Source organism: Streptomyces sp. NPDC039480, from assembly GCF_055597165.1.
The window spans coordinates 173,015-229,411 of record NZ_JBVITX010000004.1 but is presented as its reverse complement, the minus strand read 5'-3'; the positions used below and the strand labels follow the sequence as shown (position 1 = coordinate 229,411).

General features: G+C 72.5%; 52 protein-coding genes and 1 riboswitch (1 of these 53 running past the window's edge). Of the genes, 18 read left to right on the top strand and 34 right to left on the bottom strand.

Features of this window, described 5'->3' with window-relative positions; genetic code table 11:
- The 4 genes from ACZ56E_RS14985 to tsaD all read right to left on the bottom strand — a co-directional run.
- Positions 1–354: the 5' end (the start) of an AAA family ATPase gene (locus tag ACZ56E_RS14985; protein WP_471214315.1), read on the bottom strand. The gene continues 813 nt to the left of window position 1, outside the view; only the first 354 of its 1,167 coding nucleotides appear in the window; its start codon is at positions 352–354; its stop codon lies off the left edge, out of view.
- Positions 355–518: 164 nt separating this feature from the next.
- Positions 519–911, bottom strand: a complete 393-nt coding sequence (locus ACZ56E_RS14980) for a cell division protein SepF (RefSeq protein WP_468602685.1) — start codon at positions 909–911, stop codon at positions 519–521.
- 150 nt (positions 912–1,061) lie between these two features.
- Positions 1,062–1,691, bottom strand: a complete 630-nt coding sequence (locus ACZ56E_RS14975; protein ID WP_471214313.1) for a GNAT family N-acetyltransferase — start codon at positions 1,689–1,691, stop codon at positions 1,062–1,064.
- A complete protein-coding gene (tsaD, locus tag ACZ56E_RS14970; protein ID WP_471214312.1) occupies positions 1,691–2,761 on the bottom strand; it encodes a tRNA (adenosine(37)-N6)-threonylcarbamoyltransferase complex transferase subunit TsaD in 1,071 nt (356 codons plus the stop codon). The genes ACZ56E_RS14975 and tsaD overlap by 1 nt, the downstream gene beginning before the upstream one ends.
- 155 nt (positions 2,762–2,916) lie before the next feature.
- Between tsaD and cbiE the strand changes: the two genes are divergently transcribed.
- Together cbiE and cobM are read left to right on the top strand one after the other, a co-directional pair.
- Positions 2,917–4,185, top strand: coding sequence for a precorrin-6y C5,15-methyltransferase (decarboxylating) subunit CbiE (gene cbiE / locus ACZ56E_RS14965; protein ID WP_471214311.1), 1,269 nt, complete (start codon positions 2,917–2,919; stop codon positions 4,183–4,185).
- Positions 4,182–4,931: a precorrin-4 C(11)-methyltransferase gene (gene cobM / locus ACZ56E_RS14960; RefSeq protein WP_468085199.1), complete on the top strand. Its 750-nt coding sequence runs from the start codon at positions 4,182–4,184 to the stop codon at positions 4,929–4,931. Before cbiE ends, cobM begins: the two co-directional genes overlap by 4 nt.
- Before the next feature lie 39 nt (positions 4,932–4,970).
- Here the strand turns inward: cobM and ACZ56E_RS14955 are convergent, their stop codons facing one another.
- A complete protein-coding gene (locus tag ACZ56E_RS14955; RefSeq protein WP_471214310.1) occupies positions 4,971–6,104 on the bottom strand; it encodes a cobalt-precorrin-5B (C(1))-methyltransferase in 1,134 nt (377 codons plus the stop codon).
- A 17-nt stretch (positions 6,105–6,121) separates the two neighbouring features.
- On the opposite strand from ACZ56E_RS14955, the gene ACZ56E_RS14950 reads away from it, so the two are divergent.
- A complete protein-coding gene (locus tag ACZ56E_RS14950; protein WP_471214309.1) occupies positions 6,122–6,868 on the top strand; it encodes a cobalt-precorrin-6A reductase in 747 nt (248 codons plus the stop codon).
- A gap of 115 nt (positions 6,869–6,983) precedes the next feature.
- Here ACZ56E_RS14950 and ACZ56E_RS14945 read toward each other — a convergent pair whose 3' ends face one another.
- The 3 genes from ACZ56E_RS14945 to ACZ56E_RS14935 are packed head-to-tail and all read right to left on the bottom strand — an operon-like array spanning position 6,984 to position 10,974.
- The gene (locus tag ACZ56E_RS14945) at positions 6,984–8,513 is read right to left on the bottom strand and encodes a precorrin-2 C(20)-methyltransferase (RefSeq protein ID WP_471214307.1); all 1,530 of its coding nucleotides are present in this window, start codon (positions 8,511–8,513) and stop codon (positions 6,984–6,986) included.
- Positions 8,510–9,136, bottom strand: a complete 627-nt coding sequence (locus ACZ56E_RS14940) for a precorrin-8X methylmutase (protein ID WP_362992512.1) — start codon at positions 9,134–9,136, stop codon at positions 8,510–8,512. Before ACZ56E_RS14940 ends, ACZ56E_RS14945 begins: the two co-directional genes overlap by 4 nt.
- Before the next feature lie 11 nt (positions 9,137–9,147).
- Positions 9,148–10,974 (bottom strand): cobalamin biosynthesis protein CobG, encoded by a 1,827-nt coding sequence (locus tag ACZ56E_RS14935; RefSeq protein WP_471214303.1) that lies wholly within the window; start codon positions 10,972–10,974, stop codon positions 9,148–9,150.
- A 124-nt stretch (positions 10,975–11,098) separates the two neighbouring features.
- A riboswitch (cobalamin riboswitch) is annotated at positions 11,099–11,222 on the top strand.
- 41 nt (positions 11,223–11,263) lie between these two features.
- Between ACZ56E_RS14935 and cobN the strand changes: the two genes are divergently transcribed.
- A complete protein-coding gene (gene cobN, locus ACZ56E_RS14930) occupies positions 11,264–14,884 on the top strand; it encodes a cobaltochelatase subunit CobN (protein WP_471214301.1) in 3,621 nt (1,206 codons plus the stop codon).
- On the opposite strand, the gene ACZ56E_RS14925 is transcribed toward cobN, so the two are convergent.
- Entirely contained in the window at positions 14,836–16,140 is a 1,305-nt protein-coding gene (locus ACZ56E_RS14925) for an amidohydrolase (protein ID WP_471214300.1), read from the bottom strand. The genes cobN and ACZ56E_RS14925 overlap by 49 nt on opposite strands.
- A 125-nt stretch (positions 16,141–16,265) precedes the next feature.
- Here ACZ56E_RS14925 and ACZ56E_RS14920 point away from each other — a divergent pair, with 125 nt between their 5' ends.
- The gene (locus tag ACZ56E_RS14920; RefSeq protein ID WP_471214299.1) at positions 16,266–16,919 is read left to right on the top strand and encodes a histidine phosphatase family protein; all 654 of its coding nucleotides are present in this window, start codon (positions 16,266–16,268) and stop codon (positions 16,917–16,919) included.
- Between the two features lie 7 nt (positions 16,920–16,926).
- Here ACZ56E_RS14920 and ACZ56E_RS14915 read toward each other — a convergent pair whose 3' ends face one another.
- Entirely contained in the window at positions 16,927–17,112 is a 186-nt protein-coding gene (locus tag ACZ56E_RS14915; RefSeq protein WP_471214298.1) for a hypothetical protein, read from the bottom strand.
- A gap of 179 nt (positions 17,113–17,291) precedes the next feature.
- Here ACZ56E_RS14915 and ACZ56E_RS14910 point away from each other — a divergent pair, with 179 nt between their 5' ends.
- The gene (locus ACZ56E_RS14910) at positions 17,292–17,492 is read left to right on the top strand and encodes a hypothetical protein (protein ID WP_471214813.1); all 201 of its coding nucleotides are present in this window, start codon (positions 17,292–17,294) and stop codon (positions 17,490–17,492) included.
- A gap of 96 nt (positions 17,493–17,588) precedes the next feature.
- Here ACZ56E_RS14910 and ACZ56E_RS14905 read toward each other — a convergent pair whose 3' ends face one another.
- The 3 genes from ACZ56E_RS14905 to ACZ56E_RS14895 all read right to left on the bottom strand — a co-directional run bounded on the left by ACZ56E_RS14905 (position 17,589) and on the right by ACZ56E_RS14895 (position 19,415).
- Positions 17,589–17,786 (bottom strand): hypothetical protein, encoded by a 198-nt coding sequence (locus ACZ56E_RS14905; RefSeq protein WP_468602709.1) that lies wholly within the window; start codon positions 17,784–17,786, stop codon positions 17,589–17,591.
- A 132-nt stretch (positions 17,787–17,918) separates the two neighbouring features.
- Entirely contained in the window at positions 17,919–18,290 is a 372-nt protein-coding gene (locus tag ACZ56E_RS14900) for a DUF5994 family protein (protein ID WP_471214295.1), read from the bottom strand.
- 117 nt (positions 18,291–18,407) lie between these two features.
- Positions 18,408–19,415, bottom strand: a complete 1,008-nt coding sequence (locus tag ACZ56E_RS14895; protein ID WP_471214294.1) for an acyl-CoA desaturase — start codon at positions 19,413–19,415, stop codon at positions 18,408–18,410.
- A gap of 321 nt (positions 19,416–19,736) precedes the next feature.
- On the opposite strand from ACZ56E_RS14895, the gene ACZ56E_RS14890 reads away from it, so the two are divergent.
- Positions 19,737–20,084, top strand: a complete 348-nt coding sequence (locus ACZ56E_RS14890; protein WP_471214292.1) for a hypothetical protein — start codon at positions 19,737–19,739, stop codon at positions 20,082–20,084.
- On the opposite strand, the gene ACZ56E_RS14885 is transcribed toward ACZ56E_RS14890, so the two are convergent.
- Positions 20,081–20,437 (bottom strand): STAS domain-containing protein, encoded by a 357-nt coding sequence (locus tag ACZ56E_RS14885; protein ID WP_471214290.1) that lies wholly within the window; start codon positions 20,435–20,437, stop codon positions 20,081–20,083. The two genes, ACZ56E_RS14890 and ACZ56E_RS14885, sit on opposite strands and share 4 nt — an antisense overlap.
- A 138-nt stretch (positions 20,438–20,575) precedes the next feature.
- Positions 20,576–21,325 (bottom strand): GAF and ANTAR domain-containing protein, encoded by a 750-nt coding sequence (locus tag ACZ56E_RS14880; RefSeq protein WP_471214289.1) that lies wholly within the window; start codon positions 21,323–21,325, stop codon positions 20,576–20,578.
- Between the two features lie 291 nt (positions 21,326–21,616).
- Between ACZ56E_RS14880 and ACZ56E_RS14875 the strand changes: the two genes are divergently transcribed.
- From ACZ56E_RS14875 to ACZ56E_RS14850, 6 genes are all read left to right on the top strand, one after another.
- On the top strand, positions 21,617–22,357 hold the full coding sequence (locus ACZ56E_RS14875) for an ANTAR domain-containing protein (protein ID WP_471214287.1): 741 nt from the start codon (positions 21,617–21,619) through the stop codon (positions 22,355–22,357).
- On the top strand, positions 22,354–23,082 hold the full coding sequence (locus tag ACZ56E_RS14870) for an ANTAR domain-containing protein (protein WP_471214286.1): 729 nt from the start codon (positions 22,354–22,356) through the stop codon (positions 23,080–23,082). Before ACZ56E_RS14875 ends, ACZ56E_RS14870 begins: the two co-directional genes overlap by 4 nt.
- A gap of 126 nt (positions 23,083–23,208) precedes the next feature.
- Positions 23,209–23,895: a GAF and ANTAR domain-containing protein gene (locus ACZ56E_RS14865; protein ID WP_471214285.1), complete on the top strand. Its 687-nt coding sequence runs from the start codon at positions 23,209–23,211 to the stop codon at positions 23,893–23,895.
- Between the two features lie 165 nt (positions 23,896–24,060).
- Positions 24,061–25,905, top strand: coding sequence for a thiamine pyrophosphate-requiring protein (locus ACZ56E_RS14860; RefSeq protein WP_471214284.1), 1,845 nt, complete (start codon positions 24,061–24,063; stop codon positions 25,903–25,905).
- 172 nt (positions 25,906–26,077) lie between these two features.
- A complete protein-coding gene (locus ACZ56E_RS14855; protein WP_362992253.1) occupies positions 26,078–26,404 on the top strand; it encodes a plasmid stabilization protein in 327 nt (108 codons plus the stop codon).
- 14 nt (positions 26,405–26,418) lie between these two features.
- Complete coding sequence (locus ACZ56E_RS14850) at positions 26,419–26,835, top strand: SRPBCC family protein (protein ID WP_471214283.1); 417 nt, start codon at positions 26,419–26,421, stop codon at positions 26,833–26,835.
- Positions 26,836–26,864: 29 nt separating this feature from the next.
- Here the strand turns inward: ACZ56E_RS14850 and ACZ56E_RS14845 are convergent, their stop codons facing one another.
- The 5 genes from ACZ56E_RS14845 to ACZ56E_RS14825 form a co-directional block, all read right to left on the bottom strand.
- Positions 26,865–27,845 (bottom strand): TIGR03557 family F420-dependent LLM class oxidoreductase, encoded by a 981-nt coding sequence (locus ACZ56E_RS14845; RefSeq protein ID WP_468602733.1) that lies wholly within the window; start codon positions 27,843–27,845, stop codon positions 26,865–26,867.
- A 167-nt stretch (positions 27,846–28,012) separates the two neighbouring features.
- The gene (locus ACZ56E_RS14840; protein WP_471214282.1) at positions 28,013–29,674 is read right to left on the bottom strand and encodes a class I adenylate-forming enzyme family protein; all 1,662 of its coding nucleotides are present in this window, start codon (positions 29,672–29,674) and stop codon (positions 28,013–28,015) included.
- 259 nt (positions 29,675–29,933) lie between these two features.
- On the bottom strand, positions 29,934–31,298 hold the full coding sequence (locus ACZ56E_RS14835; RefSeq protein WP_471214281.1) for a class I SAM-dependent RNA methyltransferase: 1,365 nt from the start codon (positions 31,296–31,298) through the stop codon (positions 29,934–29,936).
- A gap of 176 nt (positions 31,299–31,474) precedes the next feature.
- Entirely contained in the window at positions 31,475–33,529 is a 2,055-nt protein-coding gene (locus tag ACZ56E_RS14830) for an APC family permease (protein ID WP_471214279.1), read from the bottom strand.
- 60 nt (positions 33,530–33,589) lie between these two features.
- Positions 33,590–35,932 (bottom strand): MMPL family transporter, encoded by a 2,343-nt coding sequence (locus ACZ56E_RS14825; RefSeq protein WP_471214277.1) that lies wholly within the window; start codon positions 35,930–35,932, stop codon positions 33,590–33,592.
- Between the two features lie 202 nt (positions 35,933–36,134).
- Here ACZ56E_RS14825 and ACZ56E_RS14820 point away from each other — a divergent pair, with 202 nt between their 5' ends.
- From ACZ56E_RS14820 to ACZ56E_RS14805, 4 genes are all read left to right on the top strand, one after another.
- Positions 36,135–36,485, top strand: a complete 351-nt coding sequence (locus ACZ56E_RS14820; RefSeq protein WP_471214276.1) for an ArsR/SmtB family transcription factor — start codon at positions 36,135–36,137, stop codon at positions 36,483–36,485.
- Positions 36,485–36,724 carry a hypothetical protein gene (locus ACZ56E_RS14815; RefSeq protein WP_468602747.1) on the top strand — a complete coding sequence of 80 codons (240 nt, stop codon included), beginning with the start codon at positions 36,485–36,487 and terminating at the stop codon, positions 36,722–36,724. Before ACZ56E_RS14820 ends, ACZ56E_RS14815 begins: the two co-directional genes overlap by 1 nt.
- 128 nt (positions 36,725–36,852) lie before the next feature.
- Complete coding sequence (locus ACZ56E_RS14810) at positions 36,853–37,521, top strand: potassium channel family protein (RefSeq protein WP_356249822.1); 669 nt, start codon at positions 36,853–36,855, stop codon at positions 37,519–37,521.
- The gene (locus tag ACZ56E_RS14805; protein ID WP_362992296.1) at positions 37,521–38,189 is read left to right on the top strand and encodes a potassium channel family protein; all 669 of its coding nucleotides are present in this window, start codon (positions 37,521–37,523) and stop codon (positions 38,187–38,189) included. The genes ACZ56E_RS14810 and ACZ56E_RS14805 overlap by 1 nt, the downstream gene beginning before the upstream one ends.
- 134 nt (positions 38,190–38,323) lie before the next feature.
- Here ACZ56E_RS14805 and ACZ56E_RS14800 read toward each other — a convergent pair whose 3' ends face one another.
- The 11 genes from ACZ56E_RS14800 to ACZ56E_RS14750 form a co-directional block, all read right to left on the bottom strand.
- Positions 38,324–39,052, bottom strand: coding sequence for a DUF3159 domain-containing protein (locus ACZ56E_RS14800; protein ID WP_398305242.1), 729 nt, complete (start codon positions 39,050–39,052; stop codon positions 38,324–38,326).
- Between the two features lie 3 nt (positions 39,053–39,055).
- A complete protein-coding gene (locus ACZ56E_RS14795; protein ID WP_362992781.1) occupies positions 39,056–39,454 on the bottom strand; it encodes an OB-fold nucleic acid binding domain-containing protein in 399 nt (132 codons plus the stop codon).
- 133 nt (positions 39,455–39,587) lie between these two features.
- Positions 39,588–40,271 carry a response regulator gene (locus ACZ56E_RS14790; RefSeq protein WP_362992807.1) on the bottom strand — a complete coding sequence of 228 codons (684 nt, stop codon included), beginning with the start codon at positions 40,269–40,271 and terminating at the stop codon, positions 39,588–39,590.
- Between the two features lie 70 nt (positions 40,272–40,341).
- A complete protein-coding gene (locus ACZ56E_RS14785; protein WP_471214274.1) occupies positions 40,342–42,888 on the bottom strand; it encodes an ATP-binding protein in 2,547 nt (848 codons plus the stop codon).
- Between the two features lie 170 nt (positions 42,889–43,058).
- The gene (locus tag ACZ56E_RS14780; protein ID WP_471214810.1) at positions 43,059–43,727 is read right to left on the bottom strand and encodes an ABC transporter ATP-binding protein; all 669 of its coding nucleotides are present in this window, start codon (positions 43,725–43,727) and stop codon (positions 43,059–43,061) included.
- Positions 43,728–43,741: 14 nt separating this feature from the next.
- Positions 43,742–44,665, bottom strand: a complete 924-nt coding sequence (locus ACZ56E_RS14775) for an ABC transporter ATP-binding protein (RefSeq protein ID WP_471214273.1) — start codon at positions 44,663–44,665, stop codon at positions 43,742–43,744.
- Positions 44,658–47,453 (bottom strand): hypothetical protein, encoded by a 2,796-nt coding sequence (locus tag ACZ56E_RS14770; protein ID WP_471214272.1) that lies wholly within the window; start codon positions 47,451–47,453, stop codon positions 44,658–44,660. The genes ACZ56E_RS14775 and ACZ56E_RS14770 overlap by 8 nt, the downstream gene beginning before the upstream one ends.
- 73 nt (positions 47,454–47,526) lie before the next feature.
- Entirely contained in the window at positions 47,527–50,811 is a 3,285-nt protein-coding gene (locus ACZ56E_RS14765) for an FtsX-like permease family protein (protein ID WP_471214270.1), read from the bottom strand.
- Positions 50,812–50,986: 175 nt separating this feature from the next.
- Complete coding sequence (locus tag ACZ56E_RS14760; protein ID WP_471214269.1) at positions 50,987–51,760, bottom strand: DUF3710 domain-containing protein; 774 nt, start codon at positions 51,758–51,760, stop codon at positions 50,987–50,989.
- A 1-nt stretch (position 51,761) separates the two neighbouring features.
- On the bottom strand, positions 51,762–52,316 hold the full coding sequence (gene dut, locus ACZ56E_RS14755; RefSeq protein WP_471214268.1) for a dUTP diphosphatase: 555 nt from the start codon (positions 52,314–52,316) through the stop codon (positions 51,762–51,764).
- A complete protein-coding gene (locus ACZ56E_RS14750) occupies positions 52,316–52,900 on the bottom strand; it encodes a PaaI family thioesterase (protein WP_471214267.1) in 585 nt (194 codons plus the stop codon). Before ACZ56E_RS14750 ends, dut begins: the two co-directional genes overlap by 1 nt.
- Positions 52,901–52,958: 58 nt before the next feature.
- Between ACZ56E_RS14750 and ACZ56E_RS14745 the strand changes: the two genes are divergently transcribed.
- Positions 52,959–53,411: a DUF3093 domain-containing protein gene (locus ACZ56E_RS14745; protein WP_468713449.1), complete on the top strand. Its 453-nt coding sequence runs from the start codon at positions 52,959–52,961 to the stop codon at positions 53,409–53,411.
- 91 nt (positions 53,412–53,502) lie between these two features.
- On the opposite strand, the gene ACZ56E_RS14740 is transcribed toward ACZ56E_RS14745, so the two are convergent.
- The 3 genes from ACZ56E_RS14740 to ACZ56E_RS14730 form a co-directional block, all read right to left on the bottom strand.
- Complete coding sequence (locus ACZ56E_RS14740) at positions 53,503–54,441, bottom strand: hypothetical protein (RefSeq protein ID WP_471214266.1); 939 nt, start codon at positions 54,439–54,441, stop codon at positions 53,503–53,505.
- A 13-nt stretch (positions 54,442–54,454) separates the two neighbouring features.
- Positions 54,455–54,751, bottom strand: coding sequence for a DUF4193 domain-containing protein (locus tag ACZ56E_RS14735; RefSeq protein ID WP_055544889.1), 297 nt, complete (start codon positions 54,749–54,751; stop codon positions 54,455–54,457).
- Positions 54,752–55,145: 394 nt separating this feature from the next.
- Complete coding sequence (locus ACZ56E_RS14730; RefSeq protein WP_468602768.1) at positions 55,146–56,393, bottom strand: sensor histidine kinase; 1,248 nt, start codon at positions 56,391–56,393, stop codon at positions 55,146–55,148.
- Positions 56,394–56,397 lie beyond the last annotated feature (4 nt).

Here is a 56,397-nt window from a genome sequence, read left to right as displayed (position 1 = left end):
GGCCTGCACGGCGAGGTCGAGCCGGACGGTCCCGACGGGTCCCTCGACCGTGCAGCCGATGCGGAAGCCGCGCCGCCGCTGGCCGTCGGCGCGGGCGCGTTCGGGTACGCACGCCACGGGGTCAGCGAAGACGTCGGGGAGTTCCGCGCCGGCGCTGAGCCGCGCCAGTGCCTCGTACGCGCTGAGCGCGCTGGACTTGCCGCTGCCGCTCGGCCCCGTGAGCAGGGTCATCGGGCCGAACGGGAGCACCGCGGCGCGGTGTCCGGCGAAGGCGGACAGCCGCAGTTCGGTGACCTGCGGCCGATTCCGGCCCGCCGGCGAGTCCGTGACCGCGATCCGGGAATGCACCGTCATGTCCGGAAGGTAGGCGGCGGCCGTGCCGGTGAACCGTTACGCCCAACCGACCTTCCTACGATCGGGGGATTCCCCCTGAAGAAGGCCCGCACCGGCCGTCGAGGGACTAAGACCGGTGCGGGGCCCAGGCGTTACGGTGCCGGGGCTTTAACGGCGCCCAGGCATCACGGCTGCGCGACCGCCTCCACCAGACCCTGGACCTCCGTGCCGGGCGGCGCGAGGAGGAAGACGTTCTTGTCGACCCGGTGCATGCCGCAGCCGAGGCCGAGGACCACGCCGCTGCTGAAGTCCAGGACGCGCTTGGCGACTTCGGTCTCCGCGCCCGTCAGGTCCAGCAGGACCGGGATCTGCGCCATCACGGTCTCGGCGACCTCGCGGGCGTCCGAGAAGACGTTGACCCGCATCACCACGAAACGGCGGCGCGTCTCGGTCTCCGCGTCGGGCATCGCACGGTGCCCCGGCCACGAAGGCCACTCGTTGCGGCTGCGCAGCGGTACGACCTGGGCGAGCCCTTCCCACTGTTCATCGGTGACGTCGTGGCGCTGACTGCTGCTCACTTGCCCACCCCGTCCTGGCTCGCACTTGTTCTCTGCACCGGCCAATTCTTACGCCAAGTCACCCGTTCAGCCCAACAGCGACACGGTCGCGGGCCGTCGGCGCGGGCCGTCAGGGGGCGGGTGCCCCTTCTCTCCGGGGTTCAACGACGTTCAACGACGCTCGACGCCGTGAGCTTCGCCACCTTCCGGCGTCGGCGCGGCCGGGTGTTCCGGGCCGAGGAAGACCGCCACGTCGCGGCTGTCCGGGGCGGGGTGGGCGATCTGGTGCCAGCCGACGCGGCGGTAGAACCGGACCGTGTCGGCGGCGCGGGCCGCGGTCAGGAGCCAGCAGCGGCCGTCGGGTGCGTCCCGCGTCACCTCCGCGAGCAGGGCACGCCCGGCGCCGAGACCCTGGGCGCCGGGCCGGACGGCGAGTTCGTCGACTTGGCGCGAGCCGCCGAGCCACTCGCGGGCGCGGGCCCCGAGGGCGGCGGTAACCAGGGGGTATGCGCGAGTGTCGGGCAGCGGGGTGGGGGTCGCCCAGGCGGCCGTGAAGCCGATGAGCCGCGGCGGCCGGACCGCGCCGGGCCCCTGCACACCACCGTCGAGGGCGACCGCCGCGGTGAATCCGGGCTGCGCGGTGTCATCCGCAAGGCGCTCCAGGTACTGATCCGCCGCAGCCGGACCCTCGTTCCAAGGCGGCTCCGCGAAGGCCTCCGCGTAGACGGAACGTATGCCTTCGCCATACCGCGCAAGCAGCTCGGCACCAGCCACCCGCCGCACGACCAGCCGCCGCCCCATCACGCCACCCGCCCGAAGACCGCACCCACGGGGTTGAGCGAGGCGAACTCCAGGGGAGCCGACGGGTCGATCGAGACGTTCAGGGGTGCGGGCTCCGCGCCCGCGCGCACCAGCAGGTCGCCGACCGCCGCGATCATCGCGCCGTTGTCGGTGCAGAGCCTCAGCGGCGGGACGCGCAGCGCGATGCCCGCCGCCGTGCAGCGCTCCTCGGCGAGCGCGCGCACGCGGGAGTTGGCCGCGACGCCGCCGACCACGACGAGCGTGCCGACGCCGTACTCGCGGCAGGCCGCGACCGCCTTGCGGGTGAGCACGTCGGCGACGGCCTCCTGGAGCGACGCCGCCCCGTCGGCCACCGGGAGCGGCCGGCCCGCGTGCGCCTCCGCCCAGCGTGCGGCGGCCGTCTTCAGCCCGGAGAAGGAGAAGGCGTGGGCGTGCGCCGTGTCGCGCGGGCCGGTCAGCGGGCGCGGGAACGGTACGGCGGCCGGGTCTCCGTCGCGGGCCGCCCGGTCGATGGCGGGACCGCCCGGATAGGGCAGACCGAAGACCCGCGCGACCTTGTCGAAGCACTCGCCCGCCGCGTCGTCGAGGGTGTCGCCGAGGTGGACGATCGGGTCGCGCGCGAGGTCGCGTACCAGAAGGAGCGAGGTGTGGCCGCCGGAGACGATCAGGACCATGCAGGGGTCAGGGAGCGGGCCGTGCTCCAGGGTGTCGGCGGCGACGTGCCCGGCCAGGTGGTGCACGCCGTACAGCGGTACGTCCAGGGCGTACGCGAGGCTCTTCGCGCCGGCGAGGCCGACCTGGAGGGCGCCGGAGAGGCCGGGCCCGGTCGTGACGGCCACCGCGCCGATGTCGGACATGCGCAGCCCGGCCTCGTCCAGGGCGCGGCGGACCACGGGGGTGAGCGCGTGGACGTGGGCGCGGGCGGCGATCTCCGGGACGACGCCGCCGTAGCGGGCGTGTTCGTCCATGCTCGACGCCACCGCGTGGCCGAGCAGCCGTCCCGCGCGGACGAGGCCCGCGCCCGTCTCGTCGCAGGACGACTCAATGCCGAGCACCACCGGTGAGTCCATCGCGGGTTGGCCTTTCTGTCCGTTCGGCTCTTGGCCGGGCACCTATAGCACTTGGTAAGTACCTGCAAGTTATGTGCAATAAGGGTACGCCGTCAGGTCCCCAGTAGAGTGCGGCTGCGCAGTCTCCCCCCGAACCCCGAGGTCAGGTACCAGCAGTGACCCCCGCACCCCCCGCAGGAACACCGGCCGTCGCCGTCGTCGGGATCGGGGCCGACGGCTGGGACGGGCTCCCCGCCGCGTCACGGGCCGCGCTCGCGGAGGCCGACGTACTCATCGGCGGTCCCCGCCAGCTGGAGCTGCTGCCCACTGACCGGTGCCCCGGCGAGCGCGTCCGCTGGCCCTCACCGCTGCGGCCCGCCGTGCCCGGCCTGCTCGCCGCCCACGCGGGGCGCCGCGTCGCCGTGCTCGCCAGCGGCGACCCCATGTTCTACGGCATCGGACGCGCCCTCACCGAGGAGCTCGGCGCCGCCGCGCTGCGCGTGTACCCGCACCCGTCCGCCGTCTCCCTCGCCTGCGCGCGCCTCGGCTGGCCCGTCGAGGACACGGAGGTCGTCACGCTCGTCGGCCGCCCGGCCGCCCGGATCGCCGCCGCGCTGCACGACGGGCGCCGCCTCCTCGTGCTCAGCGCGAACGCGGCCACGCCCGCCGAGGTCGCCGCCCTGCTGCGCGAGCACGGCTTCGGCCCGAGCCGGCTGCGCGTCCTCGAACAGCTCGGCGGCGAGCGCGAGTCGGCGTACGAAGGCGTCGCCGACACCTGGTCGCACGAGCCCGGCGACGCCCTGAACGTCGTCGCGCTCGAGTGCCGCCGCTCCCCCGACGCGTTGCGGCTCGGCGTCGTGCCGGGGCTGCCCGACGCCGCGTACGAGAGCGACGGGCAGCTCACCAAGCGGTACGTCCGCGCCGCCACGCTCGCCGCGCTCGCGCCCGCACCCGGCGAACTGCTCTGGGACGTGGGCGGCGGCTCGGGTTCGATCGCCGTGGAGTGGCTGCGGGCGCACCCGTCGTGCCGTGCCGTCACCATCGAGAAGAACCCCGTGCGCGCCGAGCGGATCACCCGGAACGCCGATCGGCTCGGCGTGCCGGGGCTGCGCGTCGTCACCGGCGCCGCGCCCGCCGCGCTCGCCGGACTGCCCACGCCCGACGCCGTGTTCATCGGCGGCGGCCTTACCGCGCCCGGACTCCTCGACGCCGGATGGGAGGCGCTGCCGCCCGGCGGACGCCTCGTCGCCAACACCGTCACGCTGGAGTCCGAGGCGCTGCTCACCGAGTGGTACCGGCGCCACGGCGGCGAGTTGGTGCGGCTCGCGGTCGCGCAGGCCGTCCCCGTGGGCGGCTTCACCGGCTGGCGGCAGGCCATGCCGGTCACCCAATGGTCCGTCACCAAGCCCGTCCGGGCCCAGCAAGCAGGAGTTGACCAGACATGACCGTGTACTTCATCGGCGCGGGACCCGGCGCCGCCGACCTGATCACGGTCCGCGGCGCGCGCCGGATCGCGAGCTGCCAGGTCTGCCTGTACGCGGGCAGCCTGGTGCCGCGCGAACTCCTCGCCGAATGCCCGGACGGCGCGCAGCTCGTCGACACCGCGCAGCTCAACCTGGACCAGATCACCGAGAAGCTGGTGCACGCGCACGAGCAGGGCCTCGACGTGGCGCGGCTGCACTCCGGCGACCCGTCCGTGTTCAGCGCGGTGGCCGAGCAGATGCGGCGGCTCGACGCGGCCGGGGTGCCCTATGAAGTGGTGCCGGGCGTCCCGGCGTTCGCCGCCGCCGCGGCCGCGCTGAAGCGGGAGCTGACCGTGCCGACCGTCGGCCAGACCGTCATCCTCACCCGCATCGCCCAGCGCGCGACGGCCATGCCCGAGGGCGAGGACCTGGCCACGCTCGGCCGCAGCGGCGCCCTGCTCGTCCTGCACCTGGCCACGGGGTACGTCGACCGCGTGGTCGAGGAGCTCCTGCCGCACTACGGCGCCGACTGCCCCGCAGCGGTGGTCGCCCTCGCCAGCCGGCCCGACGAGGTGATCCTGCGGGGCACGCTGGAGACCATCGCGGGCCAGGTGAAGGAGGCGGGCATCGTGCGGACCGCCGTCATCATGGTGGGGCGGACGCTGGGCGCCTCGCAGTTCCGCGACAGCCACCTGTACTCGGCGGAGCGGGACCGGCACGTCTGCTGACCGTGTCCCGGGGCGCCGGCCGGGCACACTCCCGCGGTGCTACTTGAGGGCGCTGCGGCCCACGACCGTGCCGGCCCGGTCGATGCAGATGACGTCGACCATGACCGGCGCGCCCCGCAGCACGGCGAGCGCCTCGTCGCGGGCCGTCGCGGCGACCAGGTCGCCGAGCGGCACGCCCGCCGCCGCGCACAACTGGAGTGCCGCGAGGCCCGTGTTGGCGGCGGCGACCTGCTCCGCGAGGCCGGTGGAGGCGCCGCCCCTGCGGGCCAGCTCCGCGAGGAAGCCCTTGTCGACCTGGGAGCGGGCCGAGTGCAGGTCGAGGTGGCCCGCCGCGAGCTTCGACAGCTTGGCGAAGCCGCCGCAGATGGTGAGCCGGTCGACGGGATGGCGGCGCACGTACTTCAGGACCGCGCCCGCGAAGTCCCCCATGTCGAGGAGCGCGTCCTCCGGCAGCCCGTACTCGGCGACGACCGTCTTCTCCGACGTCGATCCCGTGCACCCGGCGACGTGCGTGCGCCCGGCCGCCCGCGCCACGTCGACGCCCCGCCGGATCGAGTCGATCCACGCCGAGCAGGAGTACGGCACGACGATCCCGGTCGTCCCGAGGATGGACAGGCCGCCGAGGATGCCGAGCCGCGGGTTCCAGGTGGAGCGGGCGATCTCCTCGCCGTGGTCCACGGAGACGGTGATCTCGACGTCCGGCGCGGCCCCGGCCCGCTCCGCCACCAGCGCCACGTGCTCGCGCATCAGCTGCCGCGGCACGGGGTTGATCGCGGGCTCGCCGACGTCCAGCGGCAGCCCGGGACGGGTGACGGTGCCCACGCCCCGGCCCGCCTTGAAGACGACGCCGGAGCCGGGCGGCAGCCGCCGCACCGTGGACCGCACGAGCGCGCCGTGCGTGACGTCCGGGTCGTCGCCCGCGTCCTTGACGATGCCCGCCATGGCGTACGCGTCCGTCAGCTCCTCGGCGGCGAGCGCGAAGGCCGGCGTCTGGCCCTTGGGCAGCGTGATGGTCACCGGGTCGGGAAAGTCGCCGGTCAGCAGCGCCGTGTACGCGGCCGTCGTGGCGGCGGTCGCACAGGCACCAGTCGTCCAGCCGGGGCGCAGGCCGGTGTGCTTGAGTTGGGCGCTGCGCCCGCCCTTGGCCTGGCCCGCCCCGCTTGCCTCACTCATGAATGGAACCGAACTCCGTGCACGTACTGATTCTGGGGGGAACGACCGAAGCCCGCCGTCTGGCGGAGCTCCTCACGGCCGATGCGGGGCTGCGGGTGACCAGTTCCCTTGCGGGACGGGTCGCGGCGCCGCGCCTGCCGCCCGGCGAGGTCCGCGTGGGCGGCTTCGGCGGGGCCGAGGGGCTGGCGGCGTGGCTGACCGCACACCACGTGGACGCGCTCATCGACGCCACCCATCCTTTCGCCGGGACGATCTCGTTCAACGCGGCGCGGGCCGCCGCCACGGCCCATGTTCCCCTGCTCGCCCTGCGCCGCCCCGGCTGGGTCGCGTCGGACGGCGACGACTGGCATCCGGTCGACTCCCTGGAGCAGGCGGCACGGGTGCTGCCCGCCCTGGGAGAGCGGGTGTTCCTCACTACCGGGCGGATGGGCCTCGCGGCGTTCGCGGGCCCCGGGACGGCGGCCCTGTGGTTCCTCGTACGCTCCGTCGACGCGCCCGAGCCGCCGTACCCCGCCCGGATGGAGGTGCTCCTCGACCGGGGTCCGTTCACGCTCGACGGGGAGCGGGAGCTGTTGCGCCGCCACCGGGTCGACGTCGTGGTGACGAAGGACAGTGGGGGCGCGGCGACGGCACCCAAGCTTGTCGCCGCGCGCGAGGCGGGGGTTCCGGTCGTGGTGGTCCGGCGCCCTGCCCTGCCGGCGGCCGTGCCCGGGGTCGCCACCCCGGAGGAGGCCGTCGACTGGGTGCGTTCCGCTGTGCGGTGAGGTGCGGGTGCGTGGTGGCTGGTCGCGCAGTTCCCCGCGCCCCTGAAAGCGGGGCTGTGCGCCCCGGTAAGGGGCGCGGGGAACTTGCGCGCTCAGCCACAACGCACGCGCAGAATCACCCCTCGGGATACCTGCGGGGCGTCCAGACGATCTGCTCCCCACCCCCGCGCCGCCGCGACACCCGCGTCTGCGAAGAGCCGACGATCAGCAGCGTCCGCATGTCGACCTCCGCCGGGTCGAGGTCCGCGAGCCGCACCACACGTACGGACTCCTCGGGGCCGCCCACGTCTCGGCCGAGGACGACCGGTGTATCGGGCGCCCGGTGTTCGAGCAGCAGCTCGCGCGCCTTGCCGACCTGCCAGGTGCGGCTGCGCGAGCCCGGGTTGTAGAGCGCGAGGACGAGATCCGCGGCGGCCGCCGCGGCAAGCCGCTCCGCGATGACCTCCCACGGCTTGAGCCGGTCGGAGAGGGAGATCGTCGCGTAGTCGTGGCCGAGCGGGGCCCCCGCCCGGGCCGCCGCCGCGTTCGCTGCCGTCACCCCGGGCAGCACCCGTACCGGAACGTCCGCGTACGCGTCCTGCGAGGCCGCCTCCAGGACCGCCGTGGCCATCGCGAAGACGCCGGGGTCGCCGCCCGACACGACGGCCACGCGCCGCCCGCGCCGGGCCAGCTCCAGGGCGAACTCGGCGCGCTCCGACTCCACACGGTTGTCGGAGCCGTGCCGCCGCTGCCCGGGGCGGTGCGGCACCCGGTCGACGTACGTGGTGTAGCCGACCAGGTCGTCGGCGGCGGCGAGCGCTCCGCGCGTCTCGGGGGTCAGCCACAGCGGCCCGGCGGGGCCCGTGCCGACCACGACGACCTCTCCGCACAGCTCCGCGGGCGGTTCCGGCGCGGGTCCGCCCGTCAGGGGCGCCACCCGGCTCGGCAGCACCGCCACCGAGAAGTACGGCACCGATTCGGGGTCCACGTCGGCGAGGCGGCCGGTGCGCTCGCCCTCCATCGTGGCGCGCTCGACGTACCGCGCCTCGTCGAGGCGGCCCGCGCTCTCCAGGGCGCCGCGCACCTTCCCGAACGTACGGCCGAGCTTCATGACGACCGCGGAGTCCGTCGCCGCGAGACGCGCGGCCAGCTCCTCCTCGGGGAGCGTGCCCGGCAGGATCGTGAGGACCTCCTCGGCCTCCACCAGGGGCTCGCCGAGGCGGGCCGCCGCCGCGCTCACCGAGGTGACGCCGGGGATCACCTCGGTCGGGTAGCGGTGCGCGAGGCGCTTGTGCATGTGCTGGTAGGAGCCGTAGAAGAGCGGGTCGCCCTCGGCGAGGACGGCGACCGTGCGGCCCGCGTCGAGGTGGACGGCGAGGCGGGCGGCGGCCTCTTCGTAGAACTCGTCGAGGGCGCCTCGGTAGCCGCCGGGGTGGTCGGTGGTCTCCGTCGTGACGGGGTAGACCAGCGGTTCCTCGATGTGGTCGTCCCTGAGGTGCTTCGCCGCGATGGAGCGGGCGATGGAGCGGCCGTGCCGGGCCGAGTGGTACGCGATCACGTCGGCGGACGCGATCACCTCGACGGCGCGCACGGTCATCAGGGAGGGGTCGCCGGGGCCGAGCCCGACGCCGTACAGCTTCCCCCGGGAAGTGGTCTCGGTGTTCACTCCGCCTCGCTCGCAATCGCGTTGATCGCCGCCGCGGCCATCGCGCTGCCGCCGCGACGCCCTCGTACGACCAGGTACTCCAGGCCGGAGGAGTGCTCGGCGAGCGCGTCCTTGGACTCGGCGGCGCCGACGAAGCCGACCGGGATGCCGAGGACGGCGGCCGGGCGCGGCGCGCCTTCCTCGATCATCTCCAGGAGGCGGAAGAGGGCGGTGGGCGCGTTGCCGATGGCGACGACGGAGCCTTCGAGGCGGTCGCGCCAGAGTTCCATGGCGGCGGCGCTGCGGGTGGTGCCGAGCTCGGCGGCGAGGTCCGGCACGGACGGGTCGGCGAGGGTGCAGATCACGTCGTTGTCGGCGGGCAGCCGCTTGCGGGTGACGCCGCTCGCGACCATGTTCGCGTCGCAGAGGATCGGCGCGCCGTCGCGCAGCGCCTTGCGGGCGTCGGCGATGACTCGCGGGCTGTAGGCGAGATCCTTCACGAGATCCACCATCCCGCAGGCGTGGATCATCCGGACCGCGACCTGGCTGACGTCGGCGGGCAGGCCGTGGAGGTCCGCCTCCGCGCGGATGGTGGCAAAGGACTCGCGGTAGATCGCCGCGCCGTCCTTCTCGTAGTCGAACACTGTGCTCTCGCTCATCTCGTGGCCGTCGTTTTCGTGGTGTTACGTGCCGTGGTGACCGTCTCGGTCAGGGTGCCGCCCGTCACGCGCTCGGTCGAGCCGCCGGTGTGCCGCGTGACCTCGTAGCGGCCGTCGCCGGTGGCGAGGACGTCGACCCAGTCGCCGTGCGGGTGCCCGCAGCGCCGCTCGCAGCCGGACCAGTGGACGGGGAGTCCGCCGGTGCCGGGCACGGCGTCGCCGCGGACGTCGGCGAGGGACTTGCCGCAGCCCGGGCGTCCGGTGCAGGCGCCGACACCCAGCCAGGGCGAGTCGGGTGCGGTGACGTATCCGACGCCGGCCAGCGCGGCCAGCCGTTCGCGGGCCGCGACCCCATCGGCGAAGCCGGGAAGCACAAATCCGCGCCAGGGCGTAACCCGCAGCTCATCGGCGGGCAGCGGCAGAAGGGCCCGCCACTGGGCGGCGCTCACGCGGCCGAGGGGGGCGTGGACCACCACAGCGCGACCGACGACGCCCGGGGCGGGCGGGGCGGTACTCGGCGGCCGCCGGGTGCCGGCGGGCGCGGCATCGCCATCTGCGGCCGACGCGGCAACCGGCGGACGCGGGACATCAGCGGGCGCGGCATCACCATCCGCGGGCGTGACGGCAACCGGCGACCGCGGGACATCAGCGGGCGCGGCATCGCCATCAGCGGTCGGCGCGCCGACCGACAGCCGCCGGGCGTCGGCAGGCGCGGCATCACCATCCGCGGGCGTGACGGCAACCGGCGACCGCGGGACATCAGCGGGCGCGGCATCACCATCAGCGGACGGCGCGGCAACCGGCAGCCGCCGGGCGTCGGCAGGCGCAGCATCACCATCCGCAGGCGAAGCGGTGTCCGGCAGCCGCGGGACGCCGGCGAGCGTGACATCGCCATCAGCCGACGGCACGGCAACCGGCAGCCGCCGGGCGTCGGCAGGCGCGGCACCGCCATCCGCGGACAGCACGGCAACCGGTGACCGCGGGACATCAGCGGGCGCGGCATCGCCATCAGCGGGTGTGACGGCACCACCGACGGGCGTGGCGGTGAGGTCGGCGGGTGTAGCGGTGAGGTCGGCCGGTGTAGCAGCGGCAGCCGCGGGTGTGGCGGTGACGTCGGCGCGGGCCAGTGCTGCCGCCAGGTCCGGGGTCGTGCCCTCGGGCAGTTCGCGCAGCCGCCAGGCTCCGTTGCCCGCCTCGCGCGCGGCGGCGAGGAAGGCCCCGGCGGCGGCGAGGGCGGCGCGCGGGGCGTCGGCCCCGGCGACCCGGAAGGCGTGCCCCCCGAGACGTACGACCGCGGTCCCGCCCGATTCTGCGATCAAGGTCACATCGCCGCCGAGCCCGGCCACATCCCCGCGGCCGTCGTCGAGGGCGAACAGGAAGCGGCCGGAGAGCGCCGTCGTCCACTCCTCGGCGCAGAGGAGCCGGTCCAGCTCGCGGGCCCACAACTGCACGTCGGCGTGGCCGAGTCCGTCGGTTCCCGCGAGCGGGGACGCCACCACGTTCCGCACCCGCTCGTGGCGCTCGGAGGGCAGCAGGCCGGCGTCCGCGAGCAGCCGGGAGAGTTCGCCGCCGCACGCGTCGCCGAGGCCGCGCAGCTCGATGTTGCCGCGTGAGGTGACGCTGAGGTTCCCGTCCGCCAGACGCTCCGCCACGGCTGCCAGCACAGCTACCTGATGCCCCGTCAGAAGGCCCCCGGGCAGCCGGAGTCGGGCGAGGCGCCCGTCGTCCGCGAGGTGCAGACGGAGGGCTCCGGGGCAGGCGTCACCCCGGTCACGTATGAGGGATTCGCCCTGGTCTGGGGATGGTGCTCGGGTGGGCGGCATGGCGGCGAGCATACCCACGCGGATCCGGCCGGTCGCCTCCCGAGACGGACCGTCCTGGCAGGTGGCCGCCCCATCGGCGGCGGGCAGGACTTACTATGCAGGCGGCGGGCTTCCAGGTCCGCCGACGCCAGCGACGGCGTGGGTCCACCAGGACCCGAGGGAGGAAGCCCGGTGCGAATCCGGCGCGGTCCCGCCACTGTGAGCCCCACCCGCGTGGGGTGAGCCAGGAACTCCTGCCGTCCATACGACCACCCGGGGCGCGGACACCCCGAGGAAGGCCTGCGCCCGCATGCTTCTGCTGTTGTCGACCTCCGACACCGACCTGCTCAGCGCCCGCGCGGCGGGTGGCCCCGTCGACTACCGGTTCGCCAACCCGTCCCGCCTGGACCTCGACGGGCTGCCCGCCCTGCTCGACGGCGTCGACCTCGTCGTCGTACGCCTCCTCGGCGGCGTCCGCGCCTGGCAGGACGGCCTGGACCAGCTCATCGCCACCGGCCTCCCGGTCGTCGTGCTCACCGGCGAACAGGCGCCCGACGCCCAGTTGATGGCCTCGTCGACCGTGCCGATCGGCATCGCCGCCGAGGCGCACGCCTACCTCGCGCACGGCGGCCCCGCCAACCTGGAGCAGCTGGCCCGCTTCCTCTCCGACACCGTGCTGCTCACCGGCCACGGCTTCGAGCCGCCCGCCGCCGCCCCCTCCTGGGGCCCGCTGGAGCGCACCGCCCGCACGGAAGGCACCGACGGCCCGACCGTCGCGGTGCTCTACTACCGCGCCCACCACATGAGCGGCAACACCGCCTTCGTGGACGCGCTGTGCGGCGCGATCGAGGACGCGGGCGCCCGCGCCATGCCGCTGTACGTGGCTTCGCTGCGCGCCCCCGAGCCCGAGCTGATCGACGAGCTGCGCGCCGCCGACGCCATCGTGACGACGGTCCTCGCGGCGGGCGGCACCAAGCCCGCCGAGGCGTCGGCCGGCGGCGACGACGAGTCGTGGGACGCGGGCGCGCTGACCGGCCTCGACGTACCGATCCTCCAGGCGCTCTGCCTGACCGGGTCGCGCTCCGCGTGGGAGGAGAACGACGAGGGCGTCTCGCCGCTGGACGCCGCGAGCCAGATCGCGGTGCCCGAGTTCGACGGGCGCCTCATCACGGTCCCCTTCTCCTTCAAGGAGATCGACGAGGACGGCCTTCCCGCGTACGTGGCCGACGCCGAGCGGGCGGCCCGGGTCGCCGGCATCGCCGTGCGGCACGCGCGCCTGAAGCACATCCCGGCCGCCGACAAGCGCCTCGCGCTGGTGCTTTCCGCGTACCCGACCAAGCACTCCCGCATCGGCAACGCGGTCGGCCTCGACACCCCCGCGTCCGCCGTCGCGCTCCTGCGCAGGCTCATCGCCGAGGGCTACGACTTCGGTCCCGAGGCCGACATCCCGGGCCTCGTCTCCGGCGACGGCGACGAGCTGATCCGCGCGCTCATCGACGCGGGCGGCCACGACCAGGACTGGCTCACCGAGGAGCAGCTCGCCGCCAACCCGGTGCGCATCCCGGCCGCCGACTACAAGCGGTGGTACGCGACGCTCCCGCAGGAGCTGCGGGACTCGGTCGAGCAGCACTGGGGGCCGCCGCCCGGCGAGATGTTCCTGGACCGCTCGCGGGTCGGCAACGGCGGGGACCCGGAGGGCGACATCGTGCTCGCCGCCCTGCGCCGCGGCAACCTGCTCATCCTCATCCAGCCGCCGCGCGGCTTCGGCGAGAACCCCATCGCGATCTACCACGACCCGGACCTGCCGCCGTCGCACCACTACCTGGCGGCGTACCGCTGGATCGCGGCGTCCGCGGCGGACGGCGGCTTCGGCGCCGACGCGATGATCCACCTCGGCAAGCACGGCAACCTGGAGTGGCTGCCCGGCAAGAACGCGGGCCTGTCCGCCGCCTGCGGCCCCGACGCCGCGCTCGGCGACCTGCCGCTGATCTACCCCTTCCTGGTCAACGACCCGGGCGAGGGCACCCAGGCCAAGCGCCGCGTGCACGCCACGCTCATCGACCACCTGGTGCCGCCGATGGCACGCGCCGACTCCTACGGCGACATCGCGCGCCTTGAGCAGCTCCTCGACGAGTACGCGCAGATCAGCTCCATGGACCCGGCGAAGCTTCCGGCGATCCGCGCGCAGATCTGGACGCTCATCCAGGCCGCGAAGCTCGACCACGACCTGGGTCTCGAGGACCGTCCGGACGACGACGGCTTCGACGACTTCCTGCTGCACGTCGACGGCTGGCTCTGCGAGATCAAGGACGCGCAGATCCGCGACGGCCTGCACGTCCTCGGCACCGCCCCGGCCGCCGGTGACCGCGTCAACCTCGTCCTCGCGATCCTGCGGGCCCGCCAGATCTGGGGCGGCACGACCGCCCTGCCCGGTCTGCGCGAAGCCCTCGGTCTCGACGAGTCCGCGGCGACGCGCACCACCGCCGACGCGGCCGAGGAGCAGGCCCGCGCGCTGGTCCAGGCGATGGACGACGCGGACTGGGACCTCGCCGCCGTCCCCCGCGACCAGGGTGAACAGGTCGCCGCGGTCCTGGAGTTCGCGGCCCGCGAGGTCGTGCCGCGCCTCGCGGCCACCACCGCCGAGCTCGACCACTCCGTCCACGCCCTGAACGGCGGCTTCGTCCCGGCGGGCCCCTCGGGCTCCCCGCTGCGCGGCCTGGTCAACGTCCTGCCGACCGGCCGCAACTTCTACTCGGTCGACCCGAAGGCCGTCCCGTCCCGCCTCGCGTGGGAGACGGGCCAGGCCCTCGCCGACTCCCTCATCGAGCGGTACAGGACGGACAACGGCGAGTACCCCACGTCCGTCGGCCTCTCCCTGTGGGGCACGAGCGCGATGCGCACCGCGGGCGACGACGTCGCCGAGGCCATGGCGCTGCTCGGCGTCCGCCCGGTCTGGGACGACGCGTCGCGCCGCGTCACGGGTCTGGAGGCCATCCCGTACGAGGAGCTGGGCCGTCCCCGCATCGATGTGACGCTGCGCATCTCGGGCTTCTTCCGCGACGCGTTCCCGCACACCATCGGCCTGCTCGACGACGCGGTGCGGCTCGCCGCCTCGCTCGACGAGCCCGCCGACCAGAACTACGTACGCGCCCACGCCCAGGCCGACCTGGCCGAGCACGGCGACGAGCGCCGGGCCACCACCCGCATCTTCGGTTCGCGTCCGGGTACGTACGGCGCGGGCCTGCTCCAGCTCATCGACTCCCGCGACTGGCGCACCGACGCGGACCTCGCCGAGGTGTACACGGTGTGGGGCGGCTACGCGTACGGCCGCGGGCTCGAAGGCCGCCCGGCGCGCGCCGAGATGGAGACCGCGTACAAGCGCATCGCGGTCGCCGCGAAGAACACGGACACCCGCGAGCACGACATCGCGGACTCGGACGACTACTTCCAGTACCACGGCGGCATGGTGGCGACCGTGCGCGCGCTGCGGGGCACGGCCCCGGAGGCGTACATCGGCGACTCGACCCGCCCCGAGACGGTCCGCACGCGCACGCTGGTGGAGGAGACGAGCCGCGTCTTCCGCGCCCGCGTGGTCAACCCCAAGTGGATCGAGGCGATGCGCCGCCACGGCTACAAGGGAGCCTTCGAACTCGCCGCCACCGTGGACTACTTGTTCGGGTACGACGCCACGACGGGCGTCGTCGCCGACTGGATGTACGACAAGCTCACGGAGACGTACGTCCTGGACCCGACGAACCGTCAGTTCCTCCAGGAGGCCAACCCCTGGGCCCTGCACGGCATCGCGGAGCGCCTTCTGGAGGCGGAGTCGCGCGGCATGTGGGCCAAGCCGGACCCGGCGGTGCTCGAAGCGCTGCGGCAGGCCTACCTGGAGTCCGAGGGCGACTTGGAGGACGGCGGCGACAAGGGCTGAGGGTCTGCCTCTGAACCCCCGAGCCAGGCGAGTGCGGCCGTCGTCAGCGCCGTGACGCCGGTGGTGACGGCCGGCTCGACCAGCGGGGCGAAGAACGGCGAGTGGTTGGACGGGATGTCGCGCTCGAAGGTCCCGGCCTGCTGCGCGGCCACCACCTCCGCCGGGTCGGCGCCGCCGAACAGCCAGTAGCAGAGCGGGACTTCGCGATCGGCGCAGGTCGCGAAGTATCCGACGTCCTCGCTGCCGGTCACGGGGCCCGGATCGAGGATCCGGTCCTCGCCGAGCACCGCGCCGATCGCCGCCATCGTCCTCTCGACGGCGGCCGCGTCGTTGTCGAGGACGGGGAACGAGTCGATCTCCGTGATCTCGGGCTCCCGCTCCGCCCCCGCCGTGGCCGCCTCGCCCCTGACGATGCGCTCGACGGCGGCGAGGACCCGCCTGCGGACCTCGGGCGTGTACGTCCGGATGTTGATCTTCAGCTCGGCCTCGTCCGGGATGATGTTGTCCTTCGTGCCCGCCTGCAGCGAGCCGACGGTGACCACGGCCGTCTCGCCGCCCGCGATCTCCCGCGACACGACGGTCTGCAGCCGCATCACGGTCGCGGCGGCCATCACCACGGGGTCGATCGACGCCTCGGGGCGAGAGCCGTGCGCCCCCTTGCCGAACATCCGTACACGCAGGGCGTCGGTCGCCGCGAAGGCCGGCCCGGAGTGCGCCCCGATCATGCCGGCGGGAAGCGGCGCGACATGCTGCCCGAGCACGACGTCCGGGACGCCGAACCGCTCGTAGAAACCGTCCTCGACCATCGCCCGCGCGCCCTGCGCGATCTCCTCGGCGGGCTGGAAGACCCCGACGATCCTGCCCGACCAGCCGTCGCGGGCATCCGCGAGCAGCCGCAGCGCGCCCAGCAGACAGGTGACGTGCATGTCGTGGCCGCAGGCGTGCATCACGCCTTCGTTGACGGACGCGTACGGAAGGCCGGTGCGCTCCGTCACGGGCAGCGCGTCGAAGTCGGCGCGCAGCAGGACGGTCGGACCCTCGCCGTTCGCCAGGACGGCGACGACACCGGTGCGGCCGACGCCGGTCGTGACCTCGTATCCGTACGAGGCGGCGCGGCGGGCGACCTCGGCGGCGGTGCGGTGTTCCTCGAAGGACAGCTCGGGGTGGGCGTGCAGATCCCGGTAGAGATCGGCGAGTTCCGCCTTGATGGCGTCGAGGCCCCGCAGGGCGGAGGCGTTCCGTTCGGCGGCGGTCATGTCACGCTCCTCGTCTGTCGTACTCCCGCCACCCTACGTACGACGTTCCGGGACGCCCGGAACCGGTCACACCGCGCGCACGTCACCCCAGTCGTCACCGAAGATCGGAAAGGGACCGCCGCGCCATGACCACACCGCCCCCGACCACCCCGCACCCCACACACAGCACGCGCCACCTCTACATCGCCCGGCACGGTGAGGCCACGCCGGACGAGAGCGGGCTGACTCAGGGAGGCCTCAGACAGGCGGTCCTCCTCGGCGAGCGCCTCCGGAGCGTGCCCCTCACCACCATCCACCACGGCCCGCTCCCCCGCGCCGAACAGACGGCCCGCCTGGTGGCCGACCAGCTGAACGGCGCCGTCCCCCTGCACCGCTCGGCCCCGGCGGGCGACTACCTCCCCCACATCCCGCACAAGGACGAACTGCCGCCCGAGACGGCCGACGCGACGCTGGCCCGGCTTGCCGAGTTCCCCGAGGCCGAGCGCGTGGACGGCCCCACCCTTGCCCAGGAGGCCCTCGCCTGTTTCACCGGCCCGGTCCCCGGCGACGAGCCGCGCCACGAACTACTCGTCACCCACAACTTCCTGATCGGCTGGCTGGTCCGCGCCGCCCTGGAGGCCCCACCGGCGCGCTGGCTCGGCCTCAACCACTGCAACGCGGCCCTGACGGTCATCCGCTACACACCGGGCCGCCCCGCCGCCCTGGTGTTCTACAACGACATGCGCCACCTGCCCGAGGAACTGCGCTGGACCGGCTTCCCCCCGGAGCTCCGCGCCTGAGCACGCGTCACGCCGGCCCGCCCGGCAGCACGATGTTGTTGATCAGCGGTCCCTCGATGGAGACCCCTTCGTTGATCAGCGTGTCGATGACGGGCAACGGAATGGGGTTCGCCGCGGCAGTCGCTGCCGTTGCCCCGGAGAGGACGAGGGCGGCGGCGAGAGCGACGACGGCTATGACGTGGCGAGACGACATACAACGGCCTTCCTTCGGAGGGAGGTTGGGCGAACCGGAGAGCGGGCGACAACCCGTTCGTATGATCGTCGGTGACTTCCTGCCCGCGCCGGGGTTACACAGGGCGAACGGGCCGTGCTCGACGGCCCGGACGCGCACGTCTCAAGGAGGCCGCAGTGAACGGCAGTTGGGCACGGAAGATGTCCCGTTGGGCGCTGGTCGCGGCGATGACGGCCACGCCGGCCGTCCTGTGCTCCGGCACGGCACACGCCGACGAGAGCAACAAGACCTCGCACAACGGCCCCCGGGTCGGGCTGATCAACACCGGCCAGATCGACGACCCGCTGGAGGACGTGCTGGAACACACCCTCAACTTCGGCGACGGCTACCGCTGGGGCTGACGCCCTGAGCGCCGAAGCGCGAGCGACCGACCCTCCGCACTTGCGCGGCCCCGGTCCGGGGCCCGCAAGCGCGGTGCGGGTGGGGACGCGGTCAGGTCACGGCGCGAGACACCCCGTGACCGGGATCTCCGTGGGAAGGCCGGGGCTCGCCGGGTCGACGAGCGCCGTGATCTCCGCGGGCGTCTGGACCAGACAGTCGATGGTCGCGACGGGGTCCGGCACGGCGCTCGCGGGCGCCGCGAGGACCCCCAGCAACGCGACGGCACCGAGGATGACGGCGGCGGAACGGCGCATGTGAACTCTCCTTCATGTCAGCGAAGTTGCCTCCGGCTCAACGATCAACGCGAGCCGCTCCGTGACTCCCCACCCCCGGATCCCGGTACGCCCCATATCACCCGTACGTGAAAGAAGTAACGATTCACCCGGTCAGTTCTGCCCGCCTGCGGCGGCGGCCATGAGCAGGGCCGCCGATTCCGGGGTCGACCCCGGCGGCACGACCACCAGGTCCCAGCGCCCTCGGCCGGGGGCGAGCAGGACGATGGTGTGCGGGAGCGACACCGTGAGGTTCCTGCGCAGTCGTACGGCCTGCCCGGCGACGACCATCCGGCCGGGCGGCTCGGTCCACATCGCCCCGTTCACCGTGACGCTGCCGATGGGGCCCCACTGCGGTGGCAGACCGGCGAGCAGCCCCGGAAGTTCGACGAGCACGTCGTACGAGTACGGCCACCACGCGCCGTCGATGGCGCGGGGCAGAGCGCCGTGCGGAGCCGGCCGCAGCCGGAGGAGGGGCTGGGGCAAGGCTCGGGGGTGGGGGTGGGGCCGGACTCGGACCTGGGTCCGGGAATGGTGGGGCAGTTCCGGAGCGATGGCCATGATGTCCCTCTCGATTGCACTTACCGGTGGGGTGGCCGGCCTTCAGGAACGACGTCGGGCGGCGATCCGGGACCGCGTCGGCCAGCGCACGTCGGACACCCAGCCCAGGCGTTCGAAGAGACGGATGGCGGCGGCCGACGGGTCGACCTGACCGCGGTCGACGCCGTGCCGGGCGCTGGTGGGGTCGGCGTGGTGGAGGTTGTGCCAGCTCTCCCCGAAGGAGAGCAGGGCCAGCGGCCACAGGTTGGTGGCCCGGTCATGGCGCCTCGTACGGAACGGTCGCTCACCGATCATGTGGCACAGCGAGTTCACGCTCCAGGTCACATGCTGGAGCAGGGCGATGCGCACAAGCCCCGCCCAGAGCAGCGCCGTTGTCCCGTACAGCCAGGAGCCGCCGATCGCCCACCCGAGCCCGAACGGCAGCGCGAGCGTGAGAACGCACAGCACCGGGAAGGCGCGGGAGACGGCGCGGATGTCGCGGTCGGCGAGGAGGTCGGGGGCGTAACGCTCCGCCGGGGTCTGCTCGTTGCGGAACAGCCAGCCGACGTGAGCGTGCAGCAGCCCGCGCAACTGGCCGCGCAGGTGCGTGCCGTAGCGGTACGGCGAGTGCGGGTCGCCGGGCCGGTCGGTGAAGGCGTGGTGCCGCCGGTGCGTGGCGACCCAGCCGATGACGTCGCCCTGGAAACTCATGGACCCGGCCACCGCGAGCGCGTAGCGCAGGGGCCGCACGGCACGGTAGGAGCCGTGGGTCAGCCCGCGGTGGAAGCCGACCGTGACGCCGAGGCCGGTGACCACGTAGAAGACGGCGAAGAGCAGCACGTCGACGGGGTGGACGAGACGGCCCCACAGCAGCCAGCCGGCCAGGCCGAGCGCCACGAACGGCAGGACGACGATCAGCGCCGTCACCATGACGTACAGCCGTTCACCGCCGCTTCGCTCGCGCTCCGGCCCGTCGGGCGGGAAGGGGGACACCCCGTCGTAACTCTCGGGCGGTGGCTGAGCGGTGATCGGCGGGGACACCGATGGGGGTGTCTCGGAAACGAGCGACATGCGGGGGACCTCGGCCTCGGTGCGTGACGCGGCCGGGGTCCTGGGCTGCCTCTGTGGAATCGGATGTGCGAGGGCCGGGCCGGTCGGTCAGGACACCGGCACACGAAGGGCCCTCGCCACTGCAACGGTACTCCCCCGGCACCGTATTGCCGTCGGCTCCGCAAAGAATGCTGCCCGGATCGCCCGGGTATCGCGTTGACACGGGCCGCCGCCGGACGTTGACTGGCTGCACGGCGCAGAGCCATGTCGCTACGGAACGCCGGCCAGGAACGGGCCGCCGAGAAGACCGAAGATCGCCTACCCGCGGACGGAAGCGGCACAATGATGTACGACCAGAGACGCGCCCAGCAGCCCGCGGACCAGCCACGAGGCCGCACCGAACCCGCCGCGGCGGGCTCCGAGCCGCTGCTGCCGTCGGACGATCGCGACAAGATCACCCGGCGCCTGGGCCACGCCATCAACACCTTCGCCGACACCCCGCGCGACGCGCTGGAAGAGGCGGACGCCGCTCTGAACGAGACCTCCGCCCTGCTGATGGAGGCCATCGCGGAGCGGAGGCGTGCCCTGCGTGCGGACTGGCAGGAGCAGGACCCCGGCACCGACGCCGTCGAACTCCGGCTCGCGCTGCGCCAGTACCGGGAAATCACCCAGCGGCTGCTGCGCCTCTAGGCCACTGTCCGCGGTGCCGGTGGCGGGAGATGGTCCAGGATCTCGAAGTGCAGACGCAGGCTCGGGTGGCGGAGCAGCCTGAGGGTGATCGGCTGCGTGCAGATCAGGCGGAGCCGTCCGTCCTTTCTGGCGCGGGCACGGGTCAGCACCCGTACGCCGGAACCGTCCATGAACGTCACCTGACGCAGGTCGATCAGGAGTTCGGCGGAGTGCGGGGTCGTCAGTTTGTCGAGGTACGAGGTGATGGCGGGCGCGGTGGCGATGTCGATCTCCCCGCGCAGGCTGACCACGAGGTCGGACCCGTGCATGTGTACGGACTCGATGCAGGACGTCGTGGGCGTCGAAGACGACATGACTCTCATTTGGCTGAGTACGGTGCGTCCCTGGGGACCGGTCCGCCAACGGGGTCTGGGCCGGCGCTTCACGGTAATGGCCGGTAAGTACCTGTCGCGACACTTCAGCCGATCATCTGCGCCGCCCGCCCGCACCTGCTATGGGGCCTGATGGTCGCCTGGGGAGCCAGGGGAGGGGGGGTCGGGCAGCGTCAGGCCGTCATGAACAATGGCGTGGGCGAGGGTCGTCAGATCCGTCTGCCGGGCGTGGGCGTGGGCCCGCAGCAGGGCCAGGGCCTGGCCGCCGGTGAGGGAGTGGCGGTAGCTGATCATGCCGATGGCCTGGTGGACCGTCGCGTCGACGGGCAGCAGCCAGGCGTTGGCGAGGTCGTCCTCGGTCGGCAGGGGCGCGGCGAGGAGCAGGAGCTCGGCGGCATCGGCGTGGTCCTGTGCGATGTGCAGATCGGCGTCGGAGATCGGGCCGGGACGGTGCCGGTAGAGACAGAGGACGAGACCGGCCTGCCGTGCCGGGTCGCTGCCGTTGAGAACGGGCAGGGCGAAGACCGCGCGGATGAGATGGGCCCTGGCGTCGTGGGCGTAGAAGGGCCACTCGCGGGTGGTGGCCGGATCGTCGAGGTCGTCGGCGAGGACGCGTTCGCGTCGGCGGAGGGCCTGTACGCACGGCCCCTCTCCGAGGTTGATCTGCAGTGCCTCACCCTTGGCGGCCAGCGGGCCGAAGGCACACAGCGACACCCGCTGCGCCAGGGCGGCGTCGACCGCCAGCGTGAGTCCCACCGAATAGGCGCCGTGCAGAGCCGACCGGCACGACGCGCCGATGCGGCCCGCCGGGTCGGCGTGGCCCGTGTGACGAGCGGCGAGGACCACGGCTTCCGGCCGTGGGGCAGTCATCGGAGTCTCGATGCGGAAACATGCGGACGATCCGCCCTGCGGTACGCGGGCATTTTGGTATCCGATCTCCGGCATTCACCGCCGATGCTGCCCTGATCGGAAGCCAATGTCAGGAAGAGGGCGACGTGCGCCTGCGGGCAGCTTGTGTCTCCACCCTACGCCCGGCCCCAGCCCGCCACAGGCGCCCGGCGCCCTTGTCCGCCGGACTGTCCCTAGACTGGACCTGTCCGGAGTGGGCCCCCGCGCCGCAGGGGCCCTCCTCAAGGCGGCCGCATCGGGAGGTGAAGAGCTGTGGGCACCGACGATCTGGCCGCTGTGCTGGAGAGCCTGCGCCCTTCCTACGGTGATGTGGGGCTGATCGGCGCCGACCCGAATCTGTGCGCACAGATCCTGCGGGTGGACGGCATCGCCGTCTCCGCGACGACGGACAGCGGGCTGAGCGAATTGCTGTGGTCCACCGCGGGCGCCAGCGCACGGCTGGAGGACCTGCAGTTCACGCTCGGCCAGGGGCCGGGAATCGAGGCGGCCGCCTCTATCACGCCCGTCCTCGTGCCGGACCTGTCGTCCCTGCCTGCCGACCGCTGGCCCGCGCTGTCGTCCGAGGCCGCGGCGCTGGGCATCGGGGCGGTCTTCTGCTTCCCGCTGTCCCTCGGGTCCGCCTGTCTGGGCACCATGACCCTGCAGCGCGGGACGCCCGGTCGGATCGCGGACGCCACCATGACCGATGTCCTGCTCGTGGCTAACGCCCTGGTCGCCCTCCTCCTCGACGGCGGCCCGCAGCAGACCTCCTTCGCCGATGCCGACGACGCATCGGACTTCTACCGCGCCGCTGTGCATCAGGCCAGCGGCATGGTCAGCGTCCAGGCCGGGGTCTCCCTGGCCCAGGCGCTCCTGCGGCTGCGTGCCCACGCCTACCGGCACGGACGGTCCGTGGTGGAGGTCGCCGAGGACGTGGTAGCCAGGCGGCTGAGCTTCCAGAATGATGAAAACGGGCCGGACACTCCTGCCGGCGAAGGGACTGAAGGGCCATGACACGTGAAGAGCAACTACTGGCAGCCATGGTTGAGGCCGTAGACACCCTCGTCGACGACTTCGACCTGATCGACTTCCTGCACCAACTGTGCGACCGGTGCAACAACCTGCTCGACGTCTCCGCCGTGGGCGTCATGCTCGCCGACCCCAGCGGCGGCCTGCAGCTGATCGCCGCGTCCGACGAGCACACCCGGCTCCTTGAACTCTTCGCCATCCAGAGCGCCGAGGGCCCCTGCGTGGAGTGCTTCCGCAACGGCACCGCCCAGCTCAACATCGCCCTGACGTCACCGGTGCGGACAGCCGGGTTCCCGCGTTTCGCGGAGCGCGCCCGGCAGGCCGGCTTCGTCACCACCCACGCCCTGCCGATGCGCATGCGCCAGCAGATCGTCGGCGCGCTGAACCTCTTCGACGTCCGCGCCCAGAAGCTCAGCGAACGTGACGCGCGGGTGGCGCAGGCACTGGCCGACGTGGCGACCATCGCCATCCTGCAGCACCGCACGATCGTGCACGGCAACGTGGAGCGGACCCAACTGCGGGCCGCCCTGTCGAGCCGCATCGTCATCGAGCAGGCCAAGGGAATACTCGCCGAACGCTGGAGCGCCACCCTCGACGAGTCGTTCGACGCCCTGCGCCGCCACGCCCGCAGCCACCAGCAGTCCCTGACCGAGCTGTGCCGTCAGCTCATCGACGGCACCCTCGACACCACCGCCATCCACCGCCCCTGACCCCACGCTCCGCCCCGCACGCCCCCGGCCGCAACCGTCCGGCCCCGTATCCCCGCCCCGGCCCCCGGCGGAAGGACGTGTCCCTTTCGCCGCCTGTCCGGCACGTACCCGTCGTAGGGACGCCTCGTGAACCAGGACCACCACGCCGCGGCCTGGCAGCGCGTCAGCGCCGCCGCCGGCGGCCCCACGCTCGCCACCGGCTGCCGGGCCTGTGCCGACGACCTGGAAGCCGACTTCGCCGGGGTGAGCCTCGTGACCGCCGGCGAACTGCGCCTGATGGGCGCTGCCACGGACGAGCGGGCCCGGCTCGTGGAGGACGCCCAACTGGTCACCGGGGAGGGGCCGTGCACCGATGCCTTCACCCGCCGCGCCCCCGTCGAGGTGCAGGACCTGCAGCAGGTGACCGCCCGGTGGCCCGCCTACGGCCCCACCGCCGCCGAGCAGGGCGCCCGCAGCGTCCTGGCGCTGCCCCTCGCCATCGGCACGCTCACCATCGGTGTCCTGGACCTCTACCGCTGCGCGCCCACCCGGTTCACCCCCGCACAGCATGAGCGGGCCGACGCCTACACACGCGTCCTGGCCGTCCTCGCCCTGTACGAGCACCCCCACCTCCTCACCACCCGGAGCCGGCTGACCCAGAGCGGGCCGCAGGGCTACCCGCCCACCGTCCACATGGCCGCCGGCATCCTCGCCGCCAAGTACGGGCTCAGCGCCGACGACGCCCTGGCCCGGCTCCGGGCGCACTCCTTCCGGCACAACCAGCCCCTGCTGCGCACCGCCGAACACGTCCTCGACCACCAGCGGCTCGACTGACCGGCCTCTCCGGCACGGCCCAGGCCCCGTGCTGGCCCACATGGCGGGCTCCGTGTCATCCGTTCCCCGGTCGGTGCCGTCACGGCGGATTCCCGCATGTCACCCGGTGTTAGGGGTACAAGGCGGCCACTACCGCACATAACGACACCACACCGGAGATTCGTCATGTCCACCACGAAGGTTTCCGACTACATCCTCCAGCGCCTGCGCGAGTGGGACGTGGAGCACGTCTTCGCCTACGCCGGGGACGGGATCAACGGTCTGCTCGCGGCCTGGGGACGGGCCGACAACAAACCGCAGTTCGTGCAGGCCCGCCACGAGGAGATGGCGGCCTTCCAAGCGGTGGGGTACGCCAAGTTCTCCGGCAAGGTCGGCGTGTGTGCCGCCACCTCGGGTCCGGGCGCGATCCACCTCCTGAACGGCCTGTACGACGCGAAGCTCGACCACGTCCCCGTCGTGGCGCTGGTGGGCCAGACCAACCGCAGCGCCATGGGCGGCTCCTACCAGCAGGAAGTGGACCTCGCGAACCTGTACAAGGACGTCGCGTCCGACTTCTGCGAGACCGTGACAGTTCCCGAGCAGCTGCCCAACGTCATCGACCGCGCGATGCGCACGGCCTACGCCAAGCGGACGGTCACGGCGGTCATCATCCCCGCCGACGTGCAGGAACTGGACTACTCCCCGCCCACCCACGCGTTCAAGATGGTGCCCTCCAGCCTGGGCATCGGGCGGTACGCGCCCGTGCCGGCCGACGAGGACATCGCGCGCGCGGCCGAGGTCCTGAACGCCGGGGAGAAGGTGGCCGTCCTGATCGGGCAGGGCGCGCGCGGCGCCCGCGACGAGGTCGAGCGGCTCGCGGACGTGCTCGGCGCGGGCGTCGCCAAGGCGCTGCTCGGCAAGGACGCGCTGCCGGACGACCTGCCCTACGTCACCGGTGCGATCGGTCTGCTCGGCACAAGGCCCTCGTACGAACTGATGCAGGAGTGCGACACCCTGCTGATGATCGGCTCCAGCTTCCCGTACGCGCAGTTCCTGCCCGACTTCGATCAGGCGCGGGCAGTTCAGATCGACATCGACCCGCACATGATCGGGCTGCGGTATCCCTTCGAGGTGAACCTCGTGGGCGACGCGCGCGAGACACTGCAACGCCTCCTGCCGCGCCTGCACCGCAAGGAGAGCCGGGCATGGCGCGAGAAGGTCGAGAAGAACGTCGCGCGGTGGTGGGAGGTCATGCAGCGCCGTGCCGCGGTGGACGCCGACCCCATCAACCCGGAGTACGTGGTCCACGCCCTGGACGGCAAGCTGCCCGGCGATGCCATCCTCTCCGCCGACTCCGGCTCCGCCGCGAACTGGTACGCCCGGCATCTTCGGCTGCGCGGCTCGATGCGCGGTTCGCTGTCCGGGACGCTGGCCACGATGGGGCCCGGTGTGCCGTACGCCATCGGCGCGAAGTTCGCGCATCCGGACCGCCCGGCGATCGCCATCGTCGGTGACGGCGCGATGCAGATGAACGGCATGATGGAGATGGTCACCGCCGCGAAGTACTACCACGAGTGGTCCGACCCGCGGCTGATCGTGGCCGTCCTGAACAACGGCGACCTCAACCAGGTCACCTGGGAGATGCGGGCCATGTCGGGCGCCCCGCAGTTCGAGGAGTCGCAGCACCTGCCCGATCTGCCCTACGCCGACATCGCGCGGTCCCTGGGCCTCGCCGGCGTACGCGTGGAGAAGCCCAAGCAGGTCGAGGCCGCCTGGGACCAGGCGCTCGCCGCGGACCGGCCCTTCGTCATCGACTTCCGCACGGACCCGGCCGTCCCGCCCATCCCCCCGCACGCGTCCCTCGACCAGATCGAGGCCGCCGCGTCGGCGATCCTGCACGGCGACAGCGACGCCGGCTCCGTGATCAAGCAGGGCTTCAAGGCGAAGGTGCAGGAGATGCTGCCCGGCAGCCGGCACCGCGGCGACCGGCCCGGCGCCGGGGAGCACGACAGCGGCGAACGGGACAAGTGACCGGCCGGCTCCGGTCCGCCGCCTCATCCGTTCGGTCGCCGTCTGCTCGCACACCACCAGCGCCCCGCATCAGATGGATTCCATCCGATCTGCCCGGATTTCCGGGTGAGCAGCCGACCGTCGGGTACGCGAAGAGTCCATCCGACTCGTCCCACTCTGGAAGGGGATCACCATGCCGCAGGGTTCCAGCCCGAAGCGAGAGCGTCAGTACGAGCACATCAAGGAGGGGGCCGAGAAGCGCGGCACCTCCAAGGGCCGCGCGAAGGAGATCGCCGCGCGCACCGTGAACAAGGAACGGGCCCGCTCCGGTGAGTCGAAGACCGCGAGCAAGACGTCCACCCAGGACAGGAAGTCCGCCCCGCAGCGCGGCGGCGAGCGCTCGCACAGCGGTTCGCAGGGGCCGACGAAGGACCAGCTGTACGCGGAGGCGAAGAAGCGCAACATCGACGGCCGTTCGTCGATGAACAAGGACGAACTCGCCAAGGCCCTCGGCCGCTGACCGCGGCGCACACGATGACCGAATACGAACGTTCGCGCACGATGCCCGCGCTGCCTGAGCACGTTTTCGACCAGGCCGCCGACGTCGACCGGATGGACGCCTGGCTGCCGCAGGACCTGCACGTGGACGCCGGGGAGGAACCACCCGCCGTCACCGTGCACGAGGACCGCACCGACAAGGACGTGTCCGCCCTGCTGCGGGCCCGGCGCGACCAGATGCGGCTCGAGTGGGGCACCCGCGAGCAGGGCGGCTACACCGGCTGGCTCCAGGTCGCGGGACTGGACGGCGGCACCAGTGAGGTCACGGTGCACCTGTCGTTCTTCGAGGAGGGGCACGACCCGGGTGAAGAGGCCGTGCACACCGCTCTCGACCGCAGCCTGCAGCGGCTGGAGGAACAGGTCCGGTTGCGCGTCGACAACGCGGCGGGCTGAGACCGAGGGTGACGCCGTCGGTGCTGGGTTCAGCCCTGACCGTCGCCGGGCTTCAACTGCCGCATACGGCCGTCGAGTTCGCGCTGATAGAAGTCGATGAACCCGTCCGGGTCGGGGCCGGCGTTCTGCATGACCAGCCTGTCGAAGCCCGCGTCCACGAACTTCTGCGCCACCTCGACGAACCGCGCGGGATCCGTGCCGCAGGCGAACTTCTCCAGGATGTCCTCCTCGCGCACGGTCGAGGTCGCGGCGTCGAAGTTGACCGGATTGGGCAGCTCGCTCATGACCTTCCACCCGGTCAGGGCCCAACGCGACGTCTCCAGGGCGGCCTTGGCCCCGGTGTGCTCGTCGGGCGCCCACGCCATCGGCACCTCCGCGTACCGCGGACCGGAACCGCCGGCCTCCCGGTACTGCCGGACGATCTCGGGCTTGTCCTCCGTGGCGAACAGCCCGTCCCCCAGCTCCGCGGCGAGCGCCGTCGAGGCCTTGCCGCTTGCGGCCACCGCGATCAGCGGAAGCGTCTCCGGGAGGTCGAACACACGGGCGTCCGAAAGCCGAAGATGCTTCCCCTCGTACGACTGGTAGCCGCCGCTCCACAGCAGCCGGATGATCTCCAGGGCTTCCCGGAACATCTCGTGCCGGGTGGACACGGCATCCGGGAAGCCGACGCCGGTGACGTGCTCGTTGAGCCGCTCGCCCGAACCGAGCCCGAGCACGAAACGGCCCTCCGACAGCAGGGCGAGGGTGGCGGCCGCCTGCGCGATGATCGCCGGGTGGTAACGCACCGTCGGGCACGTCACACCGGTCGCCAGCTCGATCCGTTCCGTCTTGGCCGCGATGCTGCCGAGCACCGTCCAGGCGAACGGCGAATGGCCCTGATTGTCGAGCCAGGGATGGTAGTGATCGCTGATCTCGACGAAATCGAACCCTGCCTGCTCGGCCAGAACCGCCTGCCGCACCAGTTCAGCCGGGCCGAAGGCCTCGGCGGCGAGCTTGTAACCGATCTTCATATGCGTCGTGTCTCCTTGCGTGCCTGCGCCACTTCTGTCGCTGAGGCTGCTGCCCTATTGCCCATTTGCCCGCATAGAGGTACCCGCCGACATGCGGGCATAACACGCACATCCGCCGAGGCCACGCCGACGCCGCCGAAGGTCACCCGCCCGGTCCGCGACAGCGCCTACGACGCGCTGACGGCCCCGCCACCCACGTACGCGGCGCGCAGCGCCTTCTTGTCGACCTTGCCGACCTTGGTCGTCGGCAGCCGGTCGAGCAGGACCGTCTTCCGGGGTGTGTACAGATCACCCAACTCGGCGGTCACGGCCGCGCCGACGACGTCCGGGTCGACGGCGGCGTCCTCGGCCGTGGCCAGGAAGACCTGGACGGCCTCCCCGTACTCCTCGTCCGGCACGCCGAGCGCCGCCGCGTTGCGCACCCCGGGCAGGGTGAGCAGGAAGTCCTCGAGGACCCGGGAGTAGACGTTGTCGCTGGTGCTGCCGGTGACGATGATGTCCTTGGCGCGGTCGACGAGGAAGAGGTGCCCCTCGGCGTCGAGATAGCCCAGGTCCCCGGTGCGCAGCCAGCCGTCGTGCAGCGCCTGCGCGGTGCGCTCCGGGTCCTCGTAGTAGCCGAGCATCACCGTCTCGCCCCGGACACAGACCTCACCGACCTGCCGGACGGGCAGTGCCACGTCGCTGTCCTCACCGCGGATCTCGATCTCGGTGTCGGATATCGCGCGCCCGCAGCTGCGCCAGAGTTCGGGCCGCTCGGCACTCTCCGAGGCGAGCTCCTCCGCACCGTACGCGGCGATGCCGAGCGCCTCGGACTGCCCGTACCCCTGGCTGATCACGGGCCCGAAGACCTCGGCCGCCTGCTGCAGCCGGCTGGGCGAGGAGGCCGCGCCGCCGACGACGATCCGCCGCAGCTCGGGGAGTACGCCCGGTACGCACTCCGGGTGGTCGAGGAGCGCGTACAGCATCGGCGGTACGAACATGGTGGCGGTGATCCGCTCCTCCCGCAGCACCGCGAGCGCCGCACCCGCCTCGAACTCGGGCAGTACGACGAGGACGCACCCCGTCACCAGCGCCTGGACCGAGGTGAGATGGCCGCTGCCGTGCGTGAGGAGCGTGGCGGCGAGCACGCGGTCCGCGCCCTCCGCCGAGGCCACGACCGGGAGCCCCGCGGGACGGAGCCCCCGCTGACTGTCCTCCGCCAGGTCGACGAGCGCGTCGTAGAGCCGGTGGCTGTGCGCGGCGAGCTTGGGACGGCCGAGGGTGCCGCCGGTGTAGAGGACGGTGACGGCCTCATCGATCCCCGGGGCGGGCACGCCCTCGGGCCGCACGTCCGGGCACTCTTCGGCCACGGCCAACAGATCCACGGCTGCCACGTTCTCCGTGGCTCCCTGCTCCTGCTGCTCGCAGGGCCCGAGGCTGAGCAGCACGGGGGCGTGGACGCTGCGGCCGGCCGCGTCGGCGGCACGCTGCGCGAAGAGCGGATCGGTGACGACGGCGCGGGCCCGGGACTGCTCGACGAGCGCGGCGAGCTCGCCGGGCCCGGGCTCGGGCGGCAGGAACACGACGCGGCAGCCGATGAGATGGACGGCGAGCTGCACCAGGACGGAGTCGACACGATTGGCCAGGAACAGCCCCACTCCGTCACCGGGCGAGAGCCCCTGCCGACGCAGCGCATGCCCCAACCCGAACAGCCGCCGCCGAGCTTCCCCCCGCGTCAACCGCCACCCACCCTGAACAAGCGCCTCGGCGCCCTCGTCCTCGTACCAGTGCTCCAGGATGCGGTCCACGTACGTCCGGGCCTCGGACGTTTCCGGTGCATTAACGATCATGAACACATGCAAACATGCCGCTGATCAGCGGTGACATGACAGGGGGGATCTTCGGCCAGGGGGTTGGGGCGTACCATGCCCTGACTCGCGAGCACCGCACCGCCGAGCCGGACGCCGGACGACCGCCGCCGACGCCGACCCACTGGGTACGGGAGGGCCGGTCTCATCCGGTTCGGCGCGAACTTGTGCGTCGTGGGGGCATTCAGATATCGCCTGCAACGACCACACCGCACATAATGCGCACGCACAAAACCGCAGGTCAGGCGCCCTTCGCGGCCGGCTCCAAAATCGCCACGCACTCCACATGATGCGTCATCGGAAACAAATCAAACGCCCGCAACGTCCGCACCCGATAACCCCCCTCCCGGAAATACCCCAGATCCCGCGCCAGCGCAGCCGGGTCGCACGCCACGTACGCGATGCGTCGCGCGCCCAGGCCCGCCAGTTGGCGGACCGTCTGCTTGCCGGCGCCTGCTCGGGGCGGGTCCAGGACGATGAGGTCGACCTCTGTGATGCCCGTGCGTGGGAGGACCGATTCGACCTTGCCCTGTTCGATGCGGACGCGGTCGAAGGACTCCAGGTTGTGGCGGGCGTCCTCCACCGCGCGCTTGCTGGACTCGATGCCGAGCACCGCGCCCTTCTCGCCGACGCGGTCGGCCAGCGCGCCCGCGAAGAGGCCGACGCCGCAGTAGAGGTCCAGGGCCGACTCGCCCCTGCGGGGCGTGAGGCCCTGCATGACGGCGAGCATGAGCGTCTCGGCCGCCTTCGGGTGGACCTGCCAGAAGCCGCCGCTGCCGACACGGTACGTACGGCCGTCGGCCCGCTCGCGGACGAAGGGGCGGCCGTGCACCCGGTGCACCCCGCCGTCCTTCTCGCCCACGCGCATCACCGAGACCGGCTTGTCCAGCTCGACGATGGGCAGGCGTGCGCCGGGGCGCGGGGCCAGGATCACCTGGCGGTCCTGGGAGCCCGTCGCCGCGATCGCCTCGATCGACGCCATGCCCGACCAGTCGCGCTGCTCGATGCCGAGTTCGGAGACGCCTTCCGCCGCGATCATGCAGTGCTCGATCGGCTCGACCTCGTGCGAGCGGTGGCGGCGCAGCCCCGCCTTGCCGGTCGAGGCGTCCACCGCGTACTGGACGCGCGTGCGCCAGGACGGGACCTCGCCGGCCGGGAGCTTGTCGCCCTCCGCGGGCATGACCGTGCCGTCCCAGCCCGCCTCTTCGGGGGTCAGGCCCGCGAGCCGCTTCAGCTGCTCCGCGATCACCTCGCCCTTGAGGCGGCGCTGCGCGCCCGGCTTCGCGTGCTGCCAGTCGCAGCCGCCGCAGCGGCCCGGGCCCGCGTACGGGCAGGGGGCCTCCACGCGGTCCTTGGAGGGCGTCAGGATCTCCACCGCGTCGGCGCGGATGAAGCGTGCGCCCTCCTCGCCCTCGGTCACGCGTGCGACGACCTTCTCGCCGGGCAGCGTGTGCCGTACGAAGAGCACCTGGCCCTCGTCCGTGCGGGCGATGCAGTGGCCGCCGTGCGCGACGGGGCCGATCTCGACCTCGTACTCCTTGCCGACCAGTGAGGCCGACGCTGCCGACGCGTCCCCCGCCTGCGTTTTCTTCGGTTCTGCCTGCATGGCGGGGTGACTCCACAACGTAAGGGGGAAGGGGCGGGAACGGCCGGACCGCAGACGGCCGGACCACAGCCCACCAGTCTACGTGGGTGTGATCCGGCCGTCCGACCAGAGCGGGCATGAGCAAGGCCTCGGTGGGCCTGAGCACGCCTCAGTGGGCCTCAGCGGGCCTGAGTGCGTCAGGGCTTCTTGCTCGGCTCCTTTGTGCGCCTCGGCTTCTCCACCGGCCCCCGCCGCACCGCTCCCGGCGCGTTCCACTCCGAACGCCTGCGGGCCCGCTTCTTCGCGGCCTCGGAGGAGTCCAGCTGGTAGGGGACGGAGGTCACCATGACGCCCGGCGTGAAGAGCAGGCGGCCCTTGAGGCGGAGTGCGCTCTGGTTGTGGAGCAGGTGCTCGTACCAGTGGCCCACCACGTACTCGGGGATGATCACGCTGACGACGTCGCGCGGGCTCTCCCTGCGCAGGTTCTTCACGTACTCGATGATCGGGCGGGTGATCTCGCGGTACGGCGAGTCGAGGACCTTCAGCGGGACCGTGATGCCGCGGCGCTCCCACTCCTCCTTGAGGGCCTTTGTCTCCGCCGGGTCGACGTTGATGCTGAGCGCCTCCAGCGTGTGGGAGCGCATCAGCTTCGCGTAGGCCAGCGCGCGCAGCGTCGGGCGGTGGATCTTGGAGACCAGGACGATCGAGTGGACCCGGGAGGGGCGCACGCTGTCGTCGCCCGGGGTCTCCGGGGCCGCGATCTCCTCGGCCACGCGGTCGTAGTGGCGGCGGATCGCCGTCATCGTCGCGTAGAAGATGCACATGCCGAGCAGAGCGACCCAGGCGCCGTGCGTGAACTTGGTGACCAGGACGACGACCAGGACGAGGCCCGTGAAGAACGCGCCGAACGTGTTGATCGCGCGCGAGCGGACCATGCGGCGGCGCTTGTTCGGGTCCTTCTCGCTGGCCAGGTGGCGGTTCCAGTGCCGGACCATGCCGATCTGGCTGAGCGTGAAGGAGACGAACACGCCGACGATGTAGAGCTGGATGAGACGGGTCGAGTCCGCGCCGTAGACGACCACGAGGAGCGCGGCCGCGCCGGCGAGCAACACGATGCCGTTGGAGAACGCGAGGCGGTCGCCGCGGGTGTGCAGCTGGCGCGGCAGGTAGCGGTCCTGCGCCAGGATCGAGCCGAGCAGCGGGAAGCCGTTGTACGCGGTGTTGGCCGCGAGGAAGAGGACCAGCGCGGTGGCCGCGGCGAGGATCATGAACAGGAGGCTGCCGTGGCCGAAGACGGCCTCGGCGACCTGGGAGATCACCGGGTTCTGGACGTAGTCGCTGCCGACCGGCACGCCGTTGTGGATCAGGTCGTGGGCCGGCTTCTCGGCCATGTGGACGTTGGTCGCCATGGCGAGGCCGATGATGCCGCAGAACATCGTGACGGCCAGGCCGCCCATGAGCGCGAGGGTCGTCGCGGCGTTCTTCGACTTCGGCTTGCGGAAGGCAGGGACGCCGTTGCTGATCGCCTCGACGCCGGTCAGCGCCGCACAGCCCGAGGAGAAGGCCCGCAGGAGCAGGAAGACGAGCGCGAAGCCCGCCAGCCCCTGGTGCTCGGGCTTGATCTCGTAGTCGGCGGTCGGCGACTTCATGGTGTCGTCCAGGACGATGCCCCGGAAGGCGCCCCACGCGATCATGAGGAAGACGCCGGCCACGAAGACGTACGTCGGGATCGCGAAGAGCTTCCCGGACTCCTTCACGCCGCGCAGGTTCATCAGGGTGAGGAGGACGATCACGGCGACCGCGCAGAGCACCTTGTGCTCGACCACGAACGGGACCGCCGAGCCGAGGTTCTCGATGCCCGAGGAGATCGACACGGCCACGGTCAGGACGTAGTCGACGAGCAGGGCGCTCGCGACGGTGAGTCCGGCGCGGGGGCCGAGGTTGGTGGTGGCGACCTCGTAGTCGCCACCACCGCTCGGGTACGCGTGCACGTTCTGTCTGTAGGACGCCACGACCGTGAACATCAGCACGACGACCGCGACGGCGATCCACGGGCTGAAGTGGTAGGCCGACACACCCGCGATGGAGAGGACGAGAAGAACCTCTCCCGGCGCGTACGCCACAGACGAGAGCGGGTCGGACGCGAAGACGGGGAGTGCGATGCGCTTCGGCAGGAGCGTTTCTCCGAGCCGGTCACTGCGCAGTGCGCGCCCGATGAGGATCCGTTTGGGCACGTCGGTCAGTTTGGACACGGAGAGGATCGTAAGCGTTCGAATGGGGGCGCGCCCACCCACCACCCCCAACTGCTCCGACTATCGGCCTTGTGCGATCCTGCGCCCCTCCGGACGGGCGGGGTCCGCCCCCGTGAGCCGCTCCCCCGCGACCTGCTCCCCCGTCCCCCGGCGCTCCGCGACCCGCGCCTCCGCGCGGCGGATCGCGCCGGACGGCCACCAGGTGGCGCGGCCGAGGAGGAGCAGCGCGGCGGGCAGGATCATGACGCGGATCACAAACGCGTCGAGCAGGACGGCCACCGCGAGGACGAGGCCCATCTGCTTCATCTCCAGGATGTGCAGCATCACGAAGCTCGCGAAGACGGTGACCATGACGAGCGCCGCGCTGGTGACGACCTTGGCGGACGAGGTGATGCCGTCGATGACCGCCTGCCGCGTGGGCACGCCGTTCAGGGCGGCCTCGCGGATGCGGCTGACCACGAAGACCTGGTAGTCCATCGAGAGCCCGAAGAGGATCACGAAGAGGAAGAGCGGCACGCGCGAGGAGATTCCGTCGAGCGAGATGAAGGAGAGCAGGCCCTCGGCCCATGTGCCCTGGAAGACGAGGACGAGGATGCCGAGCGCCGACGCCGCCGAGAGCAGGTTGAGGGCGACGCCGAGCAGTCCGAGGACGACCGAGCGGAACACGAAGACCGTCATGACGAAGGTCATCAGGAGCAGGAAGCCGAGGACGAGCGGCAGCTTCTCGTTCTGGTGTTCTACGTAGTCGACGCCGCGCGCCACCTCACCGGTGACGGCCGTCTCCACGCCGGGCAGCCTGCCGACGGTCGCGGGGAGGTGGTCGTGCCGGATGCGGTCGAGCGAGTCTTCAGCCTTCTTCGAGTACGTCGGGTGCGGAGCGTTGAGTTCCAGCGTGGTCGTCCGCCGGTCCTCGGAGGTGCGGAGCAGCGGGGTGCGTGAGGGGTGCGAGAAGAGCGGGTCGGCCTGCACTCTGCGGTCCAGCTCGCCCAGGGCGGCCCGCACGTCGGCGGCCCGCGAGGCCTCGGCCCGCACGACGACCAGGTGCCGGAGGCGCTGCTCGGGGAAGGTGGCGAGCAGGGTGTCGTACCCCCGCATCTCCGGGATCTCGCGCGAGAAGCTGTCCCGCGCGGGGTTCTTGAGGTTCATGTCCAGGGCGGGCAGCGCCAGGCCCAGCATGACGAGGACGGAGAGGCAGAGGGTGAGGGCCGGGCGCTTGCGGGCGGGGGCGAGCAGGGCGTTCCAGGCGCGGCCGGGCTTCTTCTCGCCGTACGAGCCGTACGAGCCGTACGACCCCTGCGACCCGTCCGGCCCCTCCGACCCGTACGACCGGACCGGCTTGCCCCGCGCGGCGCGCTTGGCCGTGCGGCGCTCGGTCCGTCGGCCGAGCGCGACCAGGAGCGCCGGCAGGACCGTCACGGAGCTGACCACGGCGACGGCGACGACCAGGATGGTGCCGGTGGCGAGTGAGTCGAAGATGACGTCGCGGGCGAGGAAGAGCGCGGTGGTGGAGACGATCACCGCGAGCCCGGAGACCACGATCGCCCGGCCCGCCGTCGCGGCGGCGGCCTCGACCAGGGCTTCCGAGGTGAGGCGGCCGCCCGCGCGGGCCCGCTCCTCGCGTTCGCGCTTGAGGTAGAAGAGCGTGTAGTCGACGCCGACCGCCATGCCGATGAGCAGGATCATGCTCATCCCGACGCCGGTGTCGGGCAGCAGGTGCGAGGCCACCATCGCGAGGCCCATCGTCGCCATGATCGAGGTGATGGCGAGCAGCAGCGGTACGCCGACCATGACGACCGAGCCGAAGACCACGGCGAGCGTGATCAGCGTGATCGGCAGGGTGATCGCCTCGGAGAACTTCAGGTCCTTGTCGCGCTGGCCGTCGACGCCCTTGCTCACTGAGGCGTCGCCCGTTTCCTCGATCCGCAGGTCCGGGTGGGCCTCGGCGGCCTTCTCGGTCTGGGCCTGGAGCGGCGGGACGCGGTCCTGGTCGTCCTGCTCGGAGCCGGTCAGTTCCACCGGGACCCGCAGGACGCGTCCGTCGGTAGAGGCGACCGGAGCCCTGACCGAGGCGACCTCGGGCAGGGCCCGCATGCGGTCGGTGATGTCCTTGACGGCGGCGTCGGCCGCCGCCCTGTCCAGCGGCCCCGGCTTGTCCCAGGAGCCCGAGGCGGCGCGGATCAGTACGTGTTCCGTGGACCGGAGCGGGATGCCGCCCCCGGTCGCCAGGGCCTCGGCCCGGCCCGCCTCGCCGACGCGGAAGTCCTCCGAGGTCGCGCTGTTCATCCCGGCGGCGATTCCGCCTCCGAGGCAGAGCGCCACGAAGACCAGCCAGCCGACGACCGCCCGCCATGGGTGCAGCGCGCTCCACCGGGCCACGCGCACCGTGACCGATCGCTTTCTCATGTCCGTCCCCCGCCCTTTCGGCTCTGTCCGCACTTCGCGCTTCGCACTCCGTGCTTCATGTGTAAGTTGAGACTGACAGGTGAAGGAACAGGCCGTCAACTGTCATTCCCGCACCCAGACAGGCGGGCGGCCGCGGATTGACAGCGGATCCCGTCATACGTAAGCCTTCGCTGACAGGTTTCGGACAGCGCGAAGGCGGATCATGAACAGCGAGGAACTGCTCGCTTTTCTCGCGGCGGTCGGCCATGCACAGCGCATCCGGATCATCACCGAGCTCGCGTCCGGCAGGCTGTACGTCAGCGAGCTGGCCCGGCGGCTCGGGGTGTCCCGCCCCTTGCTCTACATGCACCTCGAACGCATGGAGAAGGCAGGCCTCGTCGTCGGCCACCTGGAGCTCTCCGACGACGGCAAGGCGCTCAAGTACTTCGAACTGGCGCCGTTCGACGTGCAGTTGAACGTGGATACGATCGTCGCGGCCGTCCGCCACGACCAGTCGGGTCGGACAGGTCGGTCGGGCGATGACGGACAGCACTCAGCAAAGGGGACGCCCTAGTGGACGACGTGATCATTCCCGTCGCTTTCTTCCTGATACTCGCCGGCGCGATCGTCGCCGTCGCGTACTTCCAGACGCAGCGCAACCGCGAGCGCGACCGGCAGTACGCCGAGGCCATGCAGGAGTACCGTGAGGCCGTCGAGCGTGCCAGGTCCGAGCAGGAGTCGACCCGCCTCCAGCTCGTCGAGCTCGGCCACCGGCTGGAGAAGGTCGAGGGGCTGCTGCGCAGCGTCGACTGAGGCTTAAGCTCGTCTCTTGGCAACGCCGCACGCTGTTGCCCCGTTGTTGCCAGCAGAGTGAGAGAGAAGAGTGAGCACGATGTTTTCGCAGGTCAGCGGGATGACCAGGAGTGCGGGGTAAAGGACAGGTGCACATCGTCATCATGGGCTGCGGGAGAGTCGGGTCCGCTCTCGCCCAGAACCTGGAACAACAGGGGCACACGGTCGCCGTCGTCGACCAGGACCCCACCGCCTTCCGCCGCCTCGGCTCCGGGTTCGGCGGCCGCCGCGTCACCGGCGTCGGTTTCGACCAGGACACCCTGCGCGAGGCCGGCATCGAGGAGGCGGGCGCCTTCGCCGCCGTCTCCAGCGGCGACAACTCGAACATCATCGCCGCCCGCGTGGCCCGCGAGATGTTCGGCATCGAGAACGTCGCGGCCCGCATCTACGACCCGCGCCGCGCCGAGGTCTACCAGCGCCTGGGCATCCCGACGGTCGCCACGGTCCGCTGGACCGCCGACCAGATGCTGCGCCGGCTGCTGCCCTCCGGCGCCGAGCCGCTGTGGCGCGATCCCACCGGCGGTGTGCAGCTCGCCGAAGTGCACGCCTCGGCGGCCTGGATCGGGCACAAGATCAGCCAGCTGCAGGAGGAGACCGGCGTCCGCGTGGCCTTCCTCACCCGGCTGGGCGAAGCGGTCCTGCCGACCTCGCAGACGGTGCTGCAGGAAGGCGACCTGGTGCACGTCATGATGCGCACCGACCAGGTCGACAAGGTCGAAGCGGCGTTCGCCGAAGGCCCCGAGGAAGGCGGTCACTGATGAGGGTCGCCATTGCCGGAGCAGGCGCGGTGGGCCGTTCCATCGCCGGTGAGCTCCTGGAGAACGGGCACGAGATCCTGCTCATCGACAAGGCGCCGACCGCCATCTCGGTGGAGCGCGTCCCGCAGGCCGAGTGGCTGCTCGCCGACGCCTGTGAGATCACCTCGCTCGACGAGGCGGCGCTCCAGCGCTGCAACGTCGTGATCGCCGCGACCGGCGACGACAAGGTCAACCTCGTCGTCTCGCTGCTCGCCAAGACGGAGTACGGCGTCCCGAGGGTCGTCGCCCGCGTCAACAACCCGAAGAACGAGTGGCTCTTCAACGAGTCCTGGGGCGTCGACGTCGCGGTCTCCACGCCGCGTCTGATGTCCGCGCTCGTCGAGGAGGCGGTGAGCGTCGGCGATCTCGTCCGGCTGCTGCGCTTCAGCCACGGCGACGCGAACCTCGTGGAGCTGACGCTGCCGCCCGAGTCGGCCCTCGCGGGCACGCAGGTCGGCGACGTCCAGTGGCCCGAGGACACCTCGCTGGTCACGATCATCCGCGGTACGCGTGTCCTCGCGCCGACCGCGGACGACTCCCTCGAAGCGGGGGACGAGCTTCTCTTCGTCGCGGCGCAGGCCCGTGAGGAGCAGCTGGAGGATCTGCTGTCGGTGCGGCGCGAGAGCTAGCCCCGGGGCTCTGTACGTGGATGGGGGCGCCCGGTGATTACCGGGCGCCCCCATCTCGTACGTCTACTGCTGCGGGTGCGTTGTGGCTGGGCGCGCAGTTCCCCGCGCCCCTGAAGCGCCCCTGCGGGGCGGCCTCAGGCGCTCCGGCGCTCCCGCTCGCGCTCCTCCTCCGCCTTCTCCGCCGCTTCCATCTCGGCGAACACGTCGATCGGCGGCGGGGCCTTCGCGAGGAACACCCAGGTCAGATAGACGGCGAGCAGGAACGGCGGGATCTTCAGGGCGACCAGGACCCAGCCGAACTGCGTGGTGTCCGCCCACCAGTACAGCGGGAAGAGGATCGCGCACTTGGCGAGCAGGATCAGGCCCCAGGCCCAACTGGCCTTCGCGTACGCCTTCTTGCGGCCGGGGTTGCGGGTGCGCCAGGAGAGGTTCTCCTTGAAGACCGGGCCGAGGATGAGGCCGATCAGCGGGACGCCCGCGAGGGTCGTGATCATGTACGCCAGGGAGAGGCCCAGCGTGTAGAGCATGCCGGGCAGGTAGAAGTCCTTGGCGTTGCCGGTCATCATCGCGAAGACCACACCGAAGGCGACACCGAAGACGCCGCTGAAGGCGTGCTTGACGGTGTCCTTCATGACCAGGCGGACCACGACGAGCACCAGGGACACCGCGAGGGCCGCGATGGCCGACATGTGCAGGTCCTTGTTGATCGTGAAGATGGTCACGAAGAGCAGGCCGGGAACGACCGTCTCCACCATGCCCCGCACGCCGCCGAAGGCTTCGAAGAGCGCTGCCTCGGTCACGGCCCTGGAATCGGCGTCCTGATCGGCGCTCCCTTGGTCCGTCGGCTTGTCGAGGGACGTCACCGGTTACTCCCGTCCGAGGGGTCTGAGTTCGTACTTGGGGTTGAAGAGCACCCGGCGGCCGCGGCTCATCGAGATCCGGCCCGATGCGATCAGCCTGCGCCCCGGTTCTATCCCGACGATGGAGCGCCTGCCGAGCCACACCACGTCCAGCGCCGCCGAGCCGTCGAACAGCTCGGCCTCCAGGGCGGGAACCCCGGCGCGTGGTCGCAGAGTGACCGTGCGCAAGGTACCAGTAACGGTGACTATCTGGCGGTCCTGGCAGTCGCCGATACGGACGCAGCCCGCTGTCTCGGCGTCCTCCCGCAGCTCCTCCGACTCCAGATCCTCCTGGGAGGAGGAGAGCCGGTCGAGCATGCGCCGGAAACGGCCCGCCGGCTTGTCGGAACCAGAAACAGCACTCATACAAGAAGCGTACCGGTGGGCGCCGACACCAGGGACAGGGGTGCGCTCATCTGTGCTTATGTCCGCTCAGTACCCGCTTCGGGGGCCGCTGAAGCGAGGAATCCGGTCAGTGTCGCGGCCGCTGGTATCTCGGTCACTTCTCGAACCGGTATCCCATTCCCGGTTCCGTGATGAAGTGCCGCGGGTGCGCCGGGTCCGCCTCCAGCTTGCGGCGCAGCTGCGCCATGTAGACGCGGAGATAGTTCGTCTCCGTGCCGTACGAGGGGCCCCAGACCTCCTGGAGCAGCTGCTTCTGGCTGACCAGGCGGCCGGTGTTGCGCACCAGGACCTCCAGGAGGTGCCACTCCGTGGGGGTGAGGCGTACGTCGCGGCCGCCGCGGTTGACCTTCTTGGCGGCCAGGTCGACGGAGAAGTCGCCGGTGTCGACCAGGACGTCGTCGTCGCCGGGGCCGGTGGGCTCCGCCCTGCGGACGGCGGCGCGCAGCCGGGCGAGGAGTTCGTCCATGCCGAAGGGCTTAGTCACGTAGTCGTCGGCGCCGGCGTCCAGCGCCTCGACCTTCTCGTCCGAGCTGTGCCGGGCGGAGAGGACCAGGATCGGGACGCGCGTCCAGCCGCGCAGGCCCCGGATGACCTCCACGCCGTCCATGTCGGGCAGACCGAGGTCGAGCACGATCACGTCGGGGTGGCGGGCCGCGGCGACCTGCAGCGCCGTGGCGCCGTCGGGGGCCGAGTCCACCTCGTACTTGCGCGCCTTCAGGTTGATCACGAGGGCGCGTACGATCTGCGGCTCGTCGTCGACCACGAGCACCCGGGTCATGCGTACCTGCCTTTCCGGCTTCTGGTTCTGGAGCACGGCTTGTGTTGTGGGTCCGGGTTCCGGTTCCGGGTCACGAGGTGGCCTGGGACGAGAGCTCGGGGCGGACCGGCGGCCGGCCGGCGGCCGCTCGCAGGGTGAGGACCATGGTGAGGCCGCCGCCGGGGGTGTCCTCGGCGGCGAGGGTGCCGCCCATCGCCTCGACGAAGCCGCGGGCGACGGCGAGGCCGAGGCCCACACCGGCACCCCGTGGAGCGTCACCGTAGCGCTGGAAGGGCGCGAAGATGCGGTCCTTGGCGCTGTCGGGGACGCCGGGGCCGCGGTCCACGACACGGATCTCGACGCGCTCGCCGAGGGCGCTGGCGGAGACCTTCACGGGCGTGCCATCGGGGGCGTACTTCACGGCGTTCTCGACGATGTTGGCGACCGCCCGCTCCAGGAGGCCCTTGTCGACGGCGACCATGGGCAGCGTCTCGGGGATGTCCAGCTCCGCGCTGCCGTCGGGTACGCCGCCGAGGGCCATGGGGACGACCTCGTCGAGGTCGATCTCGCGGATCAGCGGGGTGACCGTGCCGGTCTGCAGCCGGGACATGTCGAGGAGGTTCCCGACGAGGTGTTCGAGCCGGTCGGCGCCCTCCTCGATGCCCGCGAGGAGCTCGGCCTCGTCCTCGTTGGACCACTCGACGTCGTCGGAGCGCAGGGAGGAGACGGCGGCCTTGATGCCCGCGAGCGGCGTGCGGAGGTCGTGGCTGACGGCGGCGAGCAGGGCGGTGCGGATGCGGTTGCCCTCCGCGAGGGTGCGGGCCTGGTGGGCCTCGGACTGCAGGCGCTGGCGGTCCAGGACGACCGCGGCCTGCGCGGCGAACGCGGCGAGGACCCGGCGGTCCGCGGCGGGCAGGACCCGGCCGGAGAGGGCGAGCGCCATGTGGTCGCCGACGGGCATGTCGACGTCGGCGTCCTCGGGGCGCTCCATAGGGCGGCCGTCGCCGACGCTGCCGGCGCAGGTCCAGGGGTCGGTGTCGCCCGCGCGTTCCAGGAGGGCCACGGACTCCATGGCGAAGGTCTCGCGGACCCGCTCCAGGAGGGCCTCCAGGCTGGTCTCGCCGCGCAGCACGCTGCCGGCGAGGAAGGACAGTATCTCCGCCTCGGCCCGCAGCCTGGCGGCCTGGTGGGTGCGCCGGGCCGCGAGGTCCACGACGGAGGCCACCGACACGGCGACACCGACGAACACCGCGATGGCGACGATGTTCTTGTTGTTGGAGACGGTCCAGAGGTGCAGCGGCGGCGTGAAGTAGTAGTTCAGGAGCAGCGAGCCGACGGCCGCCGAGGCGAGCGCCGGGAAGAGCCCGCCCACCAGCGCGGCGGCGACGGTGAGCGTCAGGAACAGCAGCATGTCGTTGGCGAGGCCGAGGTCGGCGTCGACATGGGTGAGCAGCAGCGTGAGGAGCGTGGGGCCCGCGACGCCGACCAGCCAGCCCCACATGACCCGGGACCGGCCGAGGCGCGCTCCGCGCGCGACGGGCAGCCCGCGCCCCTTGGCGACCTCGCCGTGCGTGACGATGTGCACGTCCAGGTCGGGTCCCGAGTCGCGGGCGACGGTCGCGCCGACGCCCGGCCCGAAGACGTACTGCCAGGTCTTGCGGCGGGAGGAGCCGAGGACGATCTGCGTGGCGTTGACGCCGCGCGCGAAGTCGAGGAGCGCGGCCGGTATGTCGTCGCCTATGACGTGGTGGAAGGTGCCGCCGAGGTCTTCGACGAGGGTGCGCTGGACGGCGAGTTCCTTGGGGGACGCGCCGGTCAGGCCGTCGCTGCGGGCTATGTAGACGGCGAGGATCTCGCTGCCGGAGCCCTTGGCGGCCATCCGGGACGCGCGTCTGATCAGCGTGCGTCCCTCGGGTCCGCCGGTCAGGCCGACGACGATGCGCTCGCGGGCCTGCCAGGTGGAGCGGATGTTGTGCTCGCCGCGGTACTGCTGGAGGTATTCGTCGACGCGGTCGGCGACCCAGAGCAGCGCGAGCTCGCGCAGCGCCGTGAGGTTGCCGGGCCTGAAGTAGTTGGAGAGGGACGCGTCGATGCGGTCGGGCTTGTAGATGTTGCCGTGCGCCATGCGGCGGCGCAGCGCCTGTGGCGACATGTCGACCAGTTCGATCTGGTCGGCGCGGCGCACCACCTCGTCCGGGACGGTCTCCTTCTGGCGCACTCCGGTGATCGACTCGACGACGTCGCCGAGGGACTCCAGGTGCTGGATGTTGACCGTCGAAACGACGTCGATGCCGGCCGCGAGGAGTTCCTCGACGTCCTGCCAGCGCTTGGCGTTGCGCGAGCCGGGGACGTTCGTGTGGGCGAGCTCGTCGACCAGGGCGACGGCCGGGGCGCGCTCCAGGGTGGCGTCGACGTCCATCTCGGTGAACGCCGTGCTGCGGTACTCCAGCTCCTTGCGGGGCACCTGTTCGAGGCCGTGCAGCATCACCTCGGTGCGCGGCCGGTCGTGGTGCTCCACGAAGGCGACCACGCAGTCGGTGCCGCGCTCGATGCGGCGGTGGGCCTCGGAGAGCATCGCGTACGTCTTGCCGACGCCCGGTGCCGCACCGAGGTAGATCCGAAGCTTGCCGCGTGCCATGGCCTCATTGTCTTCCCGAAACTGCTGTGTACGCAGCGTCGACCTTACGGCCAACAATTCCGGCATTACGGATGAGGGGGTGCGGGGGTGGTGTCCTTGACACAACCCTGATGCCGGGCCGCCGGACGGCCGCACGCCCCGGTCAGCGCGGTCCGGTGCGCCGCGCGTGTTCAGTTCGCGACGATTTCTCCGTCGCGCAGTTCCAGGACCCGGTCGGCCAGGTCGAGCAGGGCCGCGTCGTGCGTGGCGACCAGGGCGGTGACGCCCTCGCTGCGGACGACCGCGCGCAGCAGCTCCATCACGGCGAGCCCGGTCTCCGCGTCGAGCTGTCCGGTGGGTTCGTCGGCGATCAGCAGGGCGGGCTTGTTGGCGAGGGCGCGGGCGATGGCCACGCGCTGCTGCTGCCCTCCGGAGAGCTCGCCGGGCCGCTGCCCCGCGTGGTCGGCGAGGCCGACGAGAGCGAGGAGGAGGGCGACCCTCTCCTCACGCGCGCGTGGCTCGGCCTTGCGGAGCCGCAGGGGGACGCCGACGTTCTCGGCGGCGGTGAGGATGGGGATGAGTCCGAAGGACTGGAAGACGAACCCCAACCGGTCCCTGCGCAGTTCGAGCAGCCCCTTCTCCCCGAGGCCGACCAGCCCCACGCCGTCCACGGTGACCTTGCCCCGGTCCGGGACGTCGAGCCCGCCGACGAGGTTGAGCAGCGTGGTCTTGCCGGACCCCGAGCGGCCCTTGAGGGCGACCAGTTCCCCGCGCGGCACCGCGAAGGAGACACCGCGCACGGCGTGCACGGCGGCGGCACCGCTGCCGTAGGTCCGGTGCAGATCCTCTACGACGACCATGGCGTCGACCGCCTTCACTGCGCCGCTCCTCGCCCGGTGCCGGGCGCGTCCGGCCACACCCCCACGTGATCCGGCTCCGCCGTCAGCCGTACCCGTCCCCTCAGGCCGTACCGCTCCACGTACTCCCCCGGCAACTGCAGCCGCCCCGCACGGTCCAGGACCGTGAACTCCTCGCCCGTGCCGCCCTGTTCGCGGAGCGTCTCCGTAGACGTACGGCCGTCACGGATGCGGACCGTGCGACGGACCTGCTCGGAGACGAGCGGGTCATGGGTGACGACCAGGACGGTCGCGCCGAGCTCCTCGTTGGCGCGGCGCAGGGCGGCGAAGACGTCCTCTCCGGAGGCGGTGTCCAGTTCGCCGGTCGGCTCGTCGGCGAGCAGGACGCGCGGGGAGTTGGCGGTGGCGACGGCGACGGCCACGCGCTGCTGTTCTCCGCCGGAGAGTTCGGTCGGCCGCCGGTCGCGGCAGTGCGCGACGCCGAGCACGCCGAGCAGTTCGGCGGCCCTCTCCCGGCGTGTGCGGCGCGGCACGCGCGTGTACTTCATCGGCAGCGCCACGTTCTCCAGCGCGGTCAGATAGGGCAACAGATTGCGCCCGGTCTGCTGCCAGACGAAGCCCACGGTGCTTCTGCGGTAGCCGAGGCGCTCGCGGCGCCCCATCGCGAGCAGATCGTGGCCCGCGACCTTGGCGCGCCCCGCGGTGGGCAGGTCGAGGCCGGAGAGGATCGACAGGAGCGTGGACTTGCCCGACCCCGAGGCGCCGACCAGGGCCACGCACTCACCGGCCGCGACGACCAGGTCCAGGCCCTGGAGCGCCTGCACCTCGACCTCGTCGGTGCGGTAGACGCGGACGAGGTTGTCGCAGACGACAAGGCCCTCGTCGTCGGCGGTACGCCCGGCGGCGCGCGCCCGCGCCTCCAGCTCGGCCAGTTCAGTCATCCGCTCTCCCGAGTCGTAGGACGGCGCCGAGCCCCCGGCGCCGTCCGAGCCAGGTCTCCACGCCCACCGCCGCGGCCACCAGGACACAGAGTGCCGCGCTCAGGGCCGCGGTGAACAGCGCGTCGACGTGCAGGGCGGGCGCGGCGGGCCCGCCGGTGAACTCCCGCAGGTCGAGGGCGGGACCGAGCAGCGCGGGCAGGACGAGGCCGAGCGCGACGCCGCCCACGACGGCCGCGAGCACCAGGGGCAGGAGCTGCAGCAGTTGCAGCGCGGCGGCGGCACGCCCGCCGAGGCCGAGCGTGCGCAGGTAGGCGGTGGTGCGTCCGCGCGCGGGAGCGGACAGGAGCAGTTCGAGTACGAGAGCGAGGAGGGCGAGGAGCACGGCGAGTGCGGTGCAGGCGGTGTGCGCCAGGGTCACGGCGGCGGTCAGCCGGTCGTCGGCGGCATCGGCCTGTTCCTCGGCGCGGATACGGAGCTCTCCGCCGGTCGCTCCGGGGGAGGCACGCGGTACGAGGGACCGCAGCGCCTCGGTGTCCATGCGCGCCCCGTACAGGAGGAGCACGGACTCCTCGTAGTCCGATGCGGCCAGGGCGCGCAGATCGCGGTTGTCGGCGAGGAGCAGCTGCTCCCGGGACTCGGTGGAGCCGCGGACGGGGCCGAGGGCGGCGTCGCGCGCCACGTCCTCCGGCAGCGGCCCGACGACCCGCAGCCGCTTCTCCTTGCCGTGCAGGGTGAAGGTGAGCAGGTCCCCGGCGTGCCCCTCGGAGGCGAGCACCCGGTTGTCCCGGCCGCCCCCGCCCCGGGTGAGGCCCGCGTCGTCCAGCGCGCGGGCGGCGGCCGAACCCCCCGCCGCCTCGCGCAGCTTCGCCCCGTCCACCCCGACGAGACTGGAGATCCCGTACCGCCCCCCGTCCGTCCCGCTCACCGGGTCGACCCTCAGTTGCCGCACCGTCACCGTTTTCCGCACTCCACGCGCGCGTGCCAGCCGTTCCGCCGTGTCGGGGTCGCGGTCCGCCCCCAGGAAGGAGGCGTCGGCGCCCACCTGCCAGGCCGCCGCGGCGCGCCGCCCCTCCCCCAGCGTCCCCGAGACGAGCTCTCCGAAGACGGCACCGGCGAGCGTCACCACTAGGACGAGCAGCGCGAGGCCGCGCGCCGGAGCCTCCTTGGCGGCGCGGGACAGCGCGACGAGGACGACAGCGCCCCGCCCCCGTGCCGACCATCTCGCCACCGCGCGCACCGGCCAGGGGTAGCACCGCACAAGGACCGCGACCGTCGCGAGCCCCAGCAGCACGGGCACCGCGGCGAGCAGCGGATCCGGCCCTGCCGCACCCTCCGTGCCCCGTGCCCGCAGCGCGAGGACCCCGCCCGCGGCGAGCAGCAGCACCAGCGCCTCCACCACGATCCGGCGCCCGGCGCCCCGCGGCGCGCGCTCCCGCAGTACGGCCCGGTCCCGCACGGCGAACCACGTGAGGACGGGCAGCGCCGACCAGCAGAGGAGGGCGACGGCCAGCCCCTCGCCGTACGCGGGTGAACTCCCCGGTGCCCGCATCGTCGCCGCGGCCGCGCAGCCGACGCCGAAGCCGAGCAGCGCCGCCGGTGCGCTCTCCACGGCACGCCCCAGGGCGAGCCCGGTGGCCGAGGCCCCGCGCGCCCGCAGCAGCCGGTCCCCATCGAGCCGCCGCCGCACCACGAGCAGCGAGGTCACGACCACGGCGGCGAACCCCACGCCGAGCAGCGAGGCCAGGGCGAACGACATCACGACGCCCGCCTGCCGCCACTGGCGCCCGAACTCCTCGAATACGTCGACCAGTTCGGTGTCGCTCTCCAGTTCCGTCGCGGGGTGGGACCCGAGGACGCACCACTTTCCGCCGTACGACTCCATGTCGCAGAAGGCTTCCTTGGCGGCGGGCGGATAGCGGGCCATGAGCCGCTGGAAGTCCCGCGCCCCGCGTTCCCCCACGAACCGGGCAGCGACCTCCTCCGCCATGTCGAGCCGCATGTTCCACTCGACGGTGAGCTCGGCGTTCGCCTGGTTCTGCAGGATCTCGGCGCCGCGGGGCGCGATGAGGGCGCCGACGTCCGGGACGGCCCCTGCGGCGCCGGGCACCGACCGTGCGAGCAGCGGCTGCTCGACCCAGAGGCGCGTTGCCTTTCCGGAGCCGGAACCGGAGTTGGGGTCGGAGCGAGAGCCGGAGCTGGCGTCGGAGTCGGAACCGGCGGTGGAGCCGGAGCCCCAGCCCGGACCCCCCGCCCGGAACACCCCGACCAACAGCCCGACCGCACGCACGTTCCCCATGGCGCCGCCCTCCAGCCCGATCCGCTGCCCCACGCGGAGCCGGAGCGCGTCCCGCGTCCGCTCGGACACGGCGAGCTCGACCACCTGCCCGCGCGCGCGGGGCGCCCGTCCGGCGACGTACGCGCTCCGCCCCGGGGCGTCGGACGCGTACACCAGCGACAGCGAGACGCCACCCGCCACGTCCCCGTCCACCGTGGGCAGTTCGATCCGGGTCGAGTCGTGGACGAGTCCGCCGCGCAGCCGGCCCGGCGAGGCGTTCGCGATGACGGTCGCGTACCTCGCGAGATCGGCCCCCAAATCGCCCTCCTCACCCGGACGGGGTTGCTCCGGATCGATCCGCGCGCTGTGCACCACCCCGGGCGCCGCGCGCTGCACCTGCTCGAACCGGCCCGCCAGCGCGTCTCCGCCCAGCCGTTCGAGCAGCCCGGGACCGGCGGCGGCGACGGCCACGAGCACGCCGATCACCGTCCCGAGGCCCACCACCAGCGGCACTCGCCGCCACCACTCACGCCTCACAGCGCCCCCCCGAACCCCACGGGCCCCGGCACACCCCACCGGCGCCCCTTCACACGTCCTCCCCCGCCCGGAGCACCCGCGCCAGATCCACCCGCCCGAGGAGTCGCGCCGCCACCGTCACGACCCCGCAGATCACCGCCGCGGTCACCCCCGCCGTCACCGCCACCCGCACCCACGGCACGGAGGCGACCAGCTCCGGGAAGACCGGCTCCCCCTCCGCGTCGACCGTCACCACCGGCATGATCAGCGAGGCGAGGGCGGCCCCGAGCACCGTGCCGAGCGCCGCCGCGACGCCGGCCAGCGCCAACTGCTCCGTCCACAGGTACGCCGCCAGCTGCCCCCGCCGCATCCCGAGCGCCCGCAGCAAGCCGAACTCCCGCTCCCTGGCCCGTGCGGAGACCACGGTGTGCAGGGTGAACGCGATGACGGCGAAGGCGGGGGCGAGCACCAGGCACAGCGCGAACGCCCCGCGCGCCCCGCGCCGCAGCGGGTCGGCCGCCAGCTCCTTCCTGACCTGCGGGACGTCCGCCGCGTGCCCCAGCCGCGGGTCCGCCCGCACCGCCGCGGCGGCCGCCGTCGCGTCCGTGCCCCGGACCCCCACCCACCAGGCGCTCTCCGTCCCCGGCAACGCCCCGCTCAAAGCCCATTGGGCGGCCATCGCACGAGAATCGGCGAGCAGCCGCGCCCGGTCGCGCGGCATCCCCGGCACCGACGCGAGCCGCCCGACGATCTCGACCCGGGCGCTGCCGCCCGTGCTCCCGCGCACCGTCACGGTGTCCCCGACCCGGACCGCCCCCGAGGTCAGCAGCGCGTCGGCGGCGAGCGCGGGCGCGGCCGGGCGTCCCGTGGCGCGGTCCGTGCCGAGCCGCACGCTCCAGGTGGGGTACTTCAGCCGCCCGTCGGGACCGCGCAGCACCGCGTCGACGAGCTTTCCGCGGCCGGGCCGGTCGGCGCAGAGGACGGGTCCGGGCGCCTGTCCGGACGGCGGCCGCCCCTCTGCGCGCCCCCGCTCCCTCGCACGCTCCCGCGCGGCCCCTGGACACCCCGCCGCACGTCGGTCGGGCCGGTCCGCCCGCAGATCGCGCCAGCGCGCCTCCCGCGAGAGCCCCGGCACCTGGTCGACGGTCAGGCGGTACGTCCGCCGGACCCGCTCCCCGACCATGCTCAGGTCGATCTGCAGAATGCGGACGCCGTCGCCGCGGGCCCCCACCTTCAGCGGCACGGTCCTGGCGCCGCCCTCTTCGATCATCACGGAGCTCTCGTGGACGAGCCCGTCGCCGTCTTCGAAGAAGACGGCGAGGCGCACGGGTACGACGGTGCCGCCGCCGTCGGCCGACATCCGCACCCGGAGCGGCAGTTCTCCGCCAGGCACCCGCCCTGCCCCCGCCACCGGCAGACCGTGCTCGGGGATCCCCTTGCCGAGCGGCGCCACGAGCTCCCGTACGGGCCGGTCCGCGAGGTCCCCGCGCAGTGAAGGCACCGGCCCCCGCTCTGTGTTGACGCCGGTGACGGCCACCGTGTCCTGTCCGACGTACCCCTCCGAAGTGATCACGGGCGTGACGGACTCGGCGCCCGGCAGCGCCTCGTACGCGGCGCGCCGCTCGCCCGGCGGCACCCCGTCGCCCGGCTCGACGCGCAGGTCGGCACCCACCTGGAAGGCGGCCTGGTCGCGGTCGCCCCGGTCCAGCACGGCCAGGGCCGTACTGCTGAGCGCGGCGACCGCGAGGGCGAGCGTCACGACCAGGGCGGGTCCGGCGTGCCGGGCCGCGCGTCGGCCGATCTGCCAGCCGCCGAGCGGCAGGACGAGACCGCGGCCGCGCCGCGCGAGCGGGTCGACGGCGCGGGCGAGCAGCGGCAGGAACCGCAGGACGAGCAGCGCGGCCGCCACGGTCATCGCGACGGGCGCGAGCACGAGGACGGGATCGACACCCCCGACGCCACCTCCGCCGCCGGTCACCGGCGAGCGGTACTGCCGCAGCTGCAGCCAGCCGAGCACGGCGACCGCGGCGAGCGCCAGGTCGGCCCCGAGCCGCTGGACCCCGGCGAACCGCGCGATCCGCCACCGGAGCCGGGCCACCGCCCGCCGGTCCCGCACGGTCCGCACGGTCGGGACGAGCACCGCGAGGCCGTGCACGACCAGCGCGCCCACGACGGCCGCCCACCCCGCGCCGGTCACCGCCGACGCGGGCACCTCGCCCTCGACGAGCCCGGCGCCTTCGAGCGCGTGGAGCAGCGGCCCCGCGAGGAACGGCGCGGCCAGTCCGGCAGGCACGGCGGCGCAGGCCCACTGTGCGGCCGTCGACAGGGCGGTCCTGCGGGGGCCCGCCCCGCGTGCGGCCAGCAACGCCAGCTCGGGGCGGCGGTGTTCGACGAGGCGGCGCGCGGTGAGCACGAGGGCGGCCACGGCGAGCGCGGCGAGGAGCGTCGCGGGGACGTAGAGCCCGGCGCGGGCCACGGCGATCGGTGTGGTGAGCCGGTCGAGCGCCCTGCGCAGCCCGGCCGACAGCGCCAGATCGTCCCCGGCGGCCCCTCGCGACACGGAGCGTGCGGCGTCGCTGCCCGCGAACCGGTCGGCCCGCTCCTGGAGCGCCCCGATGTCCCCGAGCCGCAGCCCGCCCGTCTCGGGCACCCCGAGCCACAGCGCCGTGGCGTCCCCGGCGAGCCCGGTGCTCTCCGCGAAGGCCCGGCGCGGCACGACCGCGATCGAGTCCGGCGTCCCGAACGTACTGCTCAGTGAGGCCCACAGGGCGGGCGAGCGCCCTTCGGCGGCGTACACCCCGACGACCCGCAGCGGCACCGGCCGCTCGTCCGCGCTCCGCACCGTGAGCCTGTCGCCGGGCCGCACGGCGAGCTCCGCGGCGGTGACCTCGGTCAGCGCGACCTCGACCGGCCCGGCCCCGGGGCGCGGCCACCGCCCGGCCACCGGCGAGGCGTGCCGCGCCACGCCCTGGAGGGCGACGACGGAGAGGGTGGCGTCCTCGCGCGGGCGGCCCGCGGCCTCGGTGACGGCGAGTTCGTCGTTGCGGGCGGCGGGCGCCCGCAGCGCGGACCAGGTGCGGTGGGGCACGTCGCCGTACGTGCGGTCGAGCGCAGTACGTACGTCCCGGTCCAGCTTCGCCGCGCCTTCGGCCCTGTGGGGTCCGGAGACCTCGACGACGGCCTCGCGGTCGGCGGCGAGTCTGCGCTGCACCCCGCCCTCGACGGCCTTCTCGGCCAGCGCCGCCAGCGCGGCGAGCACGGTGGCGGCGAGCAGCACGGCGAGCCCGGCCGCGCCCAGCACAAGTCCGTGGTGCCGGCTCCCCCGCACTGCCGCGGGCAGGCGTCGTCCGCTCACCGCACCGGTCTCCCCCCGAGTGACCGGCACAGTATGGGCGTACACGAAAGTGGCCCGCAATGGTCCGGACGAACCGGAATCACTGCGGGCCACCAGGCAGTTGAGTACCCGTCAGCGAAGCTTGACGGGCTCGCGGACCCCGACGGGCCAGCACACCTCGGTGATCCCCGAGGGGTCAGCGCACCTCGGTGATCTCGGGGCCGCGCTGCAGCTGGCCCATGCCGCCGGAGAAGCGCGAGCCCTCCTGCTGCTCCTGCTGCACGCTGCCCTCGGCGACCATCTGCGCGTCGTCCGGCAGCTTCAGGACGATCGGGTCGCGCGGCGCCATCGGGCCGTCGCCGCGCACGACGACGGTGTCCCGGAAGATCTGCTCCAGGAGACCCGCGGCCTGCGGCTGCACCGCGCCCTGCCCGGAGATCACTCCGCGCAGGAACCAGCGCGGGCCGTCGACGCCGATGAAGCGCACGACCTGCACGCCACCCGTGCCGTCCGGCAGCTGCACCGGCACCTGGGCGCGCAGCTCCCAGCCGAGGGGGCCCTCGACCTCGTCGATGACACCGCCCTGCTGGGTGATGCCGGAGGCGATCTCCTCGCGGACCTCGCCCCAGATGCCCTCCTTCTTGGGGGCGGCGAAGCCCTGCAGCTGGATGGCGCTGTCCTGGAGCACCACGGTGGCCGCGACGATCGCGTCGCCCGCGACCTCCACCCGCAGCTCCATGCCCTCGACACCGGGCACGAAGAGCCCCCCGAGGTCCACGCGGCCCTCGCCGGGCTCACGGACCTCGGAGAGGTCCCAGGGACCGTCGGGGCGGGGCTCGGGCTCGAGCCTCACACGCGACCGCGCGACGCCGGAGTCGGCGGACTCGTCGCCGTGCACGTCGTCGACGACCTGCTCGTCCGCGCCCGCCGCGTCCTCGGCGGCACTGTCCTTCTTGCGACGTCCGAACACGTCACTGTCCTTCCCGGTCGGATACGACCGATGCGTATCGATTCCCACCCGTTTGTTCGCCCGGGCTCACGCCCGGACCGCTGCCCACGGCGGCATGGCCACCGGTGGACCCGAAGCCCCCCTCGGCCCGCGCCGATACGGGAAGCTCCGCGACCTCCTGGAAGCGAACCTTCTCGACCTGCTGGACGACCAGTTGGGCAATCCGGTCGAAGCGCTCGAACCGCACGGTCTCGCGCGGGTCGAGATTCACCACGATCACCTTGATCTCTCCACGGTACCCGGCATCCACCGTCCCCGGGGCATTCACCAGAGCGACACCGCAGCGGGCGGCGAGCCCGGAACGGGGGTGCACGAAGGCCGCGTACCCCTCAGGGAGCGCGATCGACACTCCGGTGGGCAGCACCACGCGCTCACCGGGCGCGAGTTCGTGGGACTCCGTCGTCCGCAGATCGGCGCCCGCGTCACCGGGCTGCGCGTAGGCGGGCAGGGGTACGTCGGGGTCGACACGCCTGATCAGTACGTTGAGCTCGGTGGAGGGCGTCTCGTCGGAGGGCATCACGGGTTCACCTCGAAAGCGCGGGCACGCCGGATCTGGTCCGGGTTGTTCATGGCGGCCTGGATCTCCTCCGGGCGGCCGTTGTCGATGAAGTGCTCGACCTTCACCTCGATGAAGAGGGCGTCGGCGCGGACCGCGACGGGCCCGTCGGGGCCGCCGATCCGTCCGGTGGCGGTCGAGTAGATCTTCCGTCCGGCGACGGCGGTGACCTCGGCTTCCAGGAACAGCACGGTCCCCAGCGGCACGGGCCGCACGAAGTCGGTCTCGAGCCGGCCGGTCACGGCGATCACGCGCAGCAGCCAGTTCAGCGAGCCCAGCGTCTCGTCGAGCGCGGTGGCGAGGATGCCGCCGTGGGCGAGGCCGGGGGCGCCCTGGTGCGCCTCGCGCACGGTGAACTCGGCGGTGACGGCGACGCCCTCGCCGGCCCGGGCCGCGAGGTGCAGTCCGTGCGCCTGTCCTTCGCCACAGCCGAAACAGTGCTCGTAGTGGGCACCGATGAGCTCACCGGGGGCGGGTGCGTCGGGGTGGCGGACGGGCGCTATCGCGTCGGCCGGGGGCGTCAGAGCTGCAGATGTACCACTCACAGGCGCAGACCTTACCTCCGCGTCAGCGCGGCAACCGCACCGTGCCAAGCTTGGTTCCATGCAGCCTTACGAAGAACGCCTGACCGCGCCCCGTTCGTGGTGGTTCGCCTCGGTCCTGGTGGGTGTCGCGATGGCCCTGATCATGCTGCCGTTCGGCACGCTGCCGCTCCTCGGCGGCCTGGTCGGCGGCACCGCCGTGGCGGCCGTCGTCACCAGCGCGTACGGCGCCGTGCGGATCCGGGTGGTGGCTGGCTCGCTGGTCGCGGGCGACGCGAAGATCCCGGTGTCCGCCCTGGGTGACGCGGAGGTCCTGACCGGCGAGGAGACCCGCGCCTGGCGCAGCTACAAGGCCGATCCGCGCGCGTACATGCTGCTGCGTGCCTACATCCCCACGGCACTGCGCATCCCGATCACGGACCCGGACGACCCGACTCCGTACGCGTACGTCTCGACGAGGCACCCGGAGGAGCTCGCGAAGGCCTTGGCGGCGGTACGCGAGAGCGCCGCGTAACCGAGAGGGCGCCGCGTAACCGGGGGCGCCCCTTCAGGGGCGCGGGGAACTGCGCGACAAGCCACGACGAACCCGCAGCCCGAACGGCAGGTCAGCTCCCGAGCTCTTTCGGGAGACCACCCACCCGCAGAGGATCGTCCGGCTTCTCCAGAGGCGGCAGCTCCGGCAACGCGTCCCACGGCACCTGGCTCCTGCGGAGATCCGCACGAACCTTCTCGGCCAGCTTCTTCGTGTCCCGGCGGTTCATGACCGCCCCCACCGCGGCACCCACCATGAAGGGCATGAGGTTCGGCAGGTTCCGGACCATCCGCTTCATGATCTGCTGCCGCAGCTCCCGCTTCATCTGGCCGCCCAGCGCGGAGTTGAAGGTCGCCGGCTTTGTGACGTCGACGCCGCGCTCCTCCGACCAGGAGTTCAGATACGCGATGCTGCGCTGCTTCAGATTGCCGCCGGGCCGCCGTCCGTAGACCTCGTGCAGCTCGGCGATCAGTTTCAGTTCGATGGCGGCGACGCCGGTGATCTCCGCTGCGAGCTCGGCGGGCATCGCGGGCGGCACCGGCATCATCGCGGCGGCGCCCACTCCCGCGCCCACGGTGGACGTGGCGTTGGCGGCGCCCGCGACGAGCTTGTCCGCGAGCTGCTCGGGGCCGAGGCCCGGGAACTGCTTGCGGAGGGTCGCGAGATCGCGGACCGGAATCCGCGGGGCGTTCTCGATGAGCCGGTCGGCGAGATATCCGATGCCGGCCCTGGCGCCGCGCCCGCCCTTGCGCACGCCTTCCTTCACTCCGTGCGTGACCGCGGCAACGCGGCCAAGTGCGGACCCGCCCCCCGCCTTCCGGGTGGCCCTGGGAGCCTCGTCGGCCGCCGTCGCGTCCGGCACCGCCTCCAGGGCGTTCGCCGGTTCGGGCGAGGCTTCTCCGGTGGCGGAAGAGCCTCGCCCGTCGTCACGTACACCGGCGTCCTGGACGCCGGCCTCGTCCGCTCCGCCCTTGCGGAAGCGGCGCTTCCTGAACGGGGTCGAGCCAGTCACGGCCGACCCCGCCTCAGTCGCAGTCGCGGCAGATCGGCTGGCCGTTCTTCTCCCTGGCCAGCTGACTGCGGTGGTGGACCAGGAAGCAGCTCATGCAGGTGAACTCGTCCTGCTGCTTCGGGAGCACGCGGACGGCGAGCTCCTCGTTCGAAAGATCCGCGCCGGGCAGCTCGAGGCCTTCTGCGGCCTCGAACTCGTCGACGTCTACGGCTGACGTCGACTTGTCGTTCCGACGTGCCTTGAGTTCCTCGATGCTGTCCTCGTTGACGTCATCGTCGGTCTTACGTGGGGTGTCGTAGTCCGTTGCCATGTCGCTCTCCCCCTCTGGGTGTCTGCGGGTGTCTCCAGCGCACGTAACGCGTGAGAGGCCGGACTTGTGCCCGACCCGAGGCGGAGATTTTGCCTCACATCAAGGTCTGTTACTCAATCGACACCCAACCGCACCCCCGAAGAGGTGCTCGGGTTGGATGGCGATCGGACCGTACACGGTCCGAATGTCGCACTTCACGGGCGCCACCCCGTGTACTTCCCGTGATCAAGACCCCCGAAAACCCGGATTTTCCCGGCTTTCCGACGACTTTCACGATCACAGAGAGTAGATGGCCGAAAAATCGGCCATGTGATCGATCGCACACTTCTTCCCCGGGGTGGACCCCCGAAAATTCCGCGCAAAGCGAACACGGCGGTGTGTTCGATCCCGCGCCTCAGAGGGGCAGGGTGACTCGCATCACGAGCCCACCCCCCTCACGCGGCTCCGCGATGATACGGCCCCCGTGGGCCCGCGCCACCGACCGGGCGATCGACAGGCCGAGTCCCACGCCCTTGTCGCTGCCCGTCCGCTCGGTCCGCAGCCTCCGGAACGGCTCGAAAAGGTTGTCGATCTCGTACGCGGGCACCACCGGGCCCGTGTTCGACACCACCAGGACCGCCTGACCGTGCTGCGCCTCCGTGGTGACCTCGACCCAGCCTTCGTCCGGCACGTTGTACCTCACGGCGTTCTGGACGAGGTTCAGGGCGATGCGCTCCAGGAGGACGCCGTTGCCCTGCACGACCGCCGGGCCGCGCTCTCCGCGGATCTCCACGCCCTTGGCCTCGGCCTCGGCGTTCACCTGGTCGACCGCGCGGTCGGCGACCTCGGCGAGGTCGACCGGTTTGCGCTCCACGATCTGGTTGTCGCTGCGGGCGAGCAGCAGCAGGCCCTCCACGAGCTGCTCACTGCGCTCGTTGGTGGCCAGGAGCGTCTTGCCGAGCTGGTGGAGCTCGGGCGGCGCCCCGGGGTCGGAGAGGTGGACCTCCAAGAGCGTGCGGTTGATCGCCAGGGGCGTGCGCAGCTCGTGCGACGCGTTCCCGACGAAGCGCTGCTGGGCCGTGAAGGCACGCTCCAGGCGGTCCAGCATCTCGTCGAAGGTGTCCGAGAGCTCCTTCAGCTCGTCGTCCGGGCCGTCCAGCTCAATGCGGCGGCTCAGGTCCGTGCCGGCCACCCTGCGCGCGGTGCGCGTGATCCGGCCGAGCGGCGAGAGCACGCGGCCCGCCATCGCGTACCCGAAGGCGAAGGCGATCACGGCGAGGCCGAGCAGGGCGAGCAGCGAACGGCTCAGGAGGTTGTCGAGGGCGCTCTGGCGCATCTGGTTGACGCACTCGTTCAGCGCGGCGTTGAGCTGCACCTCCGAAGGGCGCTCGGGGAGCCCCTGGAAGTTGGTGCAGGTGCTGCTGCTGACCGAGGAATTGCCCGTGACCCGGAACGGCAGGTCACTGCCGACGTTCAGCGCCTGGGCGGCGAGCAGGTAGATGATCGAGAGGAGCAGGATGCCCGCGATGAGGAACATGCCGCCGTACAGCAGCGTGAGCCGTATACGGATGGTGGGGCGCAGCCACGGAAACGGCGGTTCGACCTTCCTCGGGTCCCACGTCGGCTTCGGGGGCGCGGCCGGTGGCGCCGGGGTCGAGGCCACCGCC

What these genes read in the sequence shown, in the direction of transcription:
- ACZ56E_RS14975 (WP_471214313.1), bottom strand. Translation starts at nt 1,691, where the DNA reads ATGGGGCGGCGGCTGGTCGTGCGGCGGGTGGCTGGTGCCGAGCTGCTT.
- tsaD (WP_471214312.1), bottom strand. Translation starts at nt 2,761, where the DNA reads ATGGACTCACCGGTGGTGCTCGGCATTGAGTCGTCCTGCGACGAGACG.
- cobM (WP_468085199.1), top strand. Translation starts at nt 4,182, where the DNA reads ATGACCGTGTACTTCATCGGCGCGGGACCCGGCGCCGCCGACCTGATC.
- ACZ56E_RS14955 (WP_471214310.1), bottom strand. Translation starts at nt 6,104, where the DNA reads ATGAGTGAGGCAAGCGGGGCGGGCCAGGCCAAGGGCGGGCGCAGCGCC.
- ACZ56E_RS14935 (WP_471214303.1), bottom strand. Translation starts at nt 10,974, where the DNA reads ATGCCGCCCACCCGAGCACCATCCCCAGACCAGGGCGAATCCCTCATA.
- cobN (WP_471214301.1), top strand. Translation starts at nt 11,264, where the DNA reads ATGCTTCTGCTGTTGTCGACCTCCGACACCGACCTGCTCAGCGCCCGC.
- ACZ56E_RS14925 (WP_471214300.1), bottom strand. Translation starts at nt 16,140, where the DNA reads ATGACCGCCGCCGAACGGAACGCCTCCGCCCTGCGGGGCCTCGACGCC.
- ACZ56E_RS14920 (WP_471214299.1), top strand. Translation starts at nt 16,266, where the DNA reads ATGACCACACCGCCCCCGACCACCCCGCACCCCACACACAGCACGCGC.
- ACZ56E_RS14915 (WP_471214298.1), bottom strand. Translation starts at nt 17,112, where the DNA reads ATGTCGTCTCGCCACGTCATAGCCGTCGTCGCTCTCGCCGCCGCCCTC.
- ACZ56E_RS14910 (WP_471214813.1), top strand. Translation starts at nt 17,292, where the DNA reads ATGTCCCGTTGGGCGCTGGTCGCGGCGATGACGGCCACGCCGGCCGTC.
- ACZ56E_RS14905 (WP_468602709.1), bottom strand. Translation starts at nt 17,786, where the DNA reads ATGCGCCGTTCCGCCGCCGTCATCCTCGGTGCCGTCGCGTTGCTGGGG.
- ACZ56E_RS14895 (WP_471214294.1), bottom strand. Translation starts at nt 19,415, where the DNA reads ATGTCGCTCGTTTCCGAGACACCCCCATCGGTGTCCCCGCCGATCACC.
- ACZ56E_RS14890 (WP_471214292.1), top strand. Translation starts at nt 19,737, where the DNA reads ATGATGTACGACCAGAGACGCGCCCAGCAGCCCGCGGACCAGCCACGA.
- ACZ56E_RS14885 (WP_471214290.1), bottom strand. Translation starts at nt 20,437, where the DNA reads ATGTCGTCTTCGACGCCCACGACGTCCTGCATCGAGTCCGTACACATG.
- ACZ56E_RS14880 (WP_471214289.1), bottom strand. Translation starts at nt 21,325, where the DNA reads ATGACTGCCCCACGGCCGGAAGCCGTGGTCCTCGCCGCTCGTCACACG.
- ACZ56E_RS14870 (WP_471214286.1), top strand. Translation starts at nt 22,354, where the DNA reads ATGACACGTGAAGAGCAACTACTGGCAGCCATGGTTGAGGCCGTAGAC.
- ACZ56E_RS14860 (WP_471214284.1), top strand. Translation starts at nt 24,061, where the DNA reads ATGTCCACCACGAAGGTTTCCGACTACATCCTCCAGCGCCTGCGCGAG.
- ACZ56E_RS14855 (WP_362992253.1), top strand. Translation starts at nt 26,078, where the DNA reads ATGCCGCAGGGTTCCAGCCCGAAGCGAGAGCGTCAGTACGAGCACATC.
- ACZ56E_RS14850 (WP_471214283.1), top strand. Translation starts at nt 26,419, where the DNA reads ATGACCGAATACGAACGTTCGCGCACGATGCCCGCGCTGCCTGAGCAC.
- ACZ56E_RS14845 (WP_468602733.1), bottom strand. Translation starts at nt 27,845, where the DNA reads ATGAAGATCGGTTACAAGCTCGCCGCCGAGGCCTTCGGCCCGGCTGAA.
- ACZ56E_RS14840 (WP_471214282.1), bottom strand. Translation starts at nt 29,674, where the DNA reads ATGATCGTTAATGCACCGGAAACGTCCGAGGCCCGGACGTACGTGGAC.
- ACZ56E_RS14835 (WP_471214281.1), bottom strand. Translation starts at nt 31,298, where the DNA reads ATGCAGGCAGAACCGAAGAAAACGCAGGCGGGGGACGCGTCGGCAGCG.
- ACZ56E_RS14825 (WP_471214277.1), bottom strand. Translation starts at nt 35,932, where the DNA reads ATGAGAAAGCGATCGGTCACGGTGCGCGTGGCCCGGTGGAGCGCGCTG.
- ACZ56E_RS14820 (WP_471214276.1), top strand. Translation starts at nt 36,135, where the DNA reads ATGAACAGCGAGGAACTGCTCGCTTTTCTCGCGGCGGTCGGCCATGCA.
- ACZ56E_RS14805 (WP_362992296.1), top strand. Translation starts at nt 37,521, where the DNA reads ATGAGGGTCGCCATTGCCGGAGCAGGCGCGGTGGGCCGTTCCATCGCC.
- ACZ56E_RS14795 (WP_362992781.1), bottom strand. Translation starts at nt 39,454, where the DNA reads ATGAGTGCTGTTTCTGGTTCCGACAAGCCGGCGGGCCGTTTCCGGCGC.
- ACZ56E_RS14790 (WP_362992807.1), bottom strand. Translation starts at nt 40,271, where the DNA reads ATGACCCGGGTGCTCGTGGTCGACGACGAGCCGCAGATCGTACGCGCC.
- ACZ56E_RS14785 (WP_471214274.1), bottom strand. Translation starts at nt 42,888, where the DNA reads ATGGCACGCGGCAAGCTTCGGATCTACCTCGGTGCGGCACCGGGCGTC.
- ACZ56E_RS14780 (WP_471214810.1), bottom strand. Translation starts at nt 43,727, where the DNA reads ATGGTCGTCGTAGAGGATCTGCACCGGACCTACGGCAGCGGTGCCGCC.
- ACZ56E_RS14775 (WP_471214273.1), bottom strand. Translation starts at nt 44,665, where the DNA reads ATGACTGAACTGGCCGAGCTGGAGGCGCGGGCGCGCGCCGCCGGGCGT.
- dut (WP_471214268.1), bottom strand. Translation starts at nt 52,316, where the DNA reads ATGCCCTCCGACGAGACGCCCTCCACCGAGCTCAACGTACTGATCAGG.
- ACZ56E_RS14745 (WP_468713449.1), top strand. Translation starts at nt 52,959, where the DNA reads ATGCAGCCTTACGAAGAACGCCTGACCGCGCCCCGTTCGTGGTGGTTC.
- ACZ56E_RS14735 (WP_055544889.1), bottom strand. Translation starts at nt 54,751, where the DNA reads ATGGCAACGGACTACGACACCCCACGTAAGACCGACGATGACGTCAAC.